Genomic DNA, 57,671 nt, shown 5'->3' on the forward strand with positions numbered 1-57,671 from the left:
GCATTCTTTGTTCTCTTTCTTTGCCTGTCCTCATTAAATATCATATCCAGTGACCAGTGCAACTTGTTTTCCACGCCCCAGTGTAACCTGATATAACTATTGAAATGTGCCGCTTTTTCACTCAAGCTGCTGATATAATAGCGCTGTTCTGTGGTCACCTTGTTTCCTATCTCCCTTGTGGAACTTATGCGTACCACCGATTTTATTGAAGCCCATGAAATACTGTTGTCTATGAAGGTAAGGTCGGTGATCACCTCGCATTTACGGCTTTCTATGCGTCCGTGCCCTTTCTCCTGGGCGAGATCTGCGTCTGCTGGAAGCTGGTTTTCAAATCGACCCTTTATCTGATCCGATAGTTCCTGTTGGTTTCCCTTGACCGATAGGATATAATCCGCCTTGTTCTCTACGATCTTCTGTGCAATATCGACTTGGGTACCCATAGCATCTATGGTCACGATGCTCCCTTCTATGTCCAGCAGTTCCAATAAAAGGGGGATTGCGGTGATCTCGTTGCTCTTATCAGAGACTTTCAATTGTCCCAATACCAGCTCATTACTGGATGCCCATGCGCTCACCATGTGTATTGGACTCTGGGAATGAAAACTATCCCTTGAACCCCTAATGCTCTTCCCATCTATACTGATGACCTCCTTTTTGATCGACTCATTCTTCAGGCTACCTGCCCATTCTACGAACATTTTTTCAAACAACTTGGGCCGAAGACCGCTGAAGACACGATTGATCGTGTCGTGTGAGGGAATCCCATGAGGCAGTTTGAGAAAACCTTTGAGAAAACCAAGCTTGGTTTTACCGAAAGCCTCAATGGAATCCCAGGATTCAGCACCACAAAGTACACCAAGGATCGACAGAATGATGATGTCACTCAAAAGATGCTTCTTGTTCCGGCTAATCCGGTGGTCGGGAAACTGTTCAAAATAGTGATGAAGGGTACTCTTTTTCTCTAACATGATGGAACAAAGATACCTCCATCAGAACATTAACGAAACACATATTACCAACATCGAAAACCTAAAAATGTGGAAACTCTCCTGAATTTTTTATTTTTAATGCGTTAGCCCTGACATCCCGCGGTAGCTTTATAACAATCAATAAGGCGCGGGGAAAGGGCGATGTTGAGATTATTTATCCCAACGGTGTGCGTATAAAGGCCGAAAATGATCTTGCCTTTGTATCACAGCTGATACGTCTGTACTGATGTTTGCGCTGGGTTCATCGCACCGCTTTTATCTTTATGATGGTTTTTGCGACATGAGAAAATCATTCGACGGACTCTGTGGACTGATCAGTTCGGGCATGCAGCGTCAGGCGACCAGTGGTGAGGTTTTCGTTTTTCTGAACCGTAGCCGTACACATATGAAGCTGCTGCACTGGGAAAAAGGAGGCTTTGTCCTTTATTATAAGCGCCTGGAGAGCGGTACCTTCATGCCGCCGAGCGTAAAAAATGGAGAATTGTCCTGGAGTGACCTGGTACTGATGGTTGAAGGTATACAGGTTGTAAAGAGCATTCAGAAAAGACGTTTCTCTTTGTCTTAAAAGTGGTTTTTTATAGGACTAAAGCTACTTTTTCCGTATATTTACACTATGGAAAATGCACTGGAAAACCTCTCAAAAGAAGACCTTCTCAAGGTCATTTCCAGTCGTGATGAAAAGATAGATTACCTAGAATCCCAACTCGCCATGTATAAGCGCATGCAGTTCGGACAGAAGCGTGAGCTCTTCGAGGGCGATCCCAATCAGGGAGTTCTTCCATTTGAATCCGAGCATGCCCAAGCGGAGCAGCAAGAGGAAGAAATCAGGCAAAAGATCGAGTATGTCCGCAAACGTCCAAACCATAAAGGGCGTGCTAAATTGCCGGCACACCTTCCTGTAGAAGAGATCGAGACCCATCCCCAAGGTGATCTAACAGATATGGTCTGCATCGGTCAGGAAATTACCGAAGAACTTGAGTGTGAACCTGCCAGGTTCTATATCAAACGCTACATCCGTTATAAATATGCAGCTAAAAACGGAGATGGTGTGTCCATGGCCGAACTTCCCGAGCGCGTGATCGATAAAGGGATCCCGGGAGCAAGCCTGCTAGCGATGATCCTGACGGGTAAATACGCCGATCATCTCCCGCTGTACCGCCAGAAGCAGATCTTTGCCAGGGAAAACATACAGATAGCCTCCTCAACCATTGAAGGCTGGACCAGACAGGCACTGGAAAAGCTGGAACCACTTTACCTGCAGCTTGTTCACGACACCAGGACCCGGGGATATCTGCAGGTCGATGAGACTAGGATCAAAGTGTTGGACAGTGATAAAAAAGGTGCTGCCCATACCGGTTGGTATTGGGTATATCATGCGCCTTTGGATGGAACCGTATTGTTTGATTATAATCCCTCGCGTGGCGGCCATGTTCCCGGGCCAATGCTGGATAATTTCAAAGGATATATGCAGACGGACGGGTACGTGGCCTACGAAAAATACGCTAAAAAGAAAGAAGTTGTGCATCTTGCCTGCTGGGCGCATGCGCGTCGTGAGTTTGAAAAGGCCCTGGATAATGACAGAGTAAGCGCTGAAAAAGTACTATTGGAGATCCAAAAACTTTATGGCGTGGAGCGTCGGATCAAAGATGGTGGGCTGGATGCCAAACAGACCAAAGAATTGAGATTGGCCGAATCGCTACCTATTATCAACGAACTGGGAAAATGGATCTTCCAGGAAATAAAAAACACGCTCCCTAAAAGCCAGATCGGAAAAGCGATGATGTATGCGTACGCCAGATGGGATGCCCTGTCGGCTTACCTGTATGATGGAAATCTGCTCATTGATAACAATCAAATCGAAAATGCCCTTAGACCCTGTTGTTTGGGACGCAAAAATTATCTCTTTGCAGGAAGCCATGAGGCAGCACAGCGGGCAGCAATGATCTATTCGTTCTTCGCTAGCTGTAAAAAACATCAGGTTAATCCATTTCAGTGGTTGAAATATACCTTGGAAAATATCATGTCCATCAACCACAAAAATCTTAAAGATCTCTATCCGCAGAACTTTAAAATTATTACCGAGAAATCAAACATGTAGTTCGTCGGACGGATACCGTTATGCCATCTTTCATATGTGTCGTGTTGAATTCTATTTGAAATCCATTTTTCTTCAATTGACAAAAGCTTTTGGCCAGTTTGCTCGTATTCGATTTGGCGTTGTTTCAATAATGTTTTATGTTCTTTTAAAGTTATCTCCATCTCGATCTCACTCTTTTCTTTTATACTGGATATTAGTTTTTCAGGAAGACTCATTAATTCTAAAGCGCCGGATAATTGTTTGTGAGCTTTTTCAGCATTTATATTATTATGGGCACTAGCGATACTACATTTATAGTAATAATAATATTTTCCCTTTACTTGCAGCACCTGTTAATAGTTTTCCGCAATGGCAGCTTAAAGCACCACGTAGTGGAATTTGATCGTCATAAATTTTCCTTTCTTTAGTACCTCTTTTTATTTTTTCATTTACTAATTTCCAAGTCGTTGGATCAACAATAGGTTCATGATTTTTTAGTGGGTATAAACCTCCTGGATTTTGTTTCCACGGTTTAACATGTTGGAATCCATAATACAAAGGATTTGTTAATATTCGCTCTACAGCTGTAGTTCCCATACGTTTTAAACCTAACTCCTTTGCCTTTTCTTTGATTTTGTATAATGCAACCCCGGAAATAAAAGCTTCATAAATATATCTAACGACTATCGCTTCACTTTCATTAATCACTAGGCGACGTTCCTCATTCTTTCCTTCTTTTTTATAACCAAAAGGTGCAGGTCCTCCTTGTATCCATAGTCCCTTTATGGCTTTTGCTGTATAGATTCCTGCATTTATGTCATTCTGTCTTTTTATATTTTCAGAATTGCCCATTAAAAATTCAAGTCCCATTATAAAGAAGGAATTATGATCCATACAATCATAAATTGATCCTCTACTAGCGCTTACAATCCTCACATCATAAAGTGCTTGAATTTTTGTAACCATATTAATGGCGTCGCCTGCGATCCTACTGAATCTTGTTAACTCAGCTACGACCAAATAATCAATTTGATCATGATTCTTTTTGATAAAGTCAAAAAGTACCTTAATATCCGGCCTATCAAAGTTTCGAGCAGTATGTCCTTCGTAGATAAATGTATCCACTATTTCCACACCACTATTATTCATCCACTGGCTTGTTATTAAATCTTGACGTTCGATACTATGTAAACTTTGACCATCACTGCTGAACCTTAAATAACGTATACCCTTTTTCATTAGCCTCCTTTATTGCTTTGTTTACCAAAATCTTAACTATTAAATTCACTAATTTTTCTTCGTTTTTTATCTTTAAGTCAGCTACATTATTGTCTTTTTATCCACTTTACCAAGATTACTGCTATCTTTTAAAACTGTATTTTTTGACATAACTTGATATTATATTAAAATCCATTTTTTATTGAATCTCCCCCCAAAACAAATCAAGTAGAAGCTCGAATAACATATATTCCCTAGTAAACCTAAATTTTCAGTATTATTTTTTTTAGGAATCGAAGCACTTCAAATTGCCGATTTTCCGAATTTAAATTCATAAGAAAGTAGTTTAAATATTAGCGGATAAAGAATTATTGTGAGTTTGACACGCTCTAAAAAATATATTAGTAAACCAGGTGTTCGTATTGGTCAAAATAGAGTTTGTCGAGAATTTTTGGCTGATAAAGGCTTCAACTGTATCTTTTAGCATTTAATTAGTAACTCATGAAGAAATCAAATAAGAAAATTGATTGTCCAAAGCTTATAATCGGGCCTGTACTAAAAAGACATAGAATACAACATGGGTATACACAAAATGAAATAGCTGATTTAATACATGTATCCAGACCGTGTTATTCATCATGGGAAAATGATTATCATGAAATCCCCTTATCCAAATTACCCCAACTCGCAGAATGCTATAATTTGGATTTAATGTCATTGATTGCCGAAATCATACAAGAAGATTCTAGGACTCATAAAAATCAGGAAAATTTCATAGCTGTACAAATAACCAATTTAAATTCGGACATAATTCAAATGAAGAAATTGTTAGGTGAGATCCTAATTAAACAAAACGATGGTTACTTCATTTAGATTAATCATAATCTTTTTTATTCTAGGTTTCATAAGTATATTTTCTATAAGAAACTTAAATTTTCAATTGAACCAAAACTCAGCTGAAAGCTCGTTAGAAATATCCTTTTCTACATTTAAAACTACACCTGAAGAAACAGAACAATATGTTACTTCAAAAATCGAAAACGCTTTATCTAGAATAGATAATATCAAAACAATTAGCTCCTTTTCTACCGAGGACAATGGCTCTATAAAAGTTTCTTTTAATACCTCTTCCAACCTATTTCAAAAAAGATTTGATATACTATTAAATCTAAGGCAAGTTTTTGAAAACTTACCTCAGGGAACAACTTTTCCGATCATATCACAAATAGGACAAGGATCAGAAAAAAAACCTTTAATATCATATTCCATAAGCGGAATAAGCAATTCCGAGATCAATTCTATAAAAACAATTTTTGAAAAAATCTTTAGAAACAATGATATCCCGGCTACTTTAGAAGTTACTGGAGGAAGTAGAAAGATTATTAATATCGAATACGATAAAAACCGAATGTTTTCAAAGAAGATTGCTATTAGTGATGTAATTTCTTCACTGCAAGGTCTTACAAACGAAAATTATCTAGGAAATGTCGCTGATCGAAGCATGAATTATTTTGTTAGATTAGCTCAGCAGTCCGTAGGCATCCCAGCATTAGAAGAGGTCGTTTTAAATAATAGTCCTTTAGTCAAATTAAGGGATATTGCGACTATTTCTGAAACTTATGAAAAAAATGATTTTTCATATAGAATCAATGGAAAAAACACAGCATTGATCCATATTTATGACAATCAATCAGAAAATGTTTTAACGACCTATTCGAAAATTTCCAAAGTTTTGGAAAAGATCAAAAAAGAACTTCCAGAAGGAAGTGAATTAAGGTTAGAACAGGACAATTCCAAACATTTGAGGAAACTCGTCAAAATAGCCGTGCTAAATGGCGGAATTACTCTTTTACTTATTGCCTTTGTTTTACTATTGTTTCAGAACTGGAAATACCTCTTAATAGTAATTTCAACCATAATTATCAATTTCTGTTTATTAGTTCTAATTTATTCTCTATTTAAGATTCCAATTGACTTAATTACCATAAATAGTATCTCCTTCATTTTATCATTTTTATGTTTTAATCTTCTAATTGCATTGGGTCAATTTGATAAAATAGGCAAAAGACGAATACAGCAATCGCAAGTAATTATATTCCTTATTGCTACTTCATTATATGTGGCGTTAGACTTTTTAGATTATCAAGATTTACAACAACTTCAATCCATATTAAAATTTTCACTAATTGTAATTGCAGTGGGAACAATTACTAATTTCCTTTTTGCAACCAGTTTACACAATTTATTAACCAACAATTCAAACAGCCAAAAGAGCATCAAAAATCTAACAATCTTTACGAATGTTAAAATAATAAAGTACAGATATATTATTTTATTTCTTTCTCTTTTCTTTACAGGGATACCTCTATTTATGATTCCTACTAAAATAGAGGGCAACAATACTTATAATAAAATTTTCGGAACGCCCTTTTTACAGGATAAGATTATTCCGGCATCCAGTTTAGCAATTGGAGGTATGTGGAGATTATTCCATGAAAATATTTATGTAAATACAGATTTTGAAGATTCGCAAGAAACTTCTTTGAATATCTATGCTGAACTGCCAATTGGTGCAACAGCAGAACAAATGAAAAGTTCACTAGAATACTTAGAAAAATTTCTTTCAGGTACAGAATATATAGACCTATATGTCTCACAGGTTTTTTCCGGACAACGAGGAACTATAAAGATTAAATTTTTAAACGATATACCCATTCATTACCCTGAAAAATTGAGGCAACAGTTAATCTATGCATCTCAAAACTTAGACGGAGTCGGTTGGACATTTTTTGGAATCGGTAAAGGGTTTAGTAATAAAATGACAAAGGAACATCCTAGTTTCCAACTAAAAATAAGTGGATATAACTTTGCCAGATTAAAAGAAATAGGTGAATTTGTTAAAACTGAGATTTCCAAAAATGACAGAGTCAATAGTGCAACTTTAGCTTCTGATAACCAATTTATTTCAGATAATAATCATGAATACAAAATGTCTGTAAATGACAGGAAACTCGCGCAATTAGAACTCGACGATAAGAATATTAAATCGGAACTTATCCTGAACAATTCGGAAATCATGGATAAGAAAATGTCAATAAGTATATCCAACGAAAATATTCCTATAAAAATCACTGCGAAAAATCAAGGTAATCTAACGATTAATGAATTTCTAACCCACCCAATTAGACTTGAAGATCGTTACATCAAACCAAATTCGTTAACGACATTCCTAAAGGCAGACAGAGTAGAATCAATAGTCCGAGAGAATAGACGATATATTCAGACACTTAATTTAAAATATGTCGGGTCTCTCGAAACAGGATACAATTACCTTTTAGAGGAAACAAATAGAATTAATAAGGAACTTCCAGAAGGTTACATAATAGATGTCTTAAGCGATTATGAAAGTTCGAAACCTCCTACAACAAAATTGCTAATATTTCTTTCTGCAACATCCTTTATCTTTATTCTATTAACAATTCGATTGAATAGTTTTAAAAAAGCTAGTTTGGCTTTTCTAATGGTTTACATATCTCTTTCAGCAATCTTTGCTACATTTTATATTGGTGATCTAAAATTTGATGAAGGGGGACAGGCTTCTTTTATATTTACCATATTAATTGGATTTTGTTATCTTCTTTATTTTTGGGAAGATTTAAGTGTGGTGGTAAAAACAAAAGGCAGCAGACTCTACCTCCGCCAGAACATTAAATTAATAAGTCTATCATTACTCATTGGGAGTGTTGGAAATCTAACTTACCTAATCACTCAATATAACGATCCTTTTTGGCCAGCTTTTTCCATCGGAGTTTTAGCATCCTCGATTGCAATTGTTGTTATTACCACATTCGTAATTCCATTATTTTCAATAAATAAGGGTTCACTAAATCATTGATTATTAAATTTTCTCGTGATTGGTAAAAATGCAAAACTAACAATCAAAATGTCAAAAATGCAATCAAAACCCTGATTGTCTTTTAATTAAATTTGATAGAACAGTAATCAATTACGGGGAAGCCTAAACCCATAATCGTAGGCATAATTTCATTAATTCATTTAACATGAAAAAATCAATTAAAAAAGTAGCAGCATTTGTTTTGTTGCTTGGTGGTATTGTAGGTACAACTTCTGCACACATCGCCGTTGGGACTTATTGTTTAAGTCTTGCCTCAGGACCATCAATTGGTAAATGTGTAAGTGCCACGTATGGAGTGGAGTGTAACCGCTACGCTACATCGGGATCAGATTGTGCTGGTAACAGAACGGTAATTGACAACATTGGTGGTTAATTGCCTTAGAGAACTGTTCAATTGAGAACAGTTCTCTTTATTAAAATCTCAAAAATTTAAAAATCAGTTATTTTAAATTTCCAATAAATGAATAATAGACTTATCAATTCTCTGCGGTTACTTTTACTTTGCAGTACGATATATGGGTGTTCAGGATCTGGTGATAATCCCGTCGAATATAAAGATGAAAACGCCAAATCTTATAAAAAGAACGCTACGCTAGAATTGACAGATTCCTACCTATTACCCGTTGATGAAAATACAGATAGTAAGATCTATGGTATTGATATTTTTAAGGATAAAAATGACAACACCAAGACGATTTCATTTCTAAATCCGTCCTCAAAGTCTATTCTATTATTCGATTTTGACAAGAAAGCAATTATTAAGAAAGTTCCCTTATTTCAGGAAGGAAGGAATAGTACGGGAGCCATCAATCTTCCTTCGATGCATAAAGTTATCTCGAAGGATTCAATTCTCTTTTTTAATATGGATTACCTAAATGTATTGAATACAAATGGGGATCTTTTGGACCGTGTTCAATTAGTTTCTGAAAACTCAATAGTTGATAACAGTCCAAAACCTAATCCAAGCACCAATTCGCCAATTATTTATAAGAATGGAACAGCTTATTTGCTGTGCGCGTATAACGTATATTATTCTCCTCAGAACGAAATCAAGGATCTGCTAAAGGTCAATCTTGCCAATAAAGAAATAAAACCATTATTCAATAGGATCAATCTATATAACTATGGATTTTGGGGCCATAACATGAACCTTTATTACTTATATGGTGCTCAGAATTCCAAAGAAAATAGTTTAGTAATGGGTTATGCAGCTGATCCCCATTTATATACATTCAGTTTGAATGATGAAAAAGTGACCCCTAGTCAATTTATCGGAAGCGAGAATTTCAAAAGTATTGATCCATTTTTATCTAACAAAAATGATAAAACTCTAAATCCCAGTCATGATGACATGGCTAAATCGGCAGAATATGAACTGACCAATCCTTCTTATTATTCAGTTTTTTATGATGACATAAATGACGTGTATGTTCGTTTAGCTTATCTACCAAGGACGAAATCGGAATATAGAGATCCGTTAACCCGCTATAAATTTAAATATAGTGCAATAATCATGGACAATAAGTTCAACAAAATTGGAGAAACAGTTCTGCCTGACGCAACAGAATTGGATTATAGAATGATATTTTTTGACAATGGGTATATGTATGTATTCAATAAAAAGAAATATAACGAGGATAACAATAACCTATATTTTGATAGATATAAACTGAAAAAAGATGCGAATATTTAAAATAACAGCTCTAATCTTATTATTTGTCTCTTGTTCCAAAGGAAACAAAAATAGCGGCTTATATAAGAACGCCTTAAATCAAAACCATATCGAGAACCAAAAATATGTAGTGGTAGTTCCTGGTGCAGGATGTGGCGGGTGTATATCAAATGCAACTTATTTTTTAGTGAATAACTATAGTAAAATAAAAGATAGTGTTACCATAGTATTTACAGGAGTAATGGACAAAAAACTGCTAAAAAATGAAGTCGGAGAAGAGTTTCTGAAAAATCCTAATGTTAAGATTGATCAGGATAATTACTTCCTGGCGCCTGAAATTGTCTCCAATTATCCACAAGTTATATCTTTCAAGGGAAATGATGGAGAAATTGGTGAAATTCAAAATTTTGATGATAATACGTATAATTCCATTATTCAATAATGAACAGGAGGATAGCATATTTTATTTTTGCTTCAGTCCTATTTTCTTGTTCTGGTGCACAAGAATCTAAGGTAATAACGGCCAAATCCACTAATTCAAAAATATCGGATAAGAATATCGTAGTACAAGCCAAAAAAGTTGATGAATCCAATCTTTCATTTTCAATTTATTCAAATGGAAAAATAGTCTCTAAAAATAATTATACCATTTATTCTCCAATAGATGGTGTAATTGTGAGATCTGAATTAAAGAATGGAAAACATGTACAGGAAAATAGCTTGCTTTTACAATTAAGAAATGACGAACTGGACTATAGTCTTCGTAAAACAAAAGCTTCTTTATTTAATAACAGTTTAACCTACAAAAGTGATTCCATTAGCCAGAGTAGATTAAACAATATTGATGAACGACAATTTACAGACACAGTATTGAAACGGCTCGAAATCGAATCTGGAGTCGCAATTTCTCAAATCGAACTTGATGAGCTGAAATCAAAGCAAAAAAAACTAGCGATCGTTTCCCCCGTTACTGGAATTATATATGATACCAAAATAGGAAATAAAAGTGTCATCAAAGAGGGAGACGAATTATTCAAGATTTATTCTACAGCCAATCTAAAATGTTCTTTTAGAATCATGGAAAGTGAAATCAAATTAATAAGAATCGGTGATAATATTAAAATCGTCCCACAAGCATTCAACGGCACCTTCCAGGCTAAGATCTCAGAAATCAATCCAATAGTTGACGAGAATGGTACCATTGAAATAATTGCGGATATACTAAATCCAAATCACCTTTATCTCGGAATGAATGTAGATGTTGAAGTATTGGTCAATCCTCAAAGGAGTTTATGGGTTCCTAAGAATGCATTGGTTAAAAGGTCAGGAAAGGATATTGTATTTACTTATGAATCTGGAAAAGCAATATGGAATGAGGTAAAGATCGGTGTAATAAATGGCGATCAAGTGGAAATCAAAAATGGTCTTCTACCGGGAAGTTCCGTAATTGTCTCCAATAACAACTATCTATCCCATAATTCTAATGTGGTACTAAATTAAGGCTACATTATGATGAAGTTTCTTTTGCATAAATCACTGGCCGTATACCTTATTTTTTTAATTGCAGTTGTATGGGGTGGCTTTTGTTTTTTCAACATTCCCGTCTCTTTGTTACCTAACATTGAGAAACCTGCCATTCAGATAAAAATAAACTATCCAAATCATGCAGCACAGTCTGTTGAATCCAATGTAACAAAAATTATCCGGGAAGGTATCAGTTCTGTAGGCTCAATCAAATCCATAGAGAGCGAATCATATAGCCACTTTGCATTAATAAACTTATCGTATGAATTCGGAACAAATATGAGTGATGAATTCATTAAACTAAATGAACGTATTGACCAGTTGCTTCCTGATCTTCCAAGCGATTTTATTAGACCGCAACTAATTAAACAAAATGTTTCAGATGTTCCGATAGTAAATCTACAAATCACACCAAAAGTACGCATAGACTTGTTGGAAGCATCTGATATCACACTTCAACTTATCAAAAGAAGGATAGAAAAAATAGAAGGTGTTTCCCTGGTTGATATCAATGGCTTAAAGACTAGAAGTGTCAGAATAATTCTGGATAAAACAAAGATCAGATATTTAGGACTCGATGAACAAAAGATAAGAGAAACGGTTCAGACAAGCGGCTCTTCTTCTGGTGCTTTAACAGTAAAAGACGGCAACTACTCCTATCTGGTCAAGATGGCAAATAATATTAGTGACATTGACCATTTAAGGGACATCTCCATTCGGCTCGAAAATAATCGTGTTATTTCATTGAGAGATATTGCAAAAATTGAATCGGTAGCGGATCAGGAAGTTGGCAAGCATTTGTTCAATAATGAAGAGGCAATTGTATTAGCGATTCACAAACAGGCAAATGCTAGAATGAATGAGGTAATACAGTCTGTCCATGATGAATTGGATTTAATCAGGAATGATTATACCAAGCTAAATTTTGATCTCACTCAGGATCAGACCTATCTCCTAAATGCAGGAATAGAAAACTTGACACAAGACCTTATTTATGGAGGCATTTTATGTGTATTACTTCTTTTTCTTTTTGTCAATAACATATCGTCTCCTATTTTGATGGGTATAAGTATTCCTATATCACTATTGCTAACTTTTATCTGTTTCTATTATTTCAAAATATCATTCAATATCATTTCGCTTTCAGGACTTGCATTGGGTATTGGAATGCTCATTGATAATTCTATTGTTGTTATTGACAGTATTTCAAGAAATTATCTGGATTTTGATCTTGAAGAAGCTTGTATAAAAGGTGCTGGCGAAGTATTCGTCCCTGTTCTGAGTCAAGTTTTAAGTACAATTGTCATCTATGCCCCACTTATTTATTTAAGCGGAATAGCTGGAGAGCTGATTTATGACCAAGCAATTGCATTGACCATTTCTTTGTTTGTTTCGTTATTTGTAGCCTTTATTCTAACGCCTGTCTTATTTTATAGTTTTAATGCAAGAAGTAAAAAGCGAATTAAATCTGGTGAGGAAACCTTTGTATTTAAGTTTATCATGAGATTTTATGATGTTTTATACGAAGTGATATTTAGAAACAGGAGGAAGTTCATTTTAGGTATTTTAATATTGATTCCTTTAGGATATCTAATAGCAGTCCGTATTCCAATACGGATCATGCCACAATTTGAAGAGAATGAAACCTCTGTAAATATAGATTGGAACGAACCGGTAGGGATACAAGAAAATGAAAATAGAATTAACGAACTCTCAAAATTACTCAATGGCGCTGTTCATTGGGAAGCTGATATCGGTATAAGCGACTTAATGATAGATATAAAAAGACGCAATATCAATAGTTCAGATATTTACTATAAATGTACAGACACCGAATCAAAAAATGCATTAGACAAGAAACTGTTAGCATATTTTAACGAAAATTATCCAAATGCCTTTATAAAAATTTCAGGCGCTAAAAATGCCTTTATACATTTATTTGAAAACGATGTGCCACAAATGGAAGTTCGGTTTCGACAAGATGCTCTTTTAGATAACAGAGATAGCGAAAATAACGTCCAACTTGTTAAAAATGCCTTACCGGAATTGAAATGGGAAAACTCCAGCAATCTATCAAAAGTTACGAATGTAAACCTTCATCTTAATGAACGAAAATTAAGTAGCTATCAGCTGGAAAAAAGTGATGTCATCCATCAATTAAAATCAATCTTTAATGACAGCGAAAAAATTAAATTTACAGGAAACGGTGATGTCTTCACTTCTCAGATCGTCGATACTGCATCCTTAAACCAGAAATTTAAAATATCTTACCTAAAGAATAGCAACGATGGATACTTTCAATTGCAAAACTTTGTATCATATGACTATTCAGATGAAGATCAATCCATTTCGGCAGATAAATTCGGATACTATAAATCAATATTCATAAATGAGATCCCTAAAGGGTCTAATATTGATAAGATTCAAAAACAATTAAATAAACTGATTGAATCAAAAAACTTAAATGCGTCCCTTACTGGGGAATTCAAAGCTGAGAAAGAGATCAAAAAAGATCTGTTCATTGTTGTTATAATATCCCTAATTCTTCTTTTTGCCCTCTTGGCCATACAGTTTGATAATTTCTTACATCCATTTGTTGTTATGTCATCATTGCCTTGCGCATTGTTTGGTTCATTCTTTACACTATGGGGTATGGGCGGAGAATTCGATATAATGGCGGGTATAGGAATTATAGTCGTTCTAGGGATAATAGTAGATGACCCTACCTTAAAGGTTGAAACTGTCAATAGGTTAATAAAGGAAGCAAAATCCCATGGCAGAAAAATTGATAGAGAGAATCTCATTTCACTTTTACATGAAGCAGGTAGAATTTGTTTAAAACCATTGATCATGGTTTCCCTCACCACAACATTAGCATTGGTACCAGTTTATTTTTCACATGGTATTGGAAATGATATTCAGCGAAACTTTGTAAGTGTCGTTGTTGGAGGTTTAAGCCTAGGAACGATACTTTCATTCTGTTTTATACCATTGGTTTATTATGCAGTAACAAAGAAAAATTCATGAAACTCCTGAAATACATTATTATATTTTCTTTCTGCTCGGCAACTAACGGATATTGTCAGAGCTCGGCAAATGATTATACATTAGAGAATATTATCGAAATCGCAAAATCCGAATCAATTGCCAATAAAATCTCGGTTGCACATCATCAAAGAAATATTGCTCAATATAATAGTTACAAAAAGCTTTTTTTACCAGAAATCAGCTTTACATCTAATATATTAGATTATAGCAAAGATTACTTTAGTGTAATACAACCATCCGGTACTATCTCATTTCAATCAAGGTCGCAAAATTATTCAACACTGGGATTGGCAATTACACAGATTGTTCCCCAAACCGGAGGGACTGTTTCAGTATCCTCCAATCTTACAAGGTTTGATGATTTTATTTTGAAAGAGAAGCAATATAATGGCATTCCTATAAATTTATCAATCCGGCAACCCATTAATGCTTACAATGAATACAAATGGTTAAATATAATTGAACCGATAAGACTTGAAAATACAAAGAGAAGAAGTGTAGCGGAACTAGCTCAAATATCGTTATTAACCACAAAATTATACTTCAATGTAATTGAGGGAAAATCTTCATTCGATCTTTCAGAAGAAGCATACAAAACTTTTCAACGATTATTAAATGAAGAAAAAGAGAAAGTGAAATTCGGGACTACATCTCTCAACAAATATTCCCAGATTGAGATCCAGATGCTAGATGCCGAGAAATTAAGAAATGCGGCATTGGAAGATCTAAACAACTCCATCGTCGAACTGTCCGATTATATTGGTATTCACATTTCAAAAGACAATGAACTTCGCTTACCTTCCCAATTACCTGAAATTAAAATTGACAATATAGACCTGGTATCCAGCATGGAAAAAAACATGGCTGAGTATACTGAATTTAAAATTAAAGCTCTTGAAGCTCAAAGAGATTTGGAAAAAGTAAAAAAAGAAAAATATAAGATTAATGTTGGACTCTCTGTCGGATATAATTCTACTGATAATCATTTAGGTAATGTTTATAGTAGGGCTAATCCAAGACAGAGCGCTACTTTATCATTAAATTTTCCGATTCTCGATTGGGGAAGATTAAAAGAAACCGCAAAAGCAGCTGAATATAATTTAAAGGAGGTGGAATTAGCTATTGAAAGTGACAAAAAAATAATACTCCAAAATATGCGGCGCGCAGTTAATGGTATTGAATATAGTATAAAAGATATTGAAATTTCGAGGAAGATGCTTGAAATTGCAAAACAACGATACTCTTTACTGATCGACCAATTCTCCACAGGAAAAATTACGGTTACAGATCTAATAAACTCCCAACAAGAAAATAACGTAGCTAATCAATCATATATAAGATCATTAAGAAAATATTGGGAAAATTACTACGAACTAACAGTTTTTGTAAAATAATATTATGGACAATACAAAAAACAATACCGAATCATTTCAAGAGGATAGTTATAATAGACATTCCAATTGGTATACGAATCTCTTCCCCGAAAAAGAACAAAAGTTAGCTTTGTTAAATGGAATAAAAACTTACAAAGGAACAATAAATCATTGGTTACAGAATCAGTTTTTTGAATGTGTCAAACCCATAACAAAATATAAGAACGCATCCTGGTTGACAGTAGGTGACGCTTACGGACATGATGCTAATTATTTAATCGAAAATGGCGTTCAAAATGTAATTGCCTCGGATATAAGTGATGAATTTCTTGCCGTATCTAAAGAAGTTGGCATTGTTGAGCAATACTCCGCTGAAAATGCAGAAAATCTCTCGTTCGAAAACAATAGCATAGACTATATCCTATGTAAAGAAACCTATCATCATTTTCCACGACCATATGCTGCTCTTTATGAAATGATCCGAGTAGCAAAAAAGGGAATTGTTATTATCGAACCGCAAGATCCGATCATGAAAATGCCTTTCTTGTTATTTATGAACAATGTTTTAGAAAAGATTAAACATGGCTTAGTAAATAAGATATGGAAAAACCGCTTTTCTTATGAAGCTGTTGGCAACTTCGTTTATAAAGTTTCTGAAAGAGAAATGGAAAAATTTGCAGCCGGTATTAATTTACCAATGGTAGCGATCAAAAATTTCAATCCAAACTTTTGGTTCCCTGGAAGTGAAAAAATTCCAGCGGTAAAATCAGAGAAGAAGTTTAGAAAAATTCTCTTCAAAAAAGGTCTTAGGGATTTTTTATCAAATTTTGGCATTCTACCAAGTCAGTCTTTAAGTATTATAATATTTAAAACCCTTCCCGAAATCGGATTGCAAGAATCGCTAAAGAATGATGGATACAAATTAATTAAAATACCCAAAAATCCTTATTTATAACCCTATAAGCTTAAAAGCATCTTTTGATATTAACCTTTATCAAAAGATGCTTTTATAGACCAAGTATTAAACAAAAATCTTTATAAGCTTGATTTAGTATCGAGGGGAGCGTAAAACAAACTGTGTCAATCGCATGAATCTGCGTTAACATTATTCATATCAATTGCCTGTTTTGACTTATTACTCGTAATCATTGATAATATCATCTACAATGGACAATTTGGTTTGAACTTCTTTAATTGAAAAGTCCCCCCTAACTCCGTAGGTTTTAAATCTCAAGTATTCTCCCCAAACAAGTTTTCTTCCATGTTCAGTTTTATACCAATTATCTTTACCAACCGTTATTCCCTGAATTTCCGACGTAATATTTATCTGGTAGTTGCTAAAATTCGCATTTTCGCAGTATTTTTTTAAAGTAAGGTATGAACGCATTGATGCATAAGAATGCGAAAAGAAAATTAAATTCTGCACTTTAGAAAAGTCAAAAAGCGGTTTTGAAAATTCAACATTTTCTAAAGTATTCTTTGATTCTTTTTCGATAATGAAGTGAGTATCTGGAAATTTCTCTTTCTCTATATTTGAGAAAATCAATTCCGACTCAGCTATAGGTTCAAAATAGGAGGCAGAATAATTCGCAATACCACCAGTAATTACTACTGTAGGAATCTTAAAATCTTTCAATGTTCGTGTTAATTCATTAGCAATTTCTTTATGAAGGATATTAGAACCAAATACAAATAAGATATTTGAATCCATAATTGGTGATTGGTAAAAACATAGGTCTGACAAGTTTTTTATTAAATCCTCCGAAAGGAATGGAACCTCCGGTAATTTTGCTATTTCCCTGATTTTGTTCTCAGTAATATTAGGTCTTTGCATAATTTCAATTTAAGCTTATATTATAAATTTAAAACAATAACTTATTTTTCGATGAATAAGAATTGGCCAATATTATGTTTTCCCTTTTTTTCATATCAAAGATGAATTTAGTGAAGTTGTTCAATAATTGGAAAATTATCTTGACGAAATTACTTTTAACCTATTGCGATGTCTATTGCCCCCTATGTTTAAAAAAAACAGGGAAAATGATTCCCTGTTTTTTAATCCTACCTCTTTTAGCTTGTTGCTCAATATTCGAACCCAAATCCTCTATCCATTTATATTGGCTTTAGGCTGAGCATACTGGCCTTTTTTGAGACCAGATTCCAAAAGGAGTTTTTCAGGAATATTTGTATTTAAAATAATTTTCTCGGTCCCCAGCTTTGGAATAATTTTATCCCTTATCAAATTCTTGATATGTTCGATCCCTTTAATATTACCTAAGAATTTTTCCATCGAGTGATTGAATGTAAAATAAGAATACGAATCATTTGGGATACCATAGGCAATTCCATTGTCTGTTATTTTAGCTAGTTTCTTATTGAATTTTTCGCGATCCTTTTTCTGTAAATGATCATAAAGTAGATCATTGATTCTCTCCTCTAAAGCCATATTGATAAAACGATCATCCGGTTTTTTAAAAGATTTCGCATACTCTTCAGCTTGTTTTATAGGCTCTTTTCCTTTGGCAATACCGTTTTTGCCTTTTTTGTAATAGTCCCCATAATTTCAGTAAAACTAGAAAGGAAATAAACCATCTTAGCTTTTAGCAGTTCTAAGAATTCGGCCATTGATATACTCAAGTGACTATTAAAGTCCTGTGGACAAAAAACTTCTTCAATTTTATACAACCATTTACTAGTTGTCCAATCCAAATAAATTGTTTCTTTAGAAAGATGCATAGGTTAGGCAGGGCTAACGCATTAAAAATAAAAAATTCAGGAGAGTTTCCACATTTTTAGGTTTTCGATGTTGGTAATATGTGTTTCGTTAAAGCTCTGATGGAGGTATCTTTGTTCCATCATGTTAGAGAAAAAGAGTACCCTCCATCACTATTTTGAACAGTTTCCCGACCACCGGATTAGCCGGAACAAGAAGCATCTTTTGAGTGACATCATCATTCTGTCGATCCTTGGTGTACTTTGTGGTGCTGAATCCTGGGATTCCATTGAGGCTTTCGGTAAAACCAAGCTTGGTTTTCTCAAAGGTTTTCTCAAACTGCCTCATGGGATTCCCTCACACGACACGATCAATCGTGTCTTCAGCGGTCTTCGGCCCAAGTTGTTTGAAAAAATGTTCGTAGAATGGGCAGGTAGCCTGAAGAATGAGTCGATCAAAAAGGAGGTCATCAGTATAGATGGGAAGAGCATTAGGGGTTCAAGGGATAGTTTTCATTCCCAGAGTCCAATACACATGGTGAGCGCATGGGCATCCAGTAATGAGCTGGTATTGGGACAATTGAAAGTCTCTGATAAGAGCAACGAGATCACCGCAATCCCCCTTTTATTGGAACTGCTGGACATAGAAGGGAGCATCGTGACCATAGATGCTATGGGTACCCAAGTCGATATTGCACAGAAGATCGTAGAGAACAAGGCGGATTATATCCTATCGGTCAAGGGAAACCAACAGGAACTATCGGATCAGATAAAGGGTCGATTTGAAAACCAGCTTCCAGCAGACGCAGATCTCGCCCAGGAGAAAGGGCACGGACGCATAGAAAGCCGTAAATGCGAGGTGATCACCGACCTTACCTTCATAGACAACAGTATTTCATGGGCTTCAATAAAATCGGTGGTACGCATAAGTTCCACAAGGGAGATAGGAAACAAGGTGACCACAGAACAGCGCTATTATATCAGCAGCTTGAGTGAAAAAGCGGCACATTTCAATAGTTATATCAGGTTACACTGGGGCGTGGAAAACAAGTTGCACTGGTCACTGGATATGATATTTAATGAGGACAGGCAAAGAAAGAGAACAAAGAATGCCGCCGACAACTTCTCATATATTAGAAAAATAGGACTCAATCTGCTCAAAAAGGATACATCAAAGGGCTCATTGGTCACAAAGAGACTCAAAGCGGGATGGGAGGATAAGTATCTAATGCAAATTTTTAATCAAATTTAAATGCGTTGACCCTGTGAAAATTATGTGCTGGGAATGATATTTCTGGGAAATGGGTATCTTCGGAACATGAAACTGAAATCTATTTATCTACGGATATTAACGATCGCACTGGTAATGATGATGACAATAGAGCTGCAGGCACAGCAAGACTGTGATTCTCTAAAGAAGGAGGTGCCCACGTTCTGTAAGCTCCTGGATGGCGATGCGCGGGTAGAGTTCCCAAAAGATTATAAAAAAATTGCTGCCTGTATGGAGATTGATTCTGTCACGGAAATGCTGCTGGGCTATGATATGGTCAAGATGAAAGCATTGCAACTGCAACGGGAAAAAAACAGCGTTTTCACTTACGGTGACTGGATGGATATGGTAGTAGAACTGAAAGCAGGAAAGGAATACCGTAATGCCGTGCAGATGATGCAATTGATCCAGCATAGCATTAATCGTGCCGACTGGGCCCAATTACTGAGATTGATGAAAGAGAGTATGCTGCCTGGCCATTTAGAGGCTCTTGAACTGGATAAGGTAGAAAAAATGCTTTTTGACCCGAAGAACAAGGGAAGAAAATTTATTGAAGTGATGGAGCATATTAAATAAGAGAACCTATCGGATTATAACGCTGTGGAAAATACAGTGGGATTGATAAGACTGAGATTGATAAAAAAAGGCTGTCCAACTTTGTTGAACAGCCTTTTTTTATAGTGAATACTGATTTTATGCTAATTTGCCTAATGCTGCTTTGATACGCTTTAATGCTTCGATCAGACTTTCGTCTGAGGCAGCGTACGATAAGCGAATGTAGTTGTCATTACCAAATGAATCACCGCCTACAGTAGCGACATGACCAACATTCAGTAGATATAAAGCTAGATCAGATGAGTTCTTGATGATATTACCATCCTGATCTTTCTTGCCAAAGAAGGATGAAATTTCTGGGAAGAAGTAGAATGCGCCTTCTGGAAGATTGGTACGTACACCCGGGATATCGCTCAACAGATCGTAAACCAATTGACGACGACGCGCAAAGGCTTCTTTCATTTTATTGACCGACGCTAATCCCTGTTCGTATGCAACAATACCTGCACGTTGTGAAATCGAGCAAGTACCTGAAGTTGTCTGACCCTGTAATTTATCATTTGCTGCCGCAATAGTTTTGTTGGCCGCAATATACCCTAAACGCCAGCCTGTCATCGCAAAGGCTTTTGAAAAACCATTGATGATGATAACGCGATCTTTGATGCTGTCAAACTGTGCTATGGATTCGTGTTTGTCCACAAAGTTGATGTGCTCATAGATCTCGTCAGAGAGAATAAATACCTGTGGATGCTTTTCGAAAACCTTAGCCAATGCTGCTAATTCATCTTTACTGTAAACTGTTCCAGTTGGATTGTTCGGTGAAGAGAACATAAACAATTTGGTTTTTGGCGTAATGGCCGCTTCCAATTGTGCAGGCGTAATCTTAAAGTTATTGTCGATTTCTGTATTGATAAATACCGATTTTCCCTCTGCTAAAACAACCATTTCGGAGTAGGATACCCAGTATGGTGTAGGTATGATTACCTCATCACCCGGATTGATCAACGTTAGGATCACATTAGACAGGGATTGTTTTGCACCTGTTGAAACAACGATCTGCGAAATATCATAATCCAGATTATTCTCTGTCTTTAGCTTATTTACGATCGCCTGACGCAATTCAGGGTATCCTGGTACTGGCGAATAACGTGTCCAGTTTTCATCCAAGGCCTTCTTTGCTGCATCTTTTACATGTTCAGGAGTGTTAAAATCAGGTTCACCTACGCTAAGGCTGATTACATTAACGCCTTTTGCTGCTAATTCGCGGCCCAACTTGGTCATTTTAAGTGTGGCCGATTCGGACAAATTATTTATCCTGTCTGATAAGTATGATGATGTGCTCATGGTAAGACAAAGATATTATATACGTTGCAAATAATTGTCTTTATTTTTGAAAATTTACAAAGAAAAGTACCGTTTTTATTGGGGCTTTGCTAACAAAAAAGCGATTGTCGCGATTTAGCCTGTCAATAGCGACATCTTTTTGATGTTGATGTGTAAAACTAATCAATTTGATTTGGCGTTATATCTTTACCTTTGCCCTACAAAATACAGGTCATGTCGAGACAAACAAGATTGGTTTTATTATCGCTGTTTACAGGAATAGGCTTAATGATTGTTAAGTTCGTAGCTTATTTTTTGACAGATTCCAGTGCCATCTTTACAGATGCTGCCGAAAGCATCGTCAATGTGATCGCTTCTGGTTTCGCTTTCTATAGTATTTATCTTGCGGCACAGCCTAAAGATGAAAATCACCCCTATGGGCACGGTAAAGTTGAGTTCTTTTCTGTTTTCCTTGAGGGGGGACTGATTTTTATCGCTGGAGCGATTATTTTAGCCAAAGCCTGTTATAATATCTTTTTTCCGGCAGAGATTACTCATCTCGAACAGGGGATCTATCTGATCGGAATCACCTCGCTGATCAATTTTGCTGTGGGATTTTATATCATGAAAAGGGGACGTGCCCTTGGGTCCATTACCCTAATTGCCGATGGTAAACACCTACAGGTGGATGCTTACAGTACAATTGGTTTGATATTGGGTTTAATCCTGATGAAACTAACGGGGTTCCAATGGATCGATGTGGTAATCTCTATTATATTGGGGCTATTTATCTTGTTTAATGGCTATAAATTACTTCGGCAGTCTATCGGTGGACTGATGGATGAATCAGATACCGAGCTTGTGCAGGATGTGGTAGCGATTTTGGAACGTAATCGTAAGGCTGAGTGGATTGACGTGCATAATCTTCGGGTGCAGCGCTATGGCAACGAACTGCATGTCGACTGTCACCTCACTTTGCCAAGCTACTTCGACCTGGTAAAAGTTCATGATGAAATTTCTGCTGTCGATAAGATTGTCAATAAGGAAATGTCGGTGCGTACTGAGTTTTTTGTCCACGCGGATCCCTGTCTCCCACAATGCTGCCGTTATTGCCAAGTGGCGAACTGTCCGATACGTTCGGAAGAATTTAAAGGTAAGATTGCCTGGGATATGGATAAGGTGACCCGCAACCAGAAACATTTTTCCTATGCCGTAGCGGATTGAAAATGAAAATGCTTTCTGCTTGTGTCTCATGTGTATAGCAAAACTTTTCATCAGACAACTCTCAACGGATGAAAAATATACTTGATTCTATAAATATGTATAAAAAAAGGTATCTTTGCCTTTTAGCAAAAGAGTTTAAAAATCCTATATGAAGCACATTCGTAATTTCTGTATTATTGCGCATATTGACCATGGCAAAAGTACTTTGGCAGATCGCCTTTTAGAGTATACCAATACCATCAGTCAGCGCGAAGCACAGGCACAATTACTTGATAATATGGATTTGGAACGTGAACGTGGTATTACGATCAAGAGTCACGCCATCCAAATGAATTATAAAAAAGATGGTCAAGAATATATTTTGAACCTGATTGATACTCCTGGACACGTCGACTTTTCTTATGAAGTATCCCGTTCTATTGCTGCCTGTGAAGGGGCTTTATTGATTGTGGATGCCTCACAGGGTATTCAGGCACAAACAATTTCAAATTTATATTTGGCTTTAGAGCATGACCTAGAAATCATCCCGATCTTAAACAAGATGGATCTTCCGGGTGCGATGCCCGAAGAGGTGAAAGATCAAATTGTTGATCTAATCGGTGGTGAACGTGAGGCAATTATTCCTGCTTCCGGAAAGACAGGTCTTGGGGTACCAGATATCCTGGAAGCCATTGTTGAACGTATCCCACATCCTGTGGGGGATGCTGATGCACCGTTACAGGCCTTGATTTTTGACTCGGTATTTAATTCATTCCGTGGGATCATGGCTTATTTCAAAGTTGAAAATGGTGAGATCCGTAAAGGGGACAGAGTAAAATTCGTGGCGACTGGTAAAGAGTATTTTGCGGATGAGATCGGTACGTTGAAACTTAATCAGGTACCCAAAGAAGTCATTAAAACAGGGGATGTAGGGTATATTATTTCTGGTATCAAGGAAGCGCGTGAAGTGAAAGTAGGGGATACCATTACACACAAAGACCGTCCTTGTGGTCAAGCAATCCAAGGATTTGAGGAAGTAAAACCAATGGTCTTTGCCGGTATTTATCCGGTAGATACAGAAGACTACGAAGAATTGCGTGAATCAATGCACCGTCTGCAGTTGAACGACGCTTCTTTGGTGTTTGAACCTGAATCTTCCGCCGCCTTAGGTTTTGGTTTCCGTTGTGGTTTCTTGGGTATGCTCCACATGGAAATTATTCAGGAGCGTTTGGAAAGAGAGTTTGACATGACGGTAATCACTACCGTTCCCAATGTATCTTACAAAGCGTATATGACGAAGGATAAGGAAGAAGTGATCGTGCACAACCCTTCGGACTTACCTGATCCAAGTAAATTGGATTCAATTGAAGAACCTTATATCAAAGCGAATATCATTACCAAATCGGATTTTGTAGGACCGATCATGTCGTTGTGTATTCAAAAACGCGGTACGATCATGAATCAGCACTACCTGACTTCGGATCGCGTCGAATTGGTTTTTGAAATGCCAATGGGTGAGATCGTATTTGATTTCTATGATAAGTTGAAAACAATTTCCAAAGGGTATGCTTCATTTGACTATCACCAGATCGGCTACCGTACCTCGGATCTTGTTAAATTGGATATCCGATTGAACGATGAGCCAGTGGATGCGCTGTCTTCTTTGATCCACCGAAGCAATGCCTACGATTTCGGTAAGAAAATCTGTGAGAAATTAAAGGAACTGCTCCCGCGCCAACAATTTGAGATCCGAATTCAAGCTTCTATCGGGGCAAAGATTATCGCTCGTGAAACGATCTCTGCGTTGCGTAAGGATGTAACCGCAAAATGTTATGGTGGTGATATCTCCCGTAAACGTAAATTGTTGGAAAAACAGAAGAAAGGTAAAAAACGCATGCGTCAGGTTGGGAACGTAGAAATTCCGCAATCTGCATTTATGGCGGTATTGAAATTGGATTAATAACATTTTAAATTATACAAAATAAAGGAGCTCTTGGGCTCCTTTTAAATACAATCAAATCTCCTAAACATGAATCTATTAGATGGTAAATTAGTTTCCGAAAAAATTAAAGAGCAGATTGCTCTGGATGCGGCTGAATTTACAACTCAAACGGGTCGGAAACCGCATTTAGTAGCTATCCTTGTTGGTAACGACGGTGGTAGCGAGACTTATGTGGCCAGCAAAATGCGTAATTGTCAATTGGTCGGCTTTGAATCGACAAACATCCGTTATGATGAGACAATCACTGAAGAGGAATTGATCGCCAAGGTCAAAGAAATCAACAAAGATGATTCCATCGACGGCCTGATCGTTCAATTACCTTTACCAAAACATATTGATCCGGACAAGATTACCGAAGCAATTGATTACCGTAAGGATGTGGATGGATTTCATCCGGTCAACTTGGGTCGTATGCAACGTAATCTTCCCTGTTTTATTCCTGCAACACCTTATGGTATTATGTTGATGCTGGATTACTATAAGATCGAGACAGCGGGCAAACATGCCGTGGTGGTAGGCCGAAGCAATATTGTTGGTTCTCCAATGAGTATACTTCTGGCGCGTAATGCTAACCCAGGGAACTGCACCGTGACCTTAACGCATAGCCGTACAAAAGATCTAAAAACGGAGATACTGCGTGGAGATATCGTAGTGGCAGCTATAGGAAGAAAGAATTTCGTTACGGCGGATATGGTGAAAGAGGGAGCTGTGGTGATTGACGTGGGTATCAACAGAGAAACCTCAACTGAGACGAAATCTGGATTTAAATTATACGGCGATGTGGACTTTACGCATGTGGCACCTAAAGCATCATGGATCACTCCAGTACCGGGTGGCGTGGGCCTGATGACCATCGTTGGATTATTGAAGAATACATTGGAGGCTGCAAAGGGAACAATTTATCCGAAACACTAAAGTTTGTCTATTTGGCATAGAAGTTGTAAATTATAGACTAATTAATCATATAAATACAAACTTACATGAGCGTATCATGTGGTTGATGGAAGTCCAAAATGGATAAATACAACCTCATGATATCTTCTTGCCATTAAAAAACAAAATTCTAATGAAAAAAATTGCACTTTTAGCGGTAGTAGCAGGAGCATTGGTAATGTCTTCTTGTAACAATTCAGAGAAAAAAGCATCAGATTTGACTGATACTGCACAAACAGTAGGCGAGCATGTAGATGCAGCGATTGCGGACTTAAAGAACGCCGAAGAAAGCGCGCGCTTGAAAGCTGAGGAAGCAAAAAAGGCTTTAGATGAAGCGATTGCCAAAGGTGATAAAGCTGCTGAAGAGAAAGCGCGTGCTGCTTCTGAGGAGGCTAATACCGCTTGGGAAAAAACCAAAACCGCTTTACGTGACGCGGGGCAGGATGTGAAGGAAGGGTTGAAAGACGCAAAAGATGCTACGGTAGATGCTGCGAATACAGCTGCCGATAAAACCAAAGATGTAGCAAAAGATGTCGCGGATGGAACTAAAAAGGTAGCCGAAGATGTTGCTTCCGGTACAAAAGAAGCTGCTAAAGATGTGAAAGACGCTTTTAAAAAATAGATGACGGCATTGGCTGCAAAGCCAGAAAATTGTATAGTTGAAAAACTAATCCGCGTAGTGCGGCATTAAGATAAAAAAATAGGGAACTCTTCAGTTTCCTATTTTTTTACAACTCATACCCAGTCTCAAGAATAGACCCGCAGCTCCAATGTCATCATGGTATAATCTTGAAGTATTTAATTTATTTATTGTAATAATCCCATAGTAGTTTGGAGAGTTTACGTGTCAGTATTTCTGCTGCATTGGTTTTGCCCCAGCTCTGATCCCCATTGTTTTTGGTGAATATGCTAAAGACATAATCGCCTTTGGGCGCATTGACCAACATTACTTCATTACGTACATCATCCAGCGATCCCGTTTTGGAGGCGGCCTTTACCGTCGCGGGAATTTGGGAGAGCCCTCTTTCGTCATAGAACATATTGCCCAGAAAACGATACATGCGATCGGAGGATTTTTCTGATATTACCTTTCCCTGACGGATCAGGGTCAGGAGATCGGCCATCTCTTTTGGCGTGGTCTGTCCCCAGCCATATTTTTCCCAGTCTGTCTTTCTTCCCTCAGTTTGCGAGTTTACACGCGTATGCTGCAATTGAAGGTCGGCCATTAGTGTGTTGATGGCCATTCCTCCGCCAGCAAGTTTTTGATTCCAGATGCTTGTGACATTGTCACTGTAAGAAAGCATAAGAGCTACAAGAGTTTTGAGGTCGACCTTGCTGCTGTCTTTAAAGAATTGCATCAGGCCCGAACCACCGTATTTTTGGCTCTCACGGTAGATAAGCTCCTGATCTAATTGCAACTGTCCTTTTTCAATTTTATCAAAGACACCCACTAAAATCGGGATCTTGACAACACTCGCTGTGGGAAAAATGCTGTCGGCTCCGATATTAACTTCCTTGTGTTTTTTTAGGTTATGTACATAGATACCTACTTCTCCCTGAAAACCCTGAATAAGCTGTTTAATTTGTTTTTCGAGTTTTCTATCAGTGCTTCGTTTTTGCCCGAAAGAGCATAAGGATAGAAATAATAACGTAAATGATAGTAAAATTTTACTCATAGTCAGGGGGTTATGTGTATTAAATGTGGTGAATAATCGTTATTTTTATTGTTCAGTGGGCTTAAGTTATGAAATATCCACGATTGAAAGCAAAAACAGGAATGAAAATAACCTGAATATTTGATATTCTCATACAAAGACAGATTATTGCATATGAAATTATTTATGATTTTGATTGGTTGTAAACCGAAAAATAGACGTACGGAACAACATGATATTTTTTTCGGAATCGGGAATGAACTGAAGGATTTTATAGACCCAATTAAAGATTTTTGGCCTGATGCCGATGGGAAAATTCATATTGATGCTTATCGGATCGTCAATAAGATTGGCGAGTATGAAATTGCGGTCGTGGAAAAAAATGATGCGGCAATTTCTGATACGGAATTGAAGTTGTTTTTTGTTAATCTGGGCGGTTATAAACCGAATGAATTTGATGAATTTCATTATAAAGAACTCATTGTTGCGCCGAATTTGGGAAAAGCTACTGAGAAGGCTAAACGAACTGTTTTTTGGAAACACCATAGCACGGCTCATATAGATGATAAATATGGCTTGGATGTCGATGATATTTATGAAATAGAAGATCTATTGCTTGATGCTGATAAGGAAAAATATCATATTCAAATTGTGCCCAAAACCGGATTGAAAGAAGATGTGATTGCAAATGGTTATTTTAAATTGAGCGCTTTGTAAGATATTGTCGGGGCATAAATATATCAAGTGTTGAACAATAACCAAAAAAAAATAGCGGGCTTCCTAAAAAGAAACCCGCTATTTTTTACCAAGACAAGTATCACTACGTGGTGTTTGTCTCAATTATTCTATACCTTGTTGATCGCTATGTTGTTTACGGATGACACTATGCTTCTTACCATAAACGAAGTAAATCAACAGACCTAAGGCCAACCAAATTGCCAAACGCTCCCAGCTTTCAATAGGCAATGAAGCCATCATCAGCACGCAGACAATGATACCCATGATCGGAACAAAAGGAACTAAAGGTGTTTTGAATGGACGTTCCAAATTAGGATCTGTTTTGCGGAGTACCAATATACCTACACAAACCAATGTAAAGGCAAATAGGGTTCCTATACTCACCATGTGACCAAGATCAGAGACGGGAACAAATCCAGCGAAGATACTTACGAATACCATAAAGATTGCATTTGTTTTCCAAGGGGTCTGTCTTTTGGAAAGATCAGAAAATATTTTTGGAAGCAGGCCATCTTTACTCATGGAGTAGAATACCCGGCTCTGGCCAAGCAGCATGACAAGAATAACAGATGTATAACCTGCAATAATCGTAATAATTAATGCAGTATTCAGAAAATGATATCCTGTTTTCGCAAATGCCGTGGCTACTGGTTTGGCGTCGCCTTTAAACATCGTGTAATTTTCGATACCTGTCATTACATAGGAAAATAACACATAAAGAAGGGTACAAATGATCAATGAGCCGATGATACCAATTGGCATACCTTTTTTTGGATTTTTTGCTTCCTGAGCAGCAGTACTTACGGCATCGAAGCCAATGAAAGCAAAGAATACCACACCTGCTGCACGCAAAACACCGCTGATTCCAAAATGACCGAAGTCATCGCTCTTTAAAAAAGTCCATAGGCCTTGTTGACCATTCTTGACCATCTCTTCACCGGCATTTACAGGGATAAAAGGGTCGTGGTTTGCAGGGTTGATAAAGCTCCAGCCCAATGCGATAAAAATCAATACGACACCTACTTTTAAGATTACCAAGATGTTGTTTACGCGTGACGATTCCTGTGTTCCACGCATTAATAGTAGAGAAAGCAAACATACAATAATGATTGCCGGTAAATTAACCATACCACCTTCCCAAGGGCCTTTCAGTAAGGCGTCGGGTAAATGGATGTGGAAAATCATCAGGAGCTGATTAAAGTATTGCGACCAACTGACGGCTACGGTGGCACCGGCGAGGGCATACTCCAAGACAAGATCCCAACCGATTATCCAAGCCACAAATTCTCCCATTGTCGCATAAGAGTAGGTGTAAGCACTTCCGGCGACAGGAATCATGGACGCAAATTCGGCGTAACAAAGACCTGCAAAAGCACAGCCAACGGCAGCGATAATGAAAGATAGGATAACAGCCGGACCAGCATTCTCCGCAGCGGCAATTCCGGTTAAGGAAAATAGCCCTGCTCCAATGATTGCTCCAACGCCTAGCGCAATTAATCCGCCACTCGTTAATGTTCGTTTCAGTGTATGTTCACCATTTTCATTTGCCTCAGCAATCAGTTTAGGAATCGATTTTTTAAATAGCATAGGATTAATTCTTTACGATTATTTAGCTTTTTAATTGTTTAATTAATGTCAAATATAAATGATATCAACGACAAAAGGGAAGATTGCGCTTCCCTTTTGTAATAAAATTTTGTCTAAAATATAAATCAAACGATTGTATAGCTATTAGTAAGCTGCTGTAAAGCGTTTGTTTATAAATTGTTTATTTTCGATCTCGTCAACGATGGCTACAGCAAGATCCTCAACAGATAGTCTCGAACGGCCTTCGTGATCAAATACTGGCGCGTCCAAGTCCGTGCGGTACTTACCGGTTCGTTTACCACCTGCCTGTGGATTCATCTCTATGGCAGGACTGATCATTGTCCATTCAAGTTGGTCTTCTTTACGAATGATGTCCAGGTAATCTGCGGCCGCCAGGGCCCCGGGTTTGATCTCTTTTGGAAATTCGGGTGAATCGACCAGACGATTGCCTTCAATTAACAAACTTCCCGCTCCACCGACGACAATAAAACGTTTCACGCCGGCATCTTTAACAGCCTGTTGAATGGTTAAAGCCCCCTTAGTAAAATCTTCGTAAAGATTGGGGTTGGTCCAACCAGCGTTAAATGCCGAAACAACGATATCTGTACCTGTCAAAGCGCTTACCAGTTGATCGTGGTTATTAATATCAACTGCTACTTTTGTTATGCTGTCATTCGATGGAATGCCTTCTGTATGGCGAGCGAGTGCAACGACTTCGTAATTCCGGTCAACCAATTCTTTGACAAGATGTGTTCCTACATATCCTGTGGATCCAATTACTGCTACTTTCATGTGTTTTTAATTAAATGTTTTACTAAAATCAGCAAGCGTCATTTTCTCCAAACGTACTACAATATCAGTGTCGACTTCCTGATAAAGATCTTGCAATTTGGCATTGATGTTTTTACCGACAATACAAGCCGGGTTTGGGGTATTGAATTTACCCGATAGCTCATTTTGTTTTGTGCTTTGATAAATGTCTGCAAGGGTGATGTGCTCTTTTTTATTGTTTATGCGAATTCCTCCACCTTTGCCCTCTTTACTGATTAATAAAGCGGCCGCTTTCAGGGAGGAAATTTCCTTGCGGACGACAACAGCGTTTACTTGGATACTTGAAGCGATGTATTCAGAGGAAAGCCATTGTCCGGACTCCTCCAATTGTGCTAGAACCATAATATGTAAAGCTGTTGCAAATCTCAAGTTGTGTAACATCCCGCTGCTGATTTTTTAATTTTGATAACACAAAAGTAATGGAAAAGGCTCTAAACTGAAATAAAAAATATTACAGTTTAGAGCCTTCTGACAATTACGTGATAAAAACACTTGTTTTTTATTTTTTCTCGTTAAATTTCTTGTAACTATCCATCACGTAGACCCGTAATGTTTCTTGGCTGCTATTTTGGATAAACTTATAAGAGGGTCTGAATCTTTCTTTAAATAAAGCCAGTTCGGATCCGTCAAGTGGTGTTACTTCTTTAATGAGGTTGTCCGTAAACTTGCGATCAACCGTTCTTTTTTCCAGTTCCGCGACAAGTAGTTTGTAATTTGAACGGGCCTGTTTTCCTTCCTTACTGAATATACGGCTTGGAGAGATCCGGATTCCGCCGCGGTTTTGGCTGGCATCCGAATATTTTCCGGCGACTTTCTCGCGTTGGATTTCAGCTGCAAGTCTACTATCGGTCATCCGTTCAACAACAACCTGATTCAATTCAATGGGCGTATTTATTCTGTTCAAATAGATTCTTCGCAAGCTCGAATCATATATAAATACCGTGTCCTGTTCGTATCCGGTTGCTTTAATCAAAAGTAGATCATTGATATTGGCATCAATAGCAAATGATCCATCCCTATTGGTCTGAACTTCTACTTTGCTCCGTAAATTCTGGATGTGTGCAGCCTCAATTTTTTCTCCGCTGACAAGCTCCATAATAATACCTTTGGTTTTTTCCTGTGCAAATAGCTGCCCGCTGATCAACATGATAAATAAGCAGCTTAGAATCGTTTGTGTGACTTTCATGGGGATAATATATATATACATAAATGAGCTTGTTACCTTCCGTTTTATTCGTCTAGCGCCATGAAACCATTATGAGCAATTTTTTGACGTGTTCATAATGGTCTCCTAACGTAGAATTTCTTTACCAAAAATAACGAATAGATTTTGAATTAACGCTCTAATTTGCCTTCCATGTATTATTATCCGGATTCTTGTCAGGCATGACATCGTCAGGATCCAACTGTACGGACTGCAAGGCTTCGTTTGTAGGGATTTTAAACTGCCAAACGTTATTTCTTTCCCAGACTTCCACAGGTAATTTTTTTCTTATTTTTTTGCCCGAAACTGTGGTTGCTTCAACGATAACTGGCATAGGCAATTTTTCCAGGTTTTCTACCGTGACCAACGCTCCTAACATAGGCTGATTGTTGACGTACGAAACGGATTTGATCGCCTGATCCATTTGCCAGTTATTGACAAACCATCCACGCCAAAACCAATTAAGGCTTTCTCCAGTTCCGTTTTCGATCGCTTTAAAGAAATCCTCGGGTGTTGGATGTTTGTAAGCCCATTCCTGAATATATTTTTTGAAGGCGTAATCGAAGCGTTCTTTGCCAATAATCTCATTACGCAATAATTTGAGCCCATAAGCCGGTTTGTAATAAACAAGGGCGCCGATATTGCGTTCCTTCATATTTTGTGGTGTACTCATGATCGGCTCGAGATTTTGCGATGTGAAAATATACGAACGACTGGCCTGCGGACGATGATACTCACCATTATTGAATTCTTGAGTTGCCAGTTCATTGATAAAGGTATTGAACCCTTCATCCATCCAGCCGTGCTCACGTTCGTTGGACGCTACAATCATAGGAAACCAGTTATGGCCAAATTCATGATTGGTGACTCCCCAAAGGGAACCTGCTTTGGCCTGATTGCCGCAGAAAGACAAGGCGGGATATTCCATGCCACCTACGTTGGAAGCAACATTTACGGCTACAGGATAGGGGTATTCAAACCAATTTTTGGAATAAATTTCGATGGCGGCTTTGGTATATTCTGTCGAACGTTCCCAGGCATTGTTGCTATTGCTTTCTACTGGATAGGCTGATAGGGCAAGTGCTTTTTTGCCGCTTGGTAGATTGATTTTAGCTCCATCTAATATAAAGGCGGTGGAGGAGGCCCAGGCAATATCCTGTGCATTATTGAGCTGATATTTCCAAGTTAAAGTCTTTTTGTTCGGCCTTGAACTTTTTGCTGTAACTTCTTCGGCTGAGCGAATCAATACCGTTTCATCACTACGTAGCGCAAGCTGATATCTTTTGAACTGGTCTGCCGTGAATACTTCCTGTGGATTTAAAAGTTCACCCCCCAGTACAACGATGTGGCTGGCTGGCGCGGTGATTTCGACCTGATAATTTCCGAATTCGCGGTAGAATTCTCCGGGCCCTGTATAAGGTAGCGTGTTCCAGCCTCTAATATCATCATATACACAGAGTCTGGGAAACCATTGTGCGATAGCATAGATTTTACCATTCTTAGTATCCAGGATGCCTGTACGGTCGGCACCATATTGGGGTACTATATATTGATAGGTGATCTTAAAGGTGATTTTTCCACCCTTACTTTTCAGTGCAGCCGGAAGTCGCAGTTGCATACGGGTATCATCTACGATATGCTCTATGGCTTTTCCATTGACATCGGTGACAGACTGAATCTGATAACCACCATCAAATTTTGAGTTCCCGTCGCCATATCGGCTATTAGTCAATGGGGAAATCAACTGGCCACGTCCATGTTGTGAAAACATATTTTGATCCAATTGCAACCAGAGGTAATCCATGTTGTCAGGACTATTGTTACTATAGGTAATCTCTACTGTGCCGGTTACCTGATCGTTTTGATCATTTAATGATGCCTGTATTTTGTAGTCCGCAGCATTTTGCCAATATCCAGGACCGGGTTTACCGGCCGCAGAGCGATAATCATTTCCATTATTCTTGAAAAACAACGGGGCAAAGGCTTGGGTATAACTATAGTTGGATGTTTTTTCCTGGGAAAAGGACGGAAAAGCATAGCCCAATGCAATAAGGCTGAAAGAAGCCAATGCAAGTCTTTTCATCATATCTGTTCGAATTAAATTACGTTTATTGGTTACAATATACAATCGTTAGTTTGTACTTACAAAAAAAAGCTCCTTTTTAGGGAGCTTGTAACAACTATTTTAAGTTGATTTTATAGTCGTCTTCACTGAATCCGAGCAGAATACTTTTACCATATTCAATCACTGGGCGCTTGATCATGCTTGTGTGTTCTTTAAGTACTTTATTGGCGCTACTGGCGTCGACAACCTGCGCTTGCTCTTCGATTGTCAATTTTTTCCAAGTTGTCCCTTTTTTGTTGACCAAAGACTGCCAGTCCACTTTTTTCTCCCATTCTTTAAGTTTTTCATCACTGACGCCTTCTTTTTTGAAGTCATGAAATTGAAAATCAATCTGATTTTCTTCTAACCATGTTAAGGCCTTCTTTACTGTGTTACAGTTTTTGATACCGTATACCTGTAGCATAATGATTCCAATATTGGTGAGCTCAAATTTAATCAATCCCTGATTTATTTACGGAAGTATCCCGTGTATTTTTTTAACAGAAGAAGCGATGTCCCTGTGGAACGAACTGATTTAATTCCGGCAGTAGACCGGGGCAGGTGTATCGCGATTCCAGCGTTTAGGGTAATAAACAAACTGATAGTGTATTTAGTACACTATAAAAATTAGGAAGTAATAATTATTTTTAATAATTTAGTAGCTTCAAGAGTTAATAAAGATTAAAATAAATCAATAACAGTAATATGAGCCTAAAAGATTTTAAAGGTGTATTGACGGGAGATCAAGTACAAGAGTTGTTTGAAGTTGCAAAGACGCATAAATTTGCTTTGCCTGCGGTAAACATTATCGGAACAAATTCTATCAATGCGGTAATGGAAACTGCTAAAGCAGTAAACTCTCCTGTAATTATTCAATTGTCAAACGGTGGTGCGCAATTCTATGCTGGTAAAACATTAAATAATGATAACTTGAAAGCCTGTGTATTGGGTGCGGTATCTGCAGCACAGCACGTACATTTATTGGCAGAACACTATGGTGTTGCCGTAATTTTGCACACGGATCACGCGGCTAAAAAACTTTTACCTTGGATCGACGGTTTATTGGATGCGGGTGAGAAATTCTTCGCACAACACGGTAAACCTTTGTTCTCTTCACATATGTTGGATCTATCTGAAGAACCGATCGAAGAAAATATCGAAATTTCTGCAAAATACCTAGCACGTATGAAACCATTGGGTATGACTGTAGAGATCGAATTGGGTGTTACGGGTGGAGAAGAAGATGGTGTTGACAACTCAGATGTGGACAGCTCTAAATTATACACACAACCAGAGGAAGTTGCTTATGCATACGAAGAATTGTCTAAAGTATCTGACAAATTTACTGTTGCAGCAGCATTCGGTAATGTACATGGCGTGTACAAACCGGGTAATGTAAAATTACAACCGGTCATCTTACATAATTCACAAGAGTATATCCGCGAAAAATACAAGCTTACTGCCGAAAAGCCAGTTAACTTTGTGTTCCACGGAGGTTCTGGTTCCTCACCTGAAGAAATTGCAGAAGCTATTTCTTATGGAGCGATCAAAATGAATATCGATACCGATATGCAATGGGCTTTCTGGGATGGTGTGAGAGGTTATGAAGCTAAAAATCACGATTATTTGCAAGGACAGATCGGAAATCCTGAAGGTACTGATTCTCCAAACAAAAAATATTACGACCCACGTGTATGGTTGCGTAAGGGTGAAGAAGCATTTGTTGCTCGCCTGAAAGAAGCATTTGCTGATCTGAATGCGGTAGATGTAAACAGCAAGTTGTAAGCAAAACGAAATATTAATAGCGGGGTGTCCTAATTTTTAGGACACCTTTTTTTTGTCAAAATAGGTTAAAAAGAAGTATGAGGATGATGATTGGCGTGTTTTTTGACGGCAGAAATACGGAATAAGTCAATATGCGCACATAGTCCCTGTAAACAAATTAAATGAAAATACAGCTGGAAAGGGCATATCAGGTAATCAAAAAACGGATAATATAACTATGAAATTTTTAGGAATCAGTGCGTTTCTTTTATTAATGACCCAAGTGGGATTTGGGCAGGCTAAACAAAATGTAGGGGATTTTAGTTCGGTAGTCGCGACAGATAAAATACAGGTAGAATTGATCAAGGCCAATGAGCCTCTGGTGACATTCGAAGGGCAGAACTACGAGAATGTGAAGGTGGTCAATACGAATGGTGCTTTAGCTTTAAAAATGAACACGCTAAATATGCTGCAGGGTGGCAATATCTCTGTGAAAGTTTACTACAAAAGTTTGAAAAATGTAGAAGCAAAAAAGGGAGCAAAGGTGTTTGCTACGTCAAACAATACTGTGTTGGCTGATCATCTCAAAGTCTACGCTTCCGAAGGTGGTCTTGTCGATCTGCACGCGGAAGCAAAAAGTGCTGAAGTGAAAGTAACCTCCGGTGCAACAATAGCACTTTATGGTAAAGCGGAAAAACAGGAGATTATCTCCAATTTTGGCGGCAAATATGAGGGGAAGGATTTTAAGACGACAACAACTACAGTTACTGTAAACGGGGGTGGAAAGGCTGAAGTCAATGCGGTGGATTCCATCGAAACAAAGACACGTGGTGGCGGTACGATAGATGTCTATGGCAAGCCTGAACAACGCGTTGAAAAGAAAATGGCAGGCGGAACAGTCAACTTTAAATAGTAAACTGTCTTGATTTTGTCAATTTTGACTCTTGTGAATTCGCGGTTAAAATGCTGAAAATTTAAGAAAATTAGAGTTAAAAGATCAAATAAAAGGTTTTAAGCTGTAAAGGACGTTAGCAGGTGTTTAACTTTTTTATTGAAAAGGTCAGATATTTTGTTTTTCTATCCTACACCCTTCTTCATTTGTGCTTAAAATACTTATTTTTGTGGGGGAATAATAAAAATAGTATTATGGCAAAGCGTAATTATGTTTCAAATTCTACGGAATCTACACGCATGTTCAAAAATGACTTTTTAGAGTCGTTGACGAAAGTGCACTGGAGCGTACCTTTGATTTTCTATGTACCCGTAGTTGTTTTCTTTTCATATAAAGCTCTGGTCTGGGGTGATGTTGATCTATTGACATATATTGGTTATTTTGTTTTTGGTTTGGCATTCTGGACAGCATTTGAATATGCATTACATCGTTGGGTATTTCATTTCCACCCGACATCGGAATGGGGGAAACGGATCGCTTTTATCTTTCACGGTGTACACCACGACTACCCTAGAGATCGGATGCGTTTGGTTATGCCACTTTCAGCCAGTATTCCGTTAGCGGCTTTGGTGTATTTTGGATTTACATTGTTCTTTTCGAATGAATTTATCTTAGCTTGCTTTTTCTCCGGATTTATGGTGGGTTATCTGATCTATGATGAGTGCCACTACGCCATGCATCACGCAAATTTTAAGAGCGGAATCTTCAAACGTATTAAGCAACATCACATGCTGCACCATTATTCAGATCCAGAAAAAGGATTCGGTGTGAGTTCGTCCTTATGGGATGAAATCTTGCGCTCGGGTTTTGAGGAAAAAGAACCAAAAAAAGAGTCTTCGACATTAAAAGAAGAAAAAGCATAACGCTTTTTATTAGATCGTATTAGAAAAAAAGCCTTTGAAATTTTTCCAAAGGTTTTTTTTGTGGCAATAATTCCTGCTGCTGAAAAAATAGGGGTGACAAAGCAAGAAAGAGCAGAATTTTTGAGTCGGTTAAAAAAGCAGTTATTCGAAGGAAGTGAAAATACAAAATTTACGCATCACTGAGCTAACAGATTATTTTCCATAAAACAAAATCTGCGATAATGTTATTGTATTTATGGTTAGTGCTGAAACAGAGGAGAATTTAGGTTTCATAATACGAAGCCTATATAGACATGGTTTAGCTGACTATTCTTTGAAAAAAATAAATCAGTAATGGCAAAATTATTTTTGGTCCGCCATGGACAGTCGCAATGGAACCTGGAGAACCGTTTCACAGGTTGGCAAAATATTGATATTACAGCTTTAGGACAACTGGAAGCACAAAAGGCAGGAAAAGCATTAGCGAAAGAATCAATTGATATCGCATTTACCTCCACATTAATCCGGGCGCAACATACCTTGCAGATTATTCTGGATGAAATCGGAAAGCCTGATATGCCAATTGTGATAAATGCCGCCTTGAACGAACGGAGCTATGGAAATCTGGAGGGTTTAAATAAAGATGAAACAGCTGTAAAATATGGGGTGGAGCAAGTACATATCTGGCGCAGATCTTTTGATGTCGCTCCCCCGGGAGGTGAAAGCTTAAAAGATACCTATGATCGAGTGATACCCTATTTTGAACATGATATCAAACCAGAATTGGAGGTTGGTAAAAATATACTAATAGTCGCACATGGTAACAGTCTAAGAGCATTGATCATGTATCTGGAGCATCTTTCGCCAGCACAGATACTGGAGCGGGAAATAGCGACCGGAGATCCCATTACTTATCAATGGGATCAGATAATACATTAAGATAACCGTTTTTTTATTAGAATGAATACTCTTAGGTAAGCCCAGTTGATCAGGCAAACAAGGCCCATGCTTTTGTTACAAGGAAACACACGATCAGGCCATAAAATACCGGTAATAAGGTTGCTACCGCTGTCCATTTACGGCTGCCTGTTTCTTTATAAATCGTGTATATTGTTGTACTGCATGGGTTATGCAATAAACTGAAGAGCATCAGATTTACGGCTGTTAGTGTTGTCCATCCTCCGGCATGTAATAGGGCCGAAACTTGGTTTGCGGACCCTTCAAACAATATACCTGACCCAGCACCGACGGTACTGTCGCCGACCGCGATCACCGTTAACATTAATATCGTCGGAATAACAATTTCATTGGCTGGGATAGCGACAATATAAGCGAGTAAAATAACGCCGTTCAGACCTATAAACAAACCCATTGGATCGAGTCCATGAATGAGCCATTGTGCTATACTCTGGTCACTGATATGAACGTTGCAAATCAACCATATAATCGCTCCGGCCGGAGCAGCAAAGACGATCGCTCGCCATAGGACGATCAAGGTACGGTCGATGAATGAGGTGTATACAGTTTGAAAAAATCTTGGTGGACGATAGGGTGGTAGTTCCAGCGTGAAGAAGGAGGATTCTCCTCTGAGCAAGGTTTTTGACAAGAGCCAGGACGTGAAAAATGTAAATGCAATGCCCAGTATTGCAATAAAAATAACCGCGAACATGGCGACAGATCCTGACCACTTCGCAGGAACCAAGACCCCAAGAAAAAGAGTTGCTATTAAAATCTGCGTCGGCCATCTTCCATTACATAGTGAAAAGTTATTGGTAATAATGGCAATCAACTTTTCACGGGGACTGTTAATGATCCTTGTCGCAACAACCCCCGCGGCATTACAGCCAAACCCCATACTCATGGTCAGTGCTTGTTTGCCATGTGCGCCGGCTTTTTTGAATATACGATCCAGATTGAATGCTACACGGGGGAGATAGCCAAAATCTTCCAATAAAGTAAATAATGGAAAAAAGATCGCCATGGGAGGCAACATGACGGCTATTACCCAGGCGGTAGCCAGATAGATCCCGTCAATTAGAAAACTACTTAACCAAACAGGGAAGTGAAGGTATATGGTCAGCTCCTTTAAAAAAGAATAAACGTGATCCAATAGCAGGTATGATAATAGCTGAGAGGGATAATTTGCTCCGGTAATCGTAAGCCAAAGAATAAACCCGAGAAGCAGGAACATAATTGGGAATCCCCAGATTCGGTGCGTGACAATATGATCTATACTGCGATCCAGGCGAAATGACCGATTGTCGGAGTCAGTAGAAACATGTTCTTTTACGAGCTGACTGGCTTTAGCATAAATCGCTTCAACCAGATCATTTCGATAATGATCTCCAAGTTTGACCCGATATTCGTTTGCGCTATGCAAGAGGGGAGATAAATTTTCATTGTTAATGGAAGGGGACAACCGTCCTTTTTGTAATGCATTAATAATATTTTTATCTTCTTCAATCAATCGCATGGCCAGCCAATTAACATTGGACAGGTTGTTATCCAGTATATGTAAACGTTTTGCGATAGCCGCGACAGCCGTGCCAGTCTGTTTCGCCAGTTGGAAAGATATTGTTTTTGCTGGTTGAAAGCTGCCGTCTGCTACCTGATGGATGGCTGCTAACAGATCCGAAAGTCCTTCTTTGGTACGGGCACTGGTAGCGATAACGGGAATGCCAAGGTCCTTGGATAGGGTTCGTAGGTCAATTTCTATGTAATGACGTCGTGCCTCATCAATCAAATTGATGCAGAGGACCGCTTTATTGCTGATTTCGAGTATTTGTAGTACCAAACTGAAATTTCGTTGGAGCCTGCTGGCATCAAGGACTATGACTGTGACATCCGGTCTCCCGAATAAAATAAAATCACGGGCAACCTCCTCATCCTCGGATGTCGAGAGTAGGGAATAAGTGCCCGGAAGGTCAATGATTTTAAATTTTTCGCCTTGGTGTGAGTAGCTCCCTTCTGCTCGGTTAACTGTTTTGCCCGGCCAGTTTCCGGTATGTTGTTTTAGCCCGGTCAGTGCATTGAAAATAGAACTTTTTCCTGTATTTGGGTTTCCGGCCAAGGCAATCGTGTAAGCAGAATTTTCCGCATGCGCTCCCCATTGTTTCAGTTTTGACGTTGGATTTAGCTGACAGGTGTCGCAGGCAGTATGTTTTTTCATCATCGTCTATTTATGGGTGATCAATATCTGTAAGGCATCTTCCCGACGCAAAGAAATTAGCGTTCCGTGTATATTGTAGGCGATCGGATCGCCCAAAGGGCTTATATTTTGCACAGTTATTTCGGTGCCCCTGACAAACCCCAGGTCAAGCAAGCGTTGTCGAATTTCTTGACCGCAGTCCATTGTTATACCGTGGATGTTTGCGCGCTCGTCTTTTTTTAAAAATCCCAATGGTATAGTTTGTTTGTTTTTCAATGCTTATTTTATTTTTAGTTTTACTAAATTATAAAATTAGATTATACTAACAAAATATTCCGTGACAAATTTGATCTAGCATTGTTCCTGTACGCTTGTACAGATTTATTTTTTTGACATAGATGGCAGTGGAGTCATGGATGCTGGCTCCAGCAAATAGGATGATGTTGAGTAAAAATAGCAGTTAGCTATTTTTTAAGAAATAGGGCGTACAAGTAAGGTTGCTGTTACTTTGCTACTGAGTACTTCTGCCGACCGGCTGTCATAACTAACTGTGATACTGCGGTCAAATGGTTCGATAGCGTGAATCGTTAATGTTGTGCCCAATTCGAGGTTTTTAGAGTTTAGGTATTGTAACAATTCTTTGGAGGAAGGCTGTACCGCCATTAATGTGACCACATTGCCAATTTTACAGGTGTCAAGGAAGATATAGTTCTCCGAACGCATTACACCATTATGGTCAGGGATTGGTGAGCCGTGTGGGTCTACCGTAGGATATCCTAATAACTGATCCATTTTGGTGAAAAATTCAGGCGAATGGATATGCTCGATCTGTTCGGCAATCTGGTGAACTTCATCCCATGCAAACCCCATTTTTTCAACTAGATACATTTCCGTGAGTCGATGTTTTCGTATAATAAGTGCAGCTTCTTTTTTGCCTTCTTCTGTCAATTTGAGGGGTTTATAACTCTCATAATGGACAAAGCCCTTTTCTGACAGTTTTTTCATCATGCTATTGACCGTTGGCATTTTAATGTCCAGTCGTTTACTGATTTCGTTGACAGTAGCCTCACCTTTTAGGTATGTCAGATTATATAACGCTTTTAGATAGTTCTCTTCAGTCTGTGATATCATAACGCAAATTTACCAAATATTAGTGTTGTCTAATAGTAAAGTTAGAAATTATTTTGTTAGTATAATCTAACTTGTTAGATTTGCAATTCTAAATTTATATTTAATCAAAATAAAACAATCATGACGGGATTCAGAATTCTCTTAGCAACAGCTTTAATGCTGATAGTATTTATTTCCTTTGGGCAAACAGGTCGGGTAACGGGTAAGATTTATGACGGTAATGGGCTCCCGTTGAAATCGGTATCCGTGGTGATTCCTGCACTAAAGATGGGTACGAAGTCCAACAATCTTGGACAATTTACATTGGAAAAGATTCCCTATGGTACTTGGGGAGTGGAAGTCAAACATATCGGTTTTAATGTCTATTGTGATTCGATTCGGATCGACAGGGTTACTGTGGCCAGGGACATCCGCTTAGACGGTTCCATTTTTTTACTGGATGAAATTGTGGTCACGGGCACAAAAACATTCAAACGAAAAACGGAGAGTCCGGTAATTGTCAATATATTGGATAGTAAAACCTTGGACAATCTACAGGTATGTAATCTTTCTGAAGGGTTGAAGTTTCAGCCGGGCCTGCGGGTGGAAACAGATTGTCAGACCTGTAATTATACACAGCTGCGGATGAATGGGTTACAGGGCGGGTACGCACAGATATTGATTAATGGAAGGCCTATATTTAGCCCTCTGATGGGGCTTTATGGTATGGAGCAACTTCCTGTCAATATGATCGAAAAGATTGAAGTCGTCCGTGGTGGTGGTTCCTCGCTGTATGGTTCAAGTGCGATAGGGGGGACTGTGAATGTAATTACCAAATTGCCGAAACAAAGCGGTTATGAAATCAATTCTTTTTACCAAAGTATCAATGGAAAGGCAAACGATTTTAACCTCGGTGGAAATGCAACTTTGGTCAACGAAAAAGGCAATTCGGGGACATCTTTTTTCTTCAATAAACGGGATCGGAGTTTTTACGATGCAAATGGGGATAATTTCTCCGAAATCCCTAAAATTGAAAATACCTCACTTGGCATTAATTCATTCTATCGGTTTTCGGACAATCAAAAACTGGAAGTCTCCTTAAGCAATCTGAATGAATATAGATATGGGGGTGAGATGACGAAAAAACCGGCATACCTTACGCTTCAGTCGGAGGAACGTGTCCATAAAATATGGATGGGGAGTGCTGATTATCAGATTAATTTTAATCAAGATAAATCTTCACTGATCTTTTATACAGCTTTTCAAAATACCAATAGAAAACATTATACCGGAATATTTCCGGATAGTCCGGAAGAAATCGAAAATCATCTCAAAAACCCGCCTTATGGCGATTCAAAGACAACCACATTGCAGGGCGGTTTTCAATTGAACCACGAGATCAGCAATTTTTTGAACCATCGGAATGTGCTGACCGTCGGAACGGAATATGTGTCTGACAAGGTTTACGATGAAATTCCGAGTTATAACTATTTGGTCGATCAGCATACGAAAGATTGGGGAAGCTTTTTTCAGAGTGACTGGGACTTTGCGGACAAATTTAACCTGTTATCCGGTGTTCGGGTGGATAAGCATAATCTATTAGACAAAGCGATCGTCAGTCCGCGTGTGGCACTTTTATATAAGCATGCGCCCAATGCGCAGTTCCGTTTAAGTTATGGAACAGGTTTTCGGGCACCACAGGCATTTGATACAGATCTTCATATCGCCTTCGCTGGTGGTGGAGTCTCACGTGTTCAATTAGCTCCTGATCTTCGGGAAGAGCGATCAAAGAGCTTCAGTGGCTCCTTAAACTACGACAAAGCTACGGAAAAATGGATTGCGGGTTTTACATTGGAAGGATTCTATACGCATCTGAAAGATGCCTTTGTACTCGAGGAAATCGGTACGGACGAGTTTGGTAAGGTGTTTGAAAAACGCAATGGAAATAACACGAAGGTAGCAGGGACTACATTGGAATTGCGCGCCAATTATACTAAAAAGGTACAACTGGAGACAGGCTTTACTTTGCAACAGAGCAAATATGAAAATCCTGTGTCTTATCTGGAAGGTGTTGAAGCGATAAAATCATTCTTGAGAACACCAGATGACTATGGTTTTGCAAACCTGAATATTACACCTAATAAGCGCTGGACGGTCAATCTGAACTATGTGTACACAGGTAAAATGAAGATCGCGCATGCTGGCGGTGCAGACAATTTTCCGGAAGATCAAATGGTTCATACAAAAGCATTCTCAGAGGTAAATAGTAAAGTGTCGCATACTTTTAGTCTGTCAAAATTTAAAAATATGATCGAAGTCTATGCTGGGGTGAAGAATATTTTTAATGCTTACCAACATGACTTTGATACAGGTAAAAATCGGGATAGCAATTACATTTATGGTCCTAATATGCCCCGAACTTTCTTTGTTGGATTAAAGATAAAGACCCCCTAAGTAAATTGACAAGTGCATTATACCGGATTTGTGCTAAATATTTCAATCTTGTTACGCTTAGAGAAATATTTTTATACTAATTTGGTGCTACCTCAGTAGAGCAATTATTAATAGCAAGATGCAAAAGAAAATACTATTTTTTTTACTGATTTTAACCAGTTTCGTTGTGCCGTCCTATGCCCAGAACTCATCGGTGAACCAGCTTGCCAATGCATTTTTAGATACTGTCGAGCGGCATGCTTATCGTGGATCGTTGATCAAATGGGATTCTATCCGGCCAGTTTTTATTGAAGAGACAAGGACAATATCGGATATTAATTCATTGGAACCTCATTTTAAAAAAATCTTAAGTAAATTGAAGGATGGTCATTCCGGACTTTTTTTTGAGAAAGCTGATCAAGATAAGGCGGCTGAACAGGAGTTATTTGAGAATCCCAGAGATCATTACTTTCGACCAGCTTCGTAAGGCTGTAAAAGAAGCAATTCCAGTGTATATACAATGGGCTACTGACTATCTGAAAAAACAAAGGCTATAAAAGATATGTCTTGTTGTGTTATTATTTCAAATGGACGAGGAAAGTAAAGCACCTGCTGGGCTTTCGACGAATAATTCTGTAAGATTAAACTGTTTATAAAGAGCCCGATATAGCCATATGGCCAATTTAGAGGACCGAGGATCAAGGGTACGTGGAACCAGTACGGGAAGTTCTGATATTTAAAATAATACAGAGAAGACAAAATACTATAGGAAGAATGCGGTATTGAGACGCGAGAATAGTAAAACAAAAATCCTGCTGGGAAATATCTTCAGCAGGATTTTGTGTTTCCGGATATATTTTTTTTATTTCAATACAAATTTGAAACCTAATGAGAAACGGGATGGTTCAAAGTTAGAACCATGTGATAAGTTCCACCATGGTTTCCAGTCAAAATGCATTGCCAATGGTGCTGAAGGAATTCTGAACTCCAGGCCCAATGCTGGACGGATAGCAAAAAAAGTTTCGGTATCACCATCTTTCCAGTGGTAGTCATCGTCCCAGTAGCCGTGCCATTTGCCATAGTCAACAAAAGACACTTGTGGTCCTACACCGACATACCACGACAAACCACGTGTTCCAGCGATACGTTGGTTGTAGGAATAATCTACTCCGACAACCGTGATGTTGTCGCCAAATAATACCTGTGCATTTCCGGCATCATTGCCGCCAAAATTGTGTTTGATCTGTGGGCCGTATAATGTTGGGCCATCACCGACGTCAATGCCAAGGCCAAGAGCTGTACGGTAAGGAGTTTGTGCGTTTGCCTGTTGGTTAACGGCAAATACAAGTGCAAAAAGTGTCAGAAAAGGTAGAAGTACTTTCTTCATGATATTTTAAAAAATGTTAGCGTTAAGTTTTCGAATTGAAAACTTTCGCTGTTTAAACAAATACTCTGCCAATAATGATTATTTGTAGTTTTTTGGCTACTTTTATTTGTTAACTTTTTTATTTTAAGTGTATTATTTTTTTTACTTCATCTTGGGCCTTGATGATGATGATTTCTTAGCTCGGTATTTATATAGAAATCTAATGCTTATGGATTCAAACTCAAATTGCCGAAACGATATCTGCGGGAGCGTTGTTTATCTTATACATACATGGCGGTTTAACCTATTTAAAAATAGGTGCATGGCAGTAAAAAATCAAATATTTTTAAGATGGAACATATTCAAATCAATAGGAAAAAAATAGAGCAATGGCTTGCGGAGGGCTATGACGTGCTGCAAGAAGGGAAGCTTTTAAAAGTTGAAGGCGACCTGCCCGAGTTTTTGGAACAATTTGATGACGAAGCTGAGCCAAAGACTTACTTGCTAAAAGAATTGGTCACATGGCCTGAAGAAGAGCTTAAAAAACTGTAAGGAAATATGGAACAAATGAAAATAGCATCGGAAAAGATCGTTCCGATAGATTTTGATGCGGAGGAACTACCCGTAGAAATCAGGGAATTGCGCCCCGTGGTTTTCAGAGAGGAAACATCGTATTGGTGCTTATTGGGGCCAGATCCACATCGGGGAATTTTTGGAAACGGCGAATCAGTAGCCGATGCACTGGAGGATTGGTTGGTAAACCTTAGGAAGCGTTTAAAACAGTCGGATGAAAACGACGAAGTACTAAACTATATCCGAGATAGCCTAAATGCATCTAATCGCGATGTTTGGTAAACTCATTTTTCGTGTTGTATATATTTAAAAAATACCAGTGGTTAGCGCTTATTATTTTTAACAATTATATTAAGCTTCGGGGATTGAGCGGTGTTTTTTTATTAGGAATGGTTCAGTTTGACACGAGTAGTAATTTACTGCACAAATTTAGAACTTATCCCCCTTTTTTTGATATAAAAATTTAACGCTCTACCTGCCTCGATCGGACGATTAGTACTCAGTATATCTGCGCCACGTTCTATAAAGCTGGCATACAGCTGAAATCCTTTCTTTGCAGCTTGTCTGTCGAGATTCCCCTGCGTGCCCAGAATACACATGATCCCATGATCATGCAGTACTTTGGTCAGCTGCGGATCAGCTTCCCGTGTACCGACGAAGGCCAGTAACTTATTGTCTGGAATATCTTTTTCGTTGAGACGGGCGATATCCGCTAGATTCTTCACTGAGGCAGATATCATCAGATCCCCGGCAAGATTGTGTACTTTTCCGGCCTGACCGGCACTATAAGTAATGATAACAACACTGGATTCGGCACGCTGTTTACGAATGACATTGATTACGGATTCGTAAGGTACCTCATTTTTAATATCCAGCGTGAAAATAACCTTACCTTTTCCCCAGGCGAGAGCTTCATCAAGTGTCGGGATTTTGTAAGGTGTTATTTTCTTGTCGTTGTCTACCAGACGCAGTTTTTTGAGCTCGGCCAATGTACGTTCACTAACAGATCCCCGCCCTGTTGTCGTGCGGTTTAGGGTATTGTCATGCATGAGTACCAGTGCCGAATCTTTGCTTAATCTGACATCGCACTCCACAATAACAGGCTGCAGACTGGCATTGTATGCAAAGGTTTCCAAAGCATTTTCCGGATAGCCAGAGGTAGGCCCGCCACGGTGCAGACTGACCAACGGATAGCGGTTGTCATCATAGGTCAGAAACTGATAAAGATCCTCTACTGTTGCCAGCTGAATGCGCTTGCCTACAGGTAAGCCATCTGTATCACCGCTATGGCGAAAACAGCTGCAAACCGCTACACAGGTCAGGAATAAAACGAAGCAATACAGGCGTATTTTCATTATTAACTATTGTGCGATTATAAATTATGCTGATTGATCAGGGCAACTAACGTTTCTACCGTGGTATTGAGCTGATCTATTGTTAGATGAGCCCGGGTATAGTAAGGCTCGCGTTCCGTTAATTTCTCTTCAATAAAAGCCCGGAGTTCTTCCGGGGATTTTCCGATCAGAATAGGTCTTTTATGTAATTTTGACTGCGACAGGCGGTCAAATAAAGCTTTTGGGCTCATTTGTAGATAGACCGCATAGCCATTGGCTTTGATCCAATCCATGTTGTCAAAAAAACAAGGGGCACCGCCCCCTGTGGAGATGACGGCGTAGCTGTCCGCAAATTTACGCAACTGTTCGCGCTCCAGTTTTCGGAATTCTTCTTCACCATGTTGGCCGAAATATTCAGTAATGCTCATGCCGATCTGTTTCACAATCTCCTCGTCGGTATCGATAAAAGGTAAATCTAATTTGCTGGCCAGCTTTTTTCCCAGAGTGGTCTTTCCGCTGCCCATATAGCCAATCAAAAATATAGGTTTAGGCATATTGTATTATTTGTCCTTACTTAAAAAATTATCTTCAATCGTCTTTGCATCCGGGAAATTATTGTAATGCCATTTGCCCATTACATCCCCCCCCTTTAATAGGAGCACACCCGGATTGGCCCGGACCATACTTTTCAATGGAATTAAATCCGCATAATAGATTTCTGCAATCAATTGCATCTTGTCACTCAGGTATTGTGCATCTTTGGAAGCAGAGGCCGTCAGCAGGACAACACGAAGACCATTGTAATCTTTGGTCATCTGTGTCACCGTCTGATTGATTTTTTGGATGGCATCTATATTGGTCGATGAAAGGTCCTTGGCGACGATGATAATGTTATAATAAGGGTTGGCGATGATCTCCTGTGTATGATCGGCACCGTCTGCATCAGTAATCAAGAGGTCGGGAATAGGGATGTCATATCCTTTTTTGACAAGTTTACTTTCGGGTTCGCCGATGATCTCCCAAGACTCATCCTCCCAGAGTTTATCTGCCATATACACTTTGTCATTCACTTTCTTGGTCTCGCCGGTCTTCTTGTTTTTCATGGTATAGAGCTGCTCAAAAACATCGCCTTGTTTCCCTTCGGGAAGGACCATCAGGGACGGTAAATTATTGCCGATTTTATAAGGTAAGAAATCAATAAAAGGGAGATAACTTACCGTATAGATACCAATTCCCAATGAAATAATGGCGGTAATCAATGTGACGACAAATTGATTGCCGGAGCCTTTAATAATGGACCGGATCTGTTTGCGATTAAAAAAGATGATCAGGATCAAGGCCAATAACACCAGATCTTTGGAAAAAGATTGCCAAGGGGTCAGTGGAATGGCATCGCCAAAACAACCGCAGGAAGTAACGACTTCGAAAAATGCGGAATAGAATGTCAGAAAGGTGAAAAATAGGATCAACAGCAGTAAGCCCCAAGCCACCAGATTGGCGTAGACACCAAACAACAATAAGGCCCCCAAAAGAATTTCGAAGCCACAGATCACCACGGCCATGGCCGTAGCATATTCATTGAAAGCAGTCAGGTGGAACACTTCGAAATATTCCTGCAATTTATAGCCAAAGCCGGTAGGGTCGTTGGCTTTGATAAATCCGGAGAAAATAAAAAGAAGTCCAGTGAAAATGCGGCAAAAACCTAAAAGGTAATTTGTTTTTGTTGTTTGTTGTGCTGTCATCATCCGATTATTGTTGTGCGAGTCCTAACTTAATTAACGCAAAAACTGCGTAGTTGAGCATATCCTGATAATTGGCATGAATGCCTTCTGAAACGATGGTCTGTCCGTCATTATCTTCGATCTGTTTGACGCGGTGGATTTTCATTAAGATCAGATCTGTCATCGAAGAAACGCGCATATCACGCCATGCCTCACCGTAATCATGATTTTTGGCTAGCATGAGGTCCCTTGTTTCGGTTACCTTTTCGGTGTATTTTTGATTGACAAAGGCAGGGTCGAGGTTTTCCTCTCCATCTTCACCAAGATCAATTTGGATCATGGCCATGATGCAATAATTAATGATGCCGATATATTCATCCACGACACCTTCACCAACTTTAGATACTTTTTTGACTTCGAGGGTACGAATACGTTGTGCCTTAATATAAATCTGGTCGGTGATGGAGGATAGGCGCATAATCCGCCATGCCGTACCATAATCTTTTGTTTTTTTAATAAATAAATCTTGGCAGTGCTTGATCACACTGTTATATTCTTGAATAGTATCCATATCGTTTTTGAAAAGAACTTGATGAGACAAGTCGAGATTATATGACAAATATAATTAGAAAATAGTACTTCTAATGGTCAAATGAATGTACAATTTGTGCTATTTTGCTAAAAAATAAATAAATATTTGAGATATTTCCACGAATAAAAGGTTCGACGGTTGCGGGATAACAATAAATTTGTACAGGGTATGACGAACAAACTTATAAATAAAGTTAACTTTATCTTAGTTTGATATCATGTCCGGCGTAGACGGTCAACTTTGAACAGAAAGAAAAAAGAAATTCATGAATTTTCAACAACCTATCATTCGCGAGGTAGAGATTATCCGATATGTTCAACCATTTCGGGAAGGTGGATCTTTGCCTGCGCTGGTCGATGCAGACGATGGCTTTAGTTATGTCATTAAATTTAGAGGAGCAGGACAGGGCCGTAAGGCACTCATTGCTGAACTTATCGGTGGAGAGTTGGCCAGGCTTTTAAAATTAAGAGTTCCCGAAATTGTCTTTGCACATCTTGATGAATCTTTCGGGCGCTCGGAACCGGATGAGGAAATACAGGATCTGCTCAAATTTAGTGTGGGGAAAAATCTCGGGCTTCATTTTTTGAGTGGGGCGATTACTTTTGATGCCAATGTTGACGTGATCGGCGCAGAAGAGGCTTCAAAAATTGTGTGGCTTGATGCTTTACTGATGAATGTGGACCGTACGGTACGGAACACCAATATGCTGATCTGGCATAAAGAATTATGGCTGATCGACCACGGGGCATCCTTGTATTTTCACCACAGCTGGGACAATTGGGAAGAGCAATCGGTCAAACCCTTTGTACAGATGAAAGACCATGTGTTGTTAAAAAATGCGAGTATTGTCGAAAAAATAGATGCTGAATTCAGTTCTATTTTTACGGAAGATGTTTTTCGTAAAGTATTGGCTGTTGTTCCGGACGAATGGTTAGCAGATTCCGAACGCGAACTGTCTGCGGCAGATGCCAGAGAAGTGTATGTTTCCTTCCTAAAACAACGTGTGGCGAATTCGTCAATTTTTGTAAAACAGATAGAAGATGCCAGAAAAAACCTTATATGAATATGCTGTGGTACGATTGGTACCACGTGTAGAGCGTGAGGAATTTATCAATGTCGGTATTGCGCTCTATTGCCGTAAATATCGTTTTGCCAAGATGGTTTACGCCATAGATGAGCAGAAGGTAAGGGCACTCTGTCCAAAAATTGAACTGGAACTTATTGAAAACCATTTGTCTTCCTTTCAACGAATATGCAATGGAGATAAAGATGCCGGAAAGCTGGCTGCCCTGGATATCACTGAGCGTTTTCGTTGGCTTACTGCCAAACGGAGTACGGTCATCCAATGCTCAGCTTCGCATCCCGGACTATGTGAAGATCCCGAAGCAACATTACAAAACCTGTTTGAGCGCTTAGTACTTTAAGAGGCATAAACAGGTTTCGAAATTGGGACTTGCACTAATGAGATGAAGAAATGACGTTGATGATACAGCAATGAGAAATCTTTAGTTGTCCTAAAATTCAAATAAAATTGATTTAATCACATAGTTAAGTGGTAATAAGGCTTAATCTATCAATATTGTATAGTATCTTTGTTTAAGAATAAAGCTCTTGCAGATCAAAGAGGAACATTAAATTTGTATGTTTCTCCAGAATTCTATACGATAGAAACTTGAGCTAAGATTGTTTTAATATTTACTTTTGAAGATGCATGATTTTTATCAACATATCTACGAACAGCAATTAGCTGTTTTAGAAATGCCTTCCAATAAGAAGATCTGCGGCTGGGCTACCAAAATTCTGGATGTGCTTTTTCCAGAGCGAAATTCGGGCGAGATGAAATCGGTGGACGATGTAAAGCTTGCTTTTGGACAATTTGAACTGGAGCTGGAACAGCTCCTAAGTAAATCAAAAGCCTGTGGTCATTGCAATCATGCGCAAGTAGCTCATCAGTTTTTTGAACGTATTCCAGCGTTGTATGAACTCATGTGCCAGGATGCTGATGCATTGATGGATGGGGATCCGGCGGCACAGAACAAGCGCGAGGTCGTACGCACTTATCCCGGTTTTTTTGCGATCTGTATTTTCCGGATGGCAAATGAGTTACATCGTCTGGGGGTCCCTCTGATCCCACGGATATTGACAGAGCATGCGCATTCCAAGACAGGAATTGATATTCATCCGGGAGCGACTATCGGTCATCATCTCCACATAGATCATGGAACCGGGCTGGTGATCGGGGAAACCTGTACAATCGGAAACTACGTTAAACTCTATCAGGGGGTAACGCTGGGCGCTTTGAGTGTGGATAAGGTGTTGTCAAATGTTAAACGTCATCCGACGATCGAAGACCACGTTATTATTTACTCAGGAGCAACTATTTTGGGTGGTGAAACACGTATAGGTCATCATTCGGTCATCGGAGGTAATGTTTGGCTGACAAGTTCAGTGGAGCCATATACGACCGTATATCATCAGGCGACCGCAAAATTTATTGATTCAAAACCAATCATATAGATACATTATGGGAAATATTATAGATACCATCGGAAACACACCATTGGTGGAGATCACCCAATTTCATACAAATCCAAAAGTACGGATCTTTGCAAAGATGGAAGGGAATAACCCTGCTGGCTCTGTCAAGGACCGTGCAGCTTTAAATATGATCCGTTCGGCCATGGAGCGTGGTGAGATTTCGAAAGAAAGTAAGCTTATTGAGGCAACCAGTGGGAATACGGGGATTGCCTTGGCCATGATTGCCGGGATATATGGTTTGAATCTTGAATTGGTCATGCCTGCGTCCTCCACCCGTGAGCGTACGTTGACCATGGAAGCTTTCGGTGCCAAGGTTACGCTTCTGGAATCAATGGAGATATGCCGCGATTACGCCGAGGCAAAAGCAGCAAATGAAGGTTATTTTATTTTAAATCAATTTGCCAATCCTGATAATTACAAAGCGCATATCAAAACGACAGGACCTGAAATCTGGCGTGACACAGATGGGAAAATCACCCATTTCGTCAGTGCAATGGGAACAACCGGAACGATTATGGGAAATTCCATTTACCTCAAAGAAAAAAATCCGGCGATACAGATTGTCGGTTGTCAGCCTACCCCCGAGTCCTCCATCCCCGGAATCAGACGCTGGCCAGAAGCTTACCTACCGAAAATATTTGATCCGAGCCGCGTGGATCGTGTCATTGATATTTCACAACAGGAAGCAACCGAACTGGCGCGTGAACTGGTGAAACGGGAAGGGGTTTTTGCAGGCATGAGTACAGGCGGAGCATTTGCCGGCGCCCTGAAAATTGCCGATGAAATTGAAGAAGGTGTCATTGTTTTTATTGCATGTGATCGAGGAGACCGCTACTTGAGTTCAGACTTGTTCGGTTAGTCCATTGTGGCGCAGCAAACTCGTGTATAAATTATTGCGCCTGTCATCGTTATACTCCGTTTTCGTGTAATAATGACAGGCATCTTTTTTTATTCTTTCTTGTCGTATCTAATCGTCTCAACGGATATTTCCCCTTTATTTGTCGTGTAGTTTTCCATTGGACAGCATAGCTTCAATAAAGTGTCATCTGCTCAGTCTGCCTGTGTCCGATACAGCAACTGCTTTAGTATCAGTATTATGCTTTTTAGGTCAGACGTTTAACGCTAATCACCCTGTCCGAACGTTAGCAAATTATGATCTGGATCCAATATGGAAAATTCACGCTGACCCCAAGGTTTTGTCTCCAGTTTGCCATTCGGATGGATGGCAATGTTGCGTGCTAAAAAAGATTGATAGAGTGCATCAATATCATCGGTGCGGATATAGATCATGCCATAATTTTCTTCGGGAGGCAATTCCCTGAATTCAAAAAAATGAATCTCGATCTGATCTTTTTTGATCATCAGATAGCCTTCATAATCTTCAGTGCCGCAAGGCATGAACCCTAGCTGGCCTACGTAAAAATCAATTGTGACAGCTTTGTCGCGCATCGGTAGTTTGGGGTGTATCGTATTTAGTCTCATTGTTTATTTACTGTTTTTTTGAATCCTACTGAAATATAAGGGTTTATTTTTATTCTTTATGCCTAGCTTATACCTATTATCTTTCCGGTTGAGCAAACATAGTGCAATACGGCTCTGGACGACCATCCATTAACGCAATTAATCCGGCCCTCATATAATCATATTTAAAGGCTGATTCTTCCATATATTCTATTTATATAATTTTTAGTTATGACTCATTAGTTTTTATAGTTTTATTCATGAGCAAAAGTTATTCAATTTTGTGCAAGATCAAAGAAAGTTACCATGTATAAAAAGATAAACTTTACGATGCGATACAAGCATATGCTCAATAAAAAGATCTCCATCCGGGAAATCATCTTCACCCTCTTGCTTATCCTATGTCTGACACCGATCATATCTGCTCCTTTGGCGCTGCTGCTAGGTATTATTGTTGCCCAATGGATCGGACATCCCTTTTTGGCTGTTAATCATAGAGTCACGCAGATGTTGTTACAGTTCTCCGTTGTCGGCTTGGGCTTTGGTATGCATATTGATAGTGCTATTCAGACGGGTAAAGACGGTTTTTTGCTAACTGTTATTTCTATTATCGGGACATTGTTGCTGGGTTATGCATTGGCTAAATTGTTAAGACTAGAAAAAATGACCGCTTATCTCATCACCGTAGGAACAGCTATTTGCGGCGGGAGTGCCATTGCTGCGGTTTCACCCACAGTGAAGGCGAATGAAAAGCAGATCAGTGTAGCGTTGGGAACCATCTTTATCTTAAATGCTGTTGCCCTATTTGTATTTCCGGTCATCGGTACTGTCCTGGATCTCTCGCAGACACAATTTGGACTTTGGTGCGCGGTTGCGATACAGGATACGAGTTCCGTGATCGGTGCGGCAAGTAAGTATGGCATCGAGGCGCTGCAGGTGGCGACTACCGTTAAATTAACACGGGCATTATGGATAATTCCAATTTCGTTGCTGAGCGCCCTCGCCTTTAAGACCAAGGGGACGCGTATCAAGATTCCTTATTTTATCGGGTTATTTATATTGGCTATTATCCTGAATAGCTATATTCCATTTTTTCGGGGTGTGGGAATATATGTCGTTCAGATTGCTAAAGCCGGACTTACCTTGACACTCTTTCTGATCGGATCCAGTCTGTCTAGAGATGTGTTGCTGTCGGTAGGTTATAAGGCGATCTTGCAGGGACTGGTATTGTGGTTGAGCCTCGCCGTCCCCGTATTGCTTTATATTTATTTTTGTCTGTAGAAATATGGTGCGTGTCGAATAGCAATAGAAAACCTGCTTTAATAGTGTTGAGGCTGGTATTTCAGTAAAACCATATCTTTTAACAATTGACCATTTTCATAGATGGGCTGTTCGTAATTTTCGATAAAAAAATTCGGACGGATACCATATTTAACAAAACCATTGCGCTCATAGAATCTGATCTGATCCAGACCACAATCGGCCGTTCCAACAATCAGATTTAGATATTGTGCAGAATAAGTTTGTTGGATATGACGTAATATTTTACTGCCAAGCCCCCTGTTTTGGTGCGCGACAGCGACGGCGATATTTTTGATTTCCAGGGTTTTGCTATCGATGGGATACAAACAAAACACAGCAATGGGTTGCTGCTGTTCCTCGACAACAAACACAGTGGAATCAAAAAGATACTTATTGATCGCGGCGACTGTCTCATCTGCTAGAAGTAACAAATCATAAGGATAATCCTTATGATTTGTGATCTGTTTTATTTCTAAATCAGCTAACATACAAATAGCCTGTCTAAATCCATTAAAAAGGATGTTGTTCTGATTGACTTAATTGAAGTGGTATAAAAAGATGACATCCCCCACATAGGCCGGTTTGGCGCTATCTTTAATTTTTAAGGTTGCCTCAATAGTTACTTTGATAACTCCTCTGAGGTTGGCAACAGATTTAACATGAGTATGTAATTGTACTTCATTATCGACCAGCACAGGTTGCGCAAAACGCAGATTTTCGATACCGTAGTTGATTTCCATTTTGACATTCCGTACTTCGGCAATCTGCTTCCACAAATAAGGAATAAGTGATAATGTCAGATAACCGTGTGCAATGGTTGATTTAAACGGACTCTCTGTTTTCGCTCTTTCGCTGTCGAGGTGAATCCATTGGTGGTCTAATGTTGCATCTGCAAACTGGTTGATCTGTTTTTGGTCGATTGTGTGCCATTGAGATTCGCCTAATGACTTTCCTTCAAAGGCTTTGTACTCTTCATAATTGTTAATTATTGTCATATGTTATGTCTTTATCGCTTTTCGTTGGAATTTGATCCGTAGGGTATATACTGGAACATCAAATTTTGGCTAAAGATAACCATTGTCGTTAGCAATCCAAGTATGTCCGTTATTATATGTCTATTCGTTGGGATGATCCTTGCCGGAGCAATGGCCAATAACCGATGTATTTAATGCGTCTGTCCATAGGAAGTGTTGCCGTATGTTTTCTCTACGTAAGCTTTAAAATTGTCGAGAATGGCTTGCCAACCATGGCGTTGCATCTCGATGGGATTTTCAGATTCGGCATCAAAAATAACCTCGATATCCGTAGCAGATTTTTTCGTAGTAAAATTGATTGTTACCTGACGACCATCGGGCATCACATAGGCGATTTTTTTAAAGGGCTCAAGTGCAGTATAGGTTCCTGTAAAATCGAAGCCGATCGAACCGTCCTTTGCTTCCATACGATTTTTAAATTTTCCTCCCACGCGTAAATCGTTAATTGCGTCCGTGCAATGCCAGTCTTCAGATGCTCGGTTCCATTCCATAATGTCCTCCGCAGAGGTGTAGGCATTCCAGATGGTTTCCACTCGCGCAGCAATATGTGTCTGTATTTTTATCTGCTCCATATTACGTTAATAATTTTTTTTATAGTAATTACAGTTTCCTTACTAATAACAGGAAAATCTATCTTTTGTTATGTCCTCCACGAGGTAATACTGAATATTCCCCGAAAAAACGTATAGATGCTATTGATCCGTTGCTTCGTATGACGGGACAAACAATTTTATGCAGAGGAGGGAGGGATCTGAGAGGTTTTTGCTAACTTTATGGATGTGAATCCTTAAACCCATTTAATATGTCTTCAAAATTTCTTGTTGTATTCTTTTTATTCATTTCATCGAATCGAATTTTTGCCCAAAAATACCGTACCATAGAAAATATTAGCTATTGTAAAATTACTGATACCGACGGGTATAAAAAAGAACGTTGCAAGCTCGATCTCTATGTGCCGACCGATCGAAAGAACTTTTCCACGATTGTGTGGTTTCATGGCGGTGGACTGGAAGAAGGGAATAAATTTATTCCTTTGGAACTTAAGGAGAAAGGGGTGGCGGTGGTTGCGGTCAATTATAGGCTGAGCCCCAAAGTGAAAGCCCCGGATTACATTGACGATGCAGCTGAAGCTGTAGCCTGGGCCTTTTCACATATTGCATCTTATGGGGGTGATCCGGCGAAGATTTTTGTTTCGGGGCACTCAGCGGGGGGATATCTGGCGCTAATGGTGGGACTTGATAGTAGTTACCTGCAAAAACGGGGTGTCAGCGCAAATAAAATAAAGGGACTGATACCGATCAGTGGTCAGACGAATACACATTATACGATCAAAAAGGAACGTGGACAGTCAATGGCAATCCCGCAGATGGATCAATATGCGCCGATATCCTTTGCACGCAAGGACGCACCCGCTACTGTATTGATTACCGGTGACCCACAATTGGAACTTCCGGCTAGATATGAAGAAAATGCGCATCTCGCAGCAATACTAAAACAGGTGGGGCATACCAAAACGTCTTTGTATCAATTGCAGGGCTTTGACCACGGTGGCGTATATGCGCCGGGC

Annotated in this window: 57 protein-coding genes (1 of these 57 running past the window's edge); 32 read left to right on the forward strand and 25 right to left on the reverse strand. The window is 38.8% G+C overall.

Annotated elements, in window-relative coordinates:
* Positions 1-968: ISAs1 family transposase (locus tag DCO56_RS24830; RefSeq protein ID WP_108636397.1), on the reverse strand; the 968-nt coding region annotated here is incomplete at its 3' end.
* A gap of 247 nt (positions 969-1,215) precedes the next feature.
* On the opposite strand from DCO56_RS24830, the gene tnpB reads away from it, so the two are divergent.
* Positions 1,216-1,554 carry an IS66 family insertion sequence element accessory protein TnpB gene (gene tnpB, locus DCO56_RS24835; RefSeq protein WP_108636398.1) on the forward strand — a complete coding sequence of 113 codons (339 nt, stop codon included), beginning with the start codon at positions 1,216-1,218 and terminating at the stop codon, positions 1,552-1,554.
* Positions 1,555-1,602: 48 nt separating this feature from the next.
* Positions 1,603-3,087, forward strand: coding sequence for an IS66 family transposase (gene tnpC / locus DCO56_RS24840; RefSeq protein WP_108636399.1), 1,485 nt, complete (start codon positions 1,603-1,605; stop codon positions 3,085-3,087).
* On the opposite strand, the gene DCO56_RS29115 is transcribed toward tnpC, so the two are convergent.
* Positions 3,042-3,416 (reverse strand): hypothetical protein, encoded by a 375-nt coding sequence (locus DCO56_RS29115; RefSeq protein ID WP_146191133.1) that lies wholly within the window; start codon positions 3,414-3,416, stop codon positions 3,042-3,044. The genes tnpC and DCO56_RS29115 overlap by 46 nt on opposite strands.
* Positions 3,379-4,305 carry a recombinase family protein gene (locus DCO56_RS24845; protein ID WP_108636400.1) on the reverse strand — a complete coding sequence of 309 codons (927 nt, stop codon included), beginning with the start codon at positions 4,303-4,305 and terminating at the stop codon, positions 3,379-3,381. The genes DCO56_RS29115 and DCO56_RS24845 overlap by 38 nt, the downstream gene beginning before the upstream one ends.
* Before the next feature lie 480 nt (positions 4,306-4,785).
* On the opposite strand from DCO56_RS24845, the gene DCO56_RS30115 reads away from it, so the two are divergent.
* The 9 genes from DCO56_RS30115 (at position 4,786) to DCO56_RS24885 (ending at position 16,772) form a co-directional block, all read left to right on the forward strand.
* Positions 4,786-5,157, forward strand: coding sequence for a helix-turn-helix domain-containing protein (locus DCO56_RS30115; RefSeq protein WP_108636401.1), 372 nt, complete (start codon positions 4,786-4,788; stop codon positions 5,155-5,157).
* Positions 5,141-8,179, forward strand: coding sequence for an efflux RND transporter permease subunit (locus tag DCO56_RS24855; protein WP_108636402.1), 3,039 nt, complete (start codon positions 5,141-5,143; stop codon positions 8,177-8,179). Before DCO56_RS30115 ends, DCO56_RS24855 begins: the two co-directional genes overlap by 17 nt.
* Before the next feature lie 166 nt (positions 8,180-8,345).
* Positions 8,346-8,573 (forward strand): hypothetical protein, encoded by a 228-nt coding sequence (locus DCO56_RS29120; RefSeq protein ID WP_146191134.1) that lies wholly within the window; start codon positions 8,346-8,348, stop codon positions 8,571-8,573.
* Between the two features lie 87 nt (positions 8,574-8,660).
* Entirely contained in the window at positions 8,661-9,893 is a 1,233-nt protein-coding gene (locus DCO56_RS24860) for a DUF4221 family protein (protein WP_108636403.1), read from the forward strand.
* The gene (locus tag DCO56_RS24865; RefSeq protein ID WP_108636404.1) at positions 9,880-10,314 is read left to right on the forward strand and encodes a hypothetical protein; all 435 of its coding nucleotides are present in this window, start codon (positions 9,880-9,882) and stop codon (positions 10,312-10,314) included. Before DCO56_RS24860 ends, DCO56_RS24865 begins: the two co-directional genes overlap by 14 nt.
* On the forward strand, positions 10,314-11,372 hold the full coding sequence (locus DCO56_RS24870) for an efflux RND transporter periplasmic adaptor subunit (protein WP_108636405.1): 1,059 nt from the start codon (positions 10,314-10,316) through the stop codon (positions 11,370-11,372). Before DCO56_RS24865 ends, DCO56_RS24870 begins: the two co-directional genes overlap by 1 nt.
* Positions 11,373-11,381: 9 nt before the next feature.
* Complete coding sequence (locus DCO56_RS24875; RefSeq protein WP_108636406.1) at positions 11,382-14,423, forward strand: efflux RND transporter permease subunit; 3,042 nt, start codon at positions 11,382-11,384, stop codon at positions 14,421-14,423.
* Positions 14,420-15,838 carry a TolC family protein gene (locus DCO56_RS24880; RefSeq protein WP_108636407.1) on the forward strand — a complete coding sequence of 473 codons (1,419 nt, stop codon included), beginning with the start codon at positions 14,420-14,422 and terminating at the stop codon, positions 15,836-15,838. The genes DCO56_RS24875 and DCO56_RS24880 overlap by 4 nt, the downstream gene beginning before the upstream one ends.
* A gap of 4 nt (positions 15,839-15,842) precedes the next feature.
* Positions 15,843-16,772, forward strand: coding sequence for a class I SAM-dependent methyltransferase (locus tag DCO56_RS24885; protein ID WP_108636408.1), 930 nt, complete (start codon positions 15,843-15,845; stop codon positions 16,770-16,772).
* A gap of 180 nt (positions 16,773-16,952) precedes the next feature.
* Here DCO56_RS24885 and DCO56_RS24890 read toward each other — a convergent pair whose 3' ends face one another.
* Together DCO56_RS24890 and DCO56_RS24895 are read right to left on the reverse strand one after the other, a co-directional pair.
* On the reverse strand, positions 16,953-17,651 hold the full coding sequence (locus DCO56_RS24890) for a YdcF family protein (RefSeq protein ID WP_108636409.1): 699 nt from the start codon (positions 17,649-17,651) through the stop codon (positions 16,953-16,955).
* 270 nt (positions 17,652-17,921) lie between these two features.
* The gene (locus tag DCO56_RS24895) at positions 17,922-18,263 is read right to left on the reverse strand and encodes a hypothetical protein (RefSeq protein WP_108636410.1); all 342 of its coding nucleotides are present in this window, start codon (positions 18,261-18,263) and stop codon (positions 17,922-17,924) included.
* Positions 18,264-18,674: 411 nt separating this feature from the next.
* Between DCO56_RS24895 and DCO56_RS24905 the strand changes: the two genes are divergently transcribed.
* Positions 18,675-19,781: an ISAs1 family transposase gene (locus DCO56_RS24905; RefSeq protein WP_108636412.1), complete on the forward strand. Its 1,107-nt coding sequence runs from the start codon at positions 18,675-18,677 to the stop codon at positions 19,779-19,781.
* A 66-nt stretch (positions 19,782-19,847) separates the two neighbouring features.
* A complete protein-coding gene (locus DCO56_RS24910) occupies positions 19,848-20,375 on the forward strand; it encodes a hypothetical protein (RefSeq protein WP_146191135.1) in 528 nt (175 codons plus the stop codon).
* Positions 20,376-20,492: 117 nt separating this feature from the next.
* Here the strand turns inward: DCO56_RS24910 and DCO56_RS24915 are convergent, their stop codons facing one another.
* Positions 20,493-21,698, reverse strand: coding sequence for a pyridoxal phosphate-dependent aminotransferase (locus tag DCO56_RS24915; RefSeq protein WP_241254829.1), 1,206 nt, complete (start codon positions 21,696-21,698; stop codon positions 20,493-20,495).
* Positions 21,699-21,911: 213 nt separating this feature from the next.
* Between DCO56_RS24915 and DCO56_RS24920 the strand changes: the two genes are divergently transcribed.
* The 4 genes from DCO56_RS24920 to DCO56_RS24935 all read left to right on the forward strand — a co-directional run bounded on the left by DCO56_RS24920 (position 21,912) and on the right by DCO56_RS24935 (position 26,437).
* Complete coding sequence (locus DCO56_RS24920; protein ID WP_108636415.1) at positions 21,912-22,901, forward strand: cation diffusion facilitator family transporter; 990 nt, start codon at positions 21,912-21,914, stop codon at positions 22,899-22,901.
* 148 nt (positions 22,902-23,049) lie between these two features.
* Complete coding sequence (gene lepA / locus DCO56_RS24925) at positions 23,050-24,840, forward strand: translation elongation factor 4 (protein WP_108636416.1); 1,791 nt, start codon at positions 23,050-23,052, stop codon at positions 24,838-24,840.
* Positions 24,841-24,909: 69 nt separating this feature from the next.
* Entirely contained in the window at positions 24,910-25,797 is an 888-nt protein-coding gene (locus DCO56_RS24930) for a bifunctional 5,10-methylenetetrahydrofolate dehydrogenase/5,10-methenyltetrahydrofolate cyclohydrolase (protein WP_108636417.1), read from the forward strand.
* A 151-nt stretch (positions 25,798-25,948) separates the two neighbouring features.
* Positions 25,949-26,437: a hypothetical protein gene (locus tag DCO56_RS24935; RefSeq protein ID WP_108636418.1), complete on the forward strand. Its 489-nt coding sequence runs from the start codon at positions 25,949-25,951 to the stop codon at positions 26,435-26,437.
* Between the two features lie 181 nt (positions 26,438-26,618).
* On the opposite strand, the gene DCO56_RS24940 is transcribed toward DCO56_RS24935, so the two are convergent.
* The gene (locus DCO56_RS24940; protein ID WP_108636419.1) at positions 26,619-27,491 is read right to left on the reverse strand and encodes a serine hydrolase; all 873 of its coding nucleotides are present in this window, start codon (positions 27,489-27,491) and stop codon (positions 26,619-26,621) included.
* Between the two features lie 153 nt (positions 27,492-27,644).
* Here DCO56_RS24940 and DCO56_RS24945 point away from each other — a divergent pair, with 153 nt between their 5' ends.
* Positions 27,645-28,187, forward strand: a complete 543-nt coding sequence (locus DCO56_RS24945) for a DUF1543 domain-containing protein (protein WP_108636420.1) — start codon at positions 27,645-27,647, stop codon at positions 28,185-28,187.
* Positions 28,188-28,310: 123 nt separating this feature from the next.
* On the opposite strand, the gene DCO56_RS24950 is transcribed toward DCO56_RS24945, so the two are convergent.
* The 6 genes from DCO56_RS24950 to DCO56_RS24975 all read right to left on the reverse strand — a co-directional run bounded on the left by DCO56_RS24950 (position 28,311) and on the right by DCO56_RS24975 (position 34,394).
* The gene (locus DCO56_RS24950) at positions 28,311-29,795 is read right to left on the reverse strand and encodes an amino acid permease (protein ID WP_108636421.1); all 1,485 of its coding nucleotides are present in this window, start codon (positions 29,793-29,795) and stop codon (positions 28,311-28,313) included.
* Between the two features lie 144 nt (positions 29,796-29,939).
* Positions 29,940-30,587 carry an NAD(P)-dependent oxidoreductase gene (locus DCO56_RS24955; RefSeq protein ID WP_108636422.1) on the reverse strand — a complete coding sequence of 216 codons (648 nt, stop codon included), beginning with the start codon at positions 30,585-30,587 and terminating at the stop codon, positions 29,940-29,942.
* Between the two features lie 6 nt (positions 30,588-30,593).
* The gene (locus DCO56_RS24960) at positions 30,594-31,007 is read right to left on the reverse strand and encodes an RrF2 family transcriptional regulator (protein ID WP_108636423.1); all 414 of its coding nucleotides are present in this window, start codon (positions 31,005-31,007) and stop codon (positions 30,594-30,596) included.
* A 118-nt stretch (positions 31,008-31,125) separates the two neighbouring features.
* A complete protein-coding gene (locus tag DCO56_RS24965) occupies positions 31,126-31,812 on the reverse strand; it encodes a hypothetical protein (RefSeq protein WP_108636424.1) in 687 nt (228 codons plus the stop codon).
* A gap of 157 nt (positions 31,813-31,969) precedes the next feature.
* Complete coding sequence (locus tag DCO56_RS24970; RefSeq protein WP_219929447.1) at positions 31,970-33,916, reverse strand: M1 family metallopeptidase; 1,947 nt, start codon at positions 33,914-33,916, stop codon at positions 31,970-31,972.
* A 94-nt stretch (positions 33,917-34,010) separates the two neighbouring features.
* Positions 34,011-34,394 carry an ArsC family reductase gene (locus DCO56_RS24975; RefSeq protein WP_342749313.1) on the reverse strand — a complete coding sequence of 128 codons (384 nt, stop codon included), beginning with the start codon at positions 34,392-34,394 and terminating at the stop codon, positions 34,011-34,013.
* Positions 34,395-34,639: 245 nt separating this feature from the next.
* Between DCO56_RS24975 and fbaA the strand changes: the two genes are divergently transcribed.
* The 4 genes from fbaA (at position 34,640) to DCO56_RS24995 (ending at position 38,431) form a co-directional block, all read left to right on the forward strand.
* Entirely contained in the window at positions 34,640-35,719 is a 1,080-nt protein-coding gene (gene fbaA, locus DCO56_RS24980; protein WP_108636427.1) for a class II fructose-bisphosphate aldolase, read from the forward strand.
* A 217-nt stretch (positions 35,720-35,936) separates the two neighbouring features.
* Positions 35,937-36,611, forward strand: coding sequence for a head GIN domain-containing protein (locus DCO56_RS24985; RefSeq protein ID WP_108636428.1), 675 nt, complete (start codon positions 35,937-35,939; stop codon positions 36,609-36,611).
* Between the two features lie 233 nt (positions 36,612-36,844).
* A complete protein-coding gene (locus DCO56_RS24990) occupies positions 36,845-37,513 on the forward strand; it encodes a sterol desaturase family protein (protein ID WP_245935913.1) in 669 nt (222 codons plus the stop codon).
* A 333-nt stretch (positions 37,514-37,846) separates the two neighbouring features.
* The gene (locus DCO56_RS24995) at positions 37,847-38,431 is read left to right on the forward strand and encodes a 2,3-bisphosphoglycerate-dependent phosphoglycerate mutase (RefSeq protein WP_108636429.1); all 585 of its coding nucleotides are present in this window, start codon (positions 37,847-37,849) and stop codon (positions 38,429-38,431) included.
* A 49-nt stretch (positions 38,432-38,480) separates the two neighbouring features.
* Here the strand turns inward: DCO56_RS24995 and feoB are convergent, their stop codons facing one another.
* The 3 genes from feoB to DCO56_RS25010 all read right to left on the reverse strand — a co-directional run bounded on the left by feoB (position 38,481) and on the right by DCO56_RS25010 (position 41,771).
* Entirely contained in the window at positions 38,481-40,664 is a 2,184-nt protein-coding gene (gene feoB, locus DCO56_RS25000; protein ID WP_206531816.1) for a ferrous iron transport protein B, read from the reverse strand.
* 3 nt (positions 40,665-40,667) lie between these two features.
* The gene (locus DCO56_RS25005; protein ID WP_206531815.1) at positions 40,668-40,916 is read right to left on the reverse strand and encodes a FeoA family protein; all 249 of its coding nucleotides are present in this window, start codon (positions 40,914-40,916) and stop codon (positions 40,668-40,670) included.
* A 195-nt stretch (positions 40,917-41,111) separates the two neighbouring features.
* The gene (locus DCO56_RS25010; RefSeq protein WP_108636431.1) at positions 41,112-41,771 is read right to left on the reverse strand and encodes a metal-dependent transcriptional regulator; all 660 of its coding nucleotides are present in this window, start codon (positions 41,769-41,771) and stop codon (positions 41,112-41,114) included.
* Positions 41,772-41,891: 120 nt separating this feature from the next.
* Between DCO56_RS25010 and DCO56_RS25015 the strand changes: the two genes are divergently transcribed.
* Entirely contained in the window at positions 41,892-44,204 is a 2,313-nt protein-coding gene (locus DCO56_RS25015; RefSeq protein ID WP_108636432.1) for a TonB-dependent receptor, read from the forward strand.
* A gap of 118 nt (positions 44,205-44,322) precedes the next feature.
* Positions 44,323-44,670 carry a hypothetical protein gene (locus DCO56_RS25020; RefSeq protein ID WP_108636433.1) on the forward strand — a complete coding sequence of 116 codons (348 nt, stop codon included), beginning with the start codon at positions 44,323-44,325 and terminating at the stop codon, positions 44,668-44,670.
* Positions 44,671-45,045: 375 nt separating this feature from the next.
* Here DCO56_RS25020 and DCO56_RS25025 read toward each other — a convergent pair whose 3' ends face one another.
* Positions 45,046-45,570 (reverse strand): hypothetical protein, encoded by a 525-nt coding sequence (locus tag DCO56_RS25025; protein WP_108636434.1) that lies wholly within the window; start codon positions 45,568-45,570, stop codon positions 45,046-45,048.
* Between the two features lie 330 nt (positions 45,571-45,900).
* Between DCO56_RS25025 and DCO56_RS25030 the strand changes: the two genes are divergently transcribed.
* Both DCO56_RS25030 and DCO56_RS25035 read left to right on the forward strand, forming a co-directional pair.
* Positions 45,901-46,101 (forward strand): hypothetical protein, encoded by a 201-nt coding sequence (locus DCO56_RS25030; protein ID WP_108636435.1) that lies wholly within the window; start codon positions 45,901-45,903, stop codon positions 46,099-46,101.
* A 6-nt stretch (positions 46,102-46,107) separates the two neighbouring features.
* On the forward strand, positions 46,108-46,404 hold the full coding sequence (locus DCO56_RS25035; RefSeq protein ID WP_108636436.1) for a hypothetical protein: 297 nt from the start codon (positions 46,108-46,110) through the stop codon (positions 46,402-46,404).
* 134 nt (positions 46,405-46,538) lie between these two features.
* On the opposite strand, the gene DCO56_RS25040 is transcribed toward DCO56_RS25035, so the two are convergent.
* Genes DCO56_RS25040 through DCO56_RS25055 form a run of 4 tightly spaced genes read right to left on the reverse strand, consistent with a single transcriptional unit; the run spans position 46,539 to position 49,748 of the window.
* The gene (locus tag DCO56_RS25040; RefSeq protein ID WP_108636437.1) at positions 46,539-47,477 is read right to left on the reverse strand and encodes a glycerophosphodiester phosphodiesterase family protein; all 939 of its coding nucleotides are present in this window, start codon (positions 47,475-47,477) and stop codon (positions 46,539-46,541) included.
* A 17-nt stretch (positions 47,478-47,494) separates the two neighbouring features.
* Positions 47,495-48,010 carry a shikimate kinase gene (locus DCO56_RS25045; RefSeq protein ID WP_108636438.1) on the reverse strand — a complete coding sequence of 172 codons (516 nt, stop codon included), beginning with the start codon at positions 48,008-48,010 and terminating at the stop codon, positions 47,495-47,497.
* 6 nt (positions 48,011-48,016) lie between these two features.
* The gene (locus DCO56_RS25050; RefSeq protein WP_313533206.1) at positions 48,017-49,201 is read right to left on the reverse strand and encodes a BT_3928 family protein; all 1,185 of its coding nucleotides are present in this window, start codon (positions 49,199-49,201) and stop codon (positions 48,017-48,019) included.
* Between the two features lie 4 nt (positions 49,202-49,205).
* A complete protein-coding gene (locus DCO56_RS25055; protein WP_077438693.1) occupies positions 49,206-49,748 on the reverse strand; it encodes a DUF1599 domain-containing protein in 543 nt (180 codons plus the stop codon).
* 286 nt (positions 49,749-50,034) lie between these two features.
* Between DCO56_RS25055 and DCO56_RS25060 the strand changes: the two genes are divergently transcribed.
* The 4 genes from DCO56_RS25060 to cysM all read left to right on the forward strand — a co-directional run bounded on the left by DCO56_RS25060 (position 50,035) and on the right by cysM (position 53,166).
* Positions 50,035-50,832, forward strand: coding sequence for a HipA family kinase (locus tag DCO56_RS25060; RefSeq protein ID WP_108636439.1), 798 nt, complete (start codon positions 50,035-50,037; stop codon positions 50,830-50,832).
* Positions 50,810-51,193, forward strand: a complete 384-nt coding sequence (locus tag DCO56_RS25065) for a DUF3037 domain-containing protein (RefSeq protein WP_108636440.1) — start codon at positions 50,810-50,812, stop codon at positions 51,191-51,193. The genes DCO56_RS25060 and DCO56_RS25065 overlap by 23 nt, the downstream gene beginning before the upstream one ends.
* A 283-nt stretch (positions 51,194-51,476) precedes the next feature.
* Positions 51,477-52,286, forward strand: coding sequence for a serine O-acetyltransferase (locus tag DCO56_RS25070; protein ID WP_108636441.1), 810 nt, complete (start codon positions 51,477-51,479; stop codon positions 52,284-52,286).
* Positions 52,287-52,293: 7 nt separating this feature from the next.
* A complete protein-coding gene (gene cysM, locus DCO56_RS25075) occupies positions 52,294-53,166 on the forward strand; it encodes a cysteine synthase CysM (protein ID WP_108636442.1) in 873 nt (290 codons plus the stop codon).
* Between the two features lie 263 nt (positions 53,167-53,429).
* On the opposite strand, the gene DCO56_RS25080 is transcribed toward cysM, so the two are convergent.
* Positions 53,430-53,789: a bleomycin resistance protein gene (locus DCO56_RS25080; RefSeq protein ID WP_108636443.1), complete on the reverse strand. Its 360-nt coding sequence runs from the start codon at positions 53,787-53,789 to the stop codon at positions 53,430-53,432.
* A gap of 309 nt (positions 53,790-54,098) precedes the next feature.
* On the opposite strand from DCO56_RS25080, the gene DCO56_RS25085 reads away from it, so the two are divergent.
* Entirely contained in the window at positions 54,099-55,049 is a 951-nt protein-coding gene (locus DCO56_RS25085) for a YeiH family protein (RefSeq protein WP_108636648.1), read from the forward strand.
* Between the two features lie 38 nt (positions 55,050-55,087).
* On the opposite strand, the gene DCO56_RS25090 is transcribed toward DCO56_RS25085, so the two are convergent.
* The 3 genes from DCO56_RS25090 to DCO56_RS25100 all read right to left on the reverse strand — a co-directional run bounded on the left by DCO56_RS25090 (position 55,088) and on the right by DCO56_RS25100 (position 56,676).
* The gene (locus DCO56_RS25090; protein ID WP_108636444.1) at positions 55,088-55,558 is read right to left on the reverse strand and encodes a GNAT family N-acetyltransferase; all 471 of its coding nucleotides are present in this window, start codon (positions 55,556-55,558) and stop codon (positions 55,088-55,090) included.
* A gap of 48 nt (positions 55,559-55,606) precedes the next feature.
* Positions 55,607-56,065: a MaoC family dehydratase gene (locus DCO56_RS25095; protein WP_108636445.1), complete on the reverse strand. Its 459-nt coding sequence runs from the start codon at positions 56,063-56,065 to the stop codon at positions 55,607-55,609.
* A 170-nt stretch (positions 56,066-56,235) separates the two neighbouring features.
* Positions 56,236-56,676 (reverse strand): SRPBCC domain-containing protein, encoded by a 441-nt coding sequence (locus DCO56_RS25100; protein ID WP_108636446.1) that lies wholly within the window; start codon positions 56,674-56,676, stop codon positions 56,236-56,238.
* A 230-nt stretch (positions 56,677-56,906) separates the two neighbouring features.
* Between DCO56_RS25100 and DCO56_RS25105 the strand changes: the two genes are divergently transcribed.
* Positions 56,907-57,671, forward strand: the 5' portion of a protein-coding gene (locus DCO56_RS25105; RefSeq protein ID WP_108636447.1) for an alpha/beta hydrolase. Its footprint extends 42 nt past the window's final position; 765 of the gene's 807 nt are visible here — the first part of the coding sequence; the start codon lies at positions 56,907-56,909; its stop codon lies off the right edge, out of view.

The sequence above is a fragment of the Sphingobacterium athyrii genome, assembly GCF_003071065.1.
Classification (GTDB): Bacteria; Bacteroidota; Bacteroidia; order Sphingobacteriales; family Sphingobacteriaceae; genus Sphingobacterium; species Sphingobacterium athyrii.

Excerpts from the sequence above, each read along its gene's own strand:
- tnpB (WP_108636398.1), top strand. The coding sequence starts at position 1,216 with ATGTTTGCGCTGGGTTCATCGCACCGCTTTTATCTTTATGATGGTTTT.
- tnpC (WP_108636399.1), top strand. The coding sequence starts at position 1,603 with ATGGAAAATGCACTGGAAAACCTCTCAAAAGAAGACCTTCTCAAGGTC.
- DCO56_RS24845 (WP_108636400.1), bottom strand. The coding sequence starts at position 4,305 with ATGAAAAAGGGTATACGTTATTTAAGGTTCAGCAGTGATGGTCAAAGT.
- DCO56_RS30115 (WP_108636401.1), top strand. The coding sequence starts at position 4,786 with ATGAAGAAATCAAATAAGAAAATTGATTGTCCAAAGCTTATAATCGGG.
- DCO56_RS24855 (WP_108636402.1), top strand. The coding sequence starts at position 5,141 with ATGGTTACTTCATTTAGATTAATCATAATCTTTTTTATTCTAGGTTTC.
- DCO56_RS29120 (WP_146191134.1), top strand. The coding sequence starts at position 8,346 with ATGAAAAAATCAATTAAAAAAGTAGCAGCATTTGTTTTGTTGCTTGGT.
- DCO56_RS24860 (WP_108636403.1), top strand. The coding sequence starts at position 8,661 with ATGAATAATAGACTTATCAATTCTCTGCGGTTACTTTTACTTTGCAGT.
- DCO56_RS24865 (WP_108636404.1), top strand. The coding sequence starts at position 9,880 with ATGCGAATATTTAAAATAACAGCTCTAATCTTATTATTTGTCTCTTGT.
- DCO56_RS24870 (WP_108636405.1), top strand. The coding sequence starts at position 10,314 with ATGAACAGGAGGATAGCATATTTTATTTTTGCTTCAGTCCTATTTTCT.
- DCO56_RS24875 (WP_108636406.1), top strand. The coding sequence starts at position 11,382 with ATGATGAAGTTTCTTTTGCATAAATCACTGGCCGTATACCTTATTTTT.
- DCO56_RS24880 (WP_108636407.1), top strand. The coding sequence starts at position 14,420 with ATGAAACTCCTGAAATACATTATTATATTTTCTTTCTGCTCGGCAACT.
- DCO56_RS24885 (WP_108636408.1), top strand. The coding sequence starts at position 15,843 with ATGGACAATACAAAAAACAATACCGAATCATTTCAAGAGGATAGTTAT.
- DCO56_RS24890 (WP_108636409.1), bottom strand. The coding sequence starts at position 17,651 with ATGCAAAGACCTAATATTACTGAGAACAAAATCAGGGAAATAGCAAAA.
- DCO56_RS24895 (WP_108636410.1), bottom strand. The coding sequence starts at position 18,263 with ATGGCTTTAGAGGAGAGAATCAATGATCTACTTTATGATCATTTACAG.
- DCO56_RS24905 (WP_108636412.1), top strand. The coding sequence starts at position 18,675 with ATGTTAGAGAAAAAGAGTACCCTCCATCACTATTTTGAACAGTTTCCC.
- DCO56_RS24910 (WP_146191135.1), top strand. The coding sequence starts at position 19,848 with ATGAAACTGAAATCTATTTATCTACGGATATTAACGATCGCACTGGTA.
- DCO56_RS24915 (WP_241254829.1), bottom strand. The coding sequence starts at position 21,698 with ATGAGCACATCATCATACTTATCAGACAGGATAAATAATTTGTCCGAA.
- DCO56_RS24920 (WP_108636415.1), top strand. The coding sequence starts at position 21,912 with ATGTCGAGACAAACAAGATTGGTTTTATTATCGCTGTTTACAGGAATA.
- lepA (WP_108636416.1), top strand. The coding sequence starts at position 23,050 with ATGAAGCACATTCGTAATTTCTGTATTATTGCGCATATTGACCATGGC.
- DCO56_RS24930 (WP_108636417.1), top strand. The coding sequence starts at position 24,910 with ATGAATCTATTAGATGGTAAATTAGTTTCCGAAAAAATTAAAGAGCAG.
- DCO56_RS24935 (WP_108636418.1), top strand. The coding sequence starts at position 25,949 with ATGAAAAAAATTGCACTTTTAGCGGTAGTAGCAGGAGCATTGGTAATG.
- DCO56_RS24940 (WP_108636419.1), bottom strand. The coding sequence starts at position 27,491 with ATGAGTAAAATTTTACTATCATTTACGTTATTATTTCTATCCTTATGC.
- DCO56_RS24945 (WP_108636420.1), top strand. The coding sequence starts at position 27,645 with ATGAAATTATTTATGATTTTGATTGGTTGTAAACCGAAAAATAGACGT.
- DCO56_RS24950 (WP_108636421.1), bottom strand. The coding sequence starts at position 29,795 with ATGCTATTTAAAAAATCGATTCCTAAACTGATTGCTGAGGCAAATGAA.
- DCO56_RS24955 (WP_108636422.1), bottom strand. The coding sequence starts at position 30,587 with ATGAAAGTAGCAGTAATTGGATCCACAGGATATGTAGGAACACATCTT.
- DCO56_RS24960 (WP_108636423.1), bottom strand. The coding sequence starts at position 31,007 with ATGTTACACAACTTGAGATTTGCAACAGCTTTACATATTATGGTTCTA.
- DCO56_RS24965 (WP_108636424.1), bottom strand. The coding sequence starts at position 31,812 with ATGAAAGTCACACAAACGATTCTAAGCTGCTTATTTATCATGTTGATC.
- DCO56_RS24970 (WP_219929447.1), bottom strand. The coding sequence starts at position 33,916 with ATGATGAAAAGACTTGCATTGGCTTCTTTCAGCCTTATTGCATTGGGC.
- fbaA (WP_108636427.1), top strand. The coding sequence starts at position 34,640 with ATGAGCCTAAAAGATTTTAAAGGTGTATTGACGGGAGATCAAGTACAA.
- DCO56_RS24985 (WP_108636428.1), top strand. The coding sequence starts at position 35,937 with ATGAAATTTTTAGGAATCAGTGCGTTTCTTTTATTAATGACCCAAGTG.
- DCO56_RS24990 (WP_245935913.1), top strand. The coding sequence starts at position 36,845 with ATGGCAAAGCGTAATTATGTTTCAAATTCTACGGAATCTACACGCATG.
- DCO56_RS24995 (WP_108636429.1), top strand. The coding sequence starts at position 37,847 with ATGGCAAAATTATTTTTGGTCCGCCATGGACAGTCGCAATGGAACCTG.
- feoB (WP_206531816.1), bottom strand. The coding sequence starts at position 40,664 with ATGATGAAAAAACATACTGCCTGCGACACCTGTCAGCTAAATCCAACG.
- DCO56_RS25010 (WP_108636431.1), bottom strand. The coding sequence starts at position 41,771 with ATGATATCACAGACTGAAGAGAACTATCTAAAAGCGTTATATAATCTG.
- DCO56_RS25015 (WP_108636432.1), top strand. The coding sequence starts at position 41,892 with ATGACGGGATTCAGAATTCTCTTAGCAACAGCTTTAATGCTGATAGTA.
- DCO56_RS25020 (WP_108636433.1), top strand. The coding sequence starts at position 44,323 with ATGCAAAAGAAAATACTATTTTTTTTACTGATTTTAACCAGTTTCGTT.
- DCO56_RS25025 (WP_108636434.1), bottom strand. The coding sequence starts at position 45,570 with ATGAAGAAAGTACTTCTACCTTTTCTGACACTTTTTGCACTTGTATTT.
- DCO56_RS25030 (WP_108636435.1), top strand. The coding sequence starts at position 45,901 with ATGGAACATATTCAAATCAATAGGAAAAAAATAGAGCAATGGCTTGCG.
- DCO56_RS25035 (WP_108636436.1), top strand. The coding sequence starts at position 46,108 with ATGGAACAAATGAAAATAGCATCGGAAAAGATCGTTCCGATAGATTTT.
- DCO56_RS25040 (WP_108636437.1), bottom strand. The coding sequence starts at position 47,477 with ATGAAAATACGCCTGTATTGCTTCGTTTTATTCCTGACCTGTGTAGCG.
- DCO56_RS25045 (WP_108636438.1), bottom strand. The coding sequence starts at position 48,010 with ATGCCTAAACCTATATTTTTGATTGGCTATATGGGCAGCGGAAAGACC.
- DCO56_RS25050 (WP_313533206.1), bottom strand. The coding sequence starts at position 49,201 with ATGATGACAGCACAACAAACAACAAAAACAAATTACCTTTTAGGTTTT.
- DCO56_RS25055 (WP_077438693.1), bottom strand. The coding sequence starts at position 49,748 with ATGGATACTATTCAAGAATATAACAGTGTGATCAAGCACTGCCAAGAT.
- DCO56_RS25060 (WP_108636439.1), top strand. The coding sequence starts at position 50,035 with ATGAATTTTCAACAACCTATCATTCGCGAGGTAGAGATTATCCGATAT.
- DCO56_RS25065 (WP_108636440.1), top strand. The coding sequence starts at position 50,810 with ATGCCAGAAAAAACCTTATATGAATATGCTGTGGTACGATTGGTACCA.
- DCO56_RS25070 (WP_108636441.1), top strand. The coding sequence starts at position 51,477 with ATGCATGATTTTTATCAACATATCTACGAACAGCAATTAGCTGTTTTA.
- cysM (WP_108636442.1), top strand. The coding sequence starts at position 52,294 with ATGGGAAATATTATAGATACCATCGGAAACACACCATTGGTGGAGATC.
- DCO56_RS25080 (WP_108636443.1), bottom strand. The coding sequence starts at position 53,789 with ATGAGACTAAATACGATACACCCCAAACTACCGATGCGCGACAAAGCT.
- DCO56_RS25085 (WP_108636648.1), top strand. The coding sequence starts at position 54,099 with ATGCGATACAAGCATATGCTCAATAAAAAGATCTCCATCCGGGAAATC.
- DCO56_RS25090 (WP_108636444.1), bottom strand. The coding sequence starts at position 55,558 with ATGTTAGCTGATTTAGAAATAAAACAGATCACAAATCATAAGGATTAT.
- DCO56_RS25095 (WP_108636445.1), bottom strand. The coding sequence starts at position 56,065 with ATGACAATAATTAACAATTATGAAGAGTACAAAGCCTTTGAAGGAAAG.
- DCO56_RS25100 (WP_108636446.1), bottom strand. The coding sequence starts at position 56,676 with ATGGAGCAGATAAAAATACAGACACATATTGCTGCGCGAGTGGAAACC.